The following is a 57274-nucleotide window of genomic DNA, read 5'->3' as shown; positions in this document are numbered from 1 at the left end:
TGCGGATGGTCTGCTGATCGCGCTGGATCAGCGCGCCGTGTACGCCAACCCGAACTTCGCCTGGATGGCGCGACGCTTCGCGCGCTTTGTCTACATCGACCGCATCGTGATCGCTGCGCATGCACACAGGCGCGGGCTTGCCAGGCAGCTGTATGACGAACTCATCCACGTCGCACGTGCAGCGGCGCAGCCGCGCCTGGTTTGCGAGGTCAACCTGGTCCCACCCAATCCGGCATCGCTGGCGCTGCATCTGCAGCTGGGTTTTCGGCCCATCGGCAATGCGCTGCTGGGCAACGGCAAGCACGTGCAGTATCTCGAGAAACTGCTTTGAACCAGCCGTAATTGAATTTTTGAGTATCCACAACGCACATGGCCCGCCTCCTTGCGGAAGCGGGCCCTGTGAGCGTCCGCCGGCAGCGCCGCTGCCGTAACGTATCGCAGCTAGGCGTTATACCTTGCCGCGACGGAACATCGAGATCACTGCCAGGATCAGGAACACCACGAACAGGATCCAGGCGATATTGGTCGCCGCACCGGCGATACCACTGAAGCCCAGCACGGCGGCGATGATGGCGATGACGAAAAAGATGATGGCGTAATGCAGCATGGCAAGGATTCCAGAAGTTGTCGTGCCGAATCGGCGCAGACGTATCCTGAACGCATGACGGTCTTTATCGAGTGATGGCGATGTCGTTGGAAGATGAGGATCGCAGCCGTTGCAGTCCTTCCTCGATACTGACCTGCGGAACATAGCCGAAATCACGGCGTGCCGGTTCCATGCTGTACCAGTGCGGCGTACACAGCTGTTCCACCAGAAAACGCGTCAACGGCACTTCGCCAGGCAGACGCAACAGTGGCCACATGGTCTCGCAGATTGCACCGATTCTGTACGCGGTCTTGAACGACAGCGAACGCGTCACTGCCGGTGCATCCACCGCGGCCAGCAGGCGATTGAGCAACTCGCGCATCGGCAAGGGCTCGCCGTTGGAGATGAAGTACGCCTTGCCCGCACACGCGGCACCGGGAGCGAGATGCGCGAACGCATCGAAATGCGCCTGCGCGGCATTGTCGATGTAGGTGCTGTCCACCAGGTTGCTGCCGTCGCCGACCATGCGCAGGCGGCCGGCACGCGCACGCGCGGCCAGGCGCGGCAACAGATGATTGTCGCCCGGCCCCCAGATCAGGCGCGGGCGCAAGGCCACCGTCGCCAGTTGCGCATCGTTGGCCGCCAGCACCGCGCGCTCGGCGATCGCCTTGGTTGCGGCATATGCAGCGCGCAGATCCTCGCCATACGGCACTTCGTCGGCGCCCAGGCCTTCCACCGGGTTGGTGGCGCGATGGGTCACGCTCGGTGTGGAGGTATAGATCAGGCGCGGCACACCGTTGGCCCGACACGCGTCGAGCACGTTCTGCGTGCCCACCACATTGGCCTGGTGATAGCTGTCATAGCTGCCCCATGCACCGGCCTTGGCGGCGTTGTGGAAGACCGCATCGATGCCGGCGAAGGCATGCCGCACCGCCTGCGGATCGGCCAGGTCGCCACGGATCTGGCCCACGCCCAGGGTCTGCAACACCGGGTAATCGCCGCGCTGGAAACTCACCACCTCGTGCCCGCGCGCGCGCAGGCCGCGGCACAACGCCTGGCCAAGAAAGCCACCACCACCGGTCACCAGGATGCGCACGCATCACCTCCATCGCAAGGGTGCACACCATAGCGGGCGCAGCCGGGATTGGCGATGCGGCCAAGTCCCTGCGCGATGTGCATCGACAGCTCAGCCACGTTGCTGCGCCGCCCAGATCGCCAGCGTTTCGCGGCCGATCTTGGCATTGTGGCGGATGTCCACCGGGAACCCGGAATGGCGCAGGAAACGCGTGATGCCTGCGGTGTGCGGATGCGCCGCGCCCAGCGCGCGCAAGGCGGTTTCCACTTGCGCAAACGCCGATGCCGCAACGCCTGGCTGTAGTTCCACGCACAGCACCGGCTGCTGCTGTCCGGGCGCGCCGACACCGACCAGGGCAGTGCGCCGCACCTGCGGGTGCACGTTGAAGACCGGTTCCACCTGCTCGGTGTAGAGCGGGCCGGTGGAGGTTTCCACGCGGTGGGTCTTGCGCCCGCAGAACCACAAGCGTCCTTCGGCATCGAAATACCCCACATCGCCCATGCGATGCACGATGCGTTCGCTGCCATCCGCGTTGCGCTCGCGGATCTTGGCAATCCGCGTGGCCGCGTCGCGGTTGAAGTAGGTGTCGGTGGTGGTGGGACCGGCGACGGTGATCTCGCCGACCTCGCCCACCGCCAGCACGCGCGCGCCGCTCCATTCGGGAATGGCTGCATCGTCGATGGCGATGATGCGTACCTCGTTGGGCGCGACGACCTGGCCGACACAGGTGCCGGCGCCGGCCTCGGTGGCCGCGCGGGTGGCATCCAGCGTGCGCCCTTCTATCGCCGCCACCGGCAGGCATTCGGTGGCGCCATACGGCGTCCAGAATTGCGCATCTGCCGGCAACAGCGTGCGGATCTTGGCCACCACATCCGGCGGCACCGGCGCACCGGCCGAGGTGGCCAGGCGCACGTTGGGAAGCGGCTGCCCGTAATCGGCCAGCACGCGCATCAACGCCGGCGAGCCGAACAACTGCGTCACGCCGAAGCGGTCGATCGCATCGTGCAATTTGCGCGGATCGGCGGTGGCCGGGCGGGTCGGATCCATGTCCGGAATCACCGAGGTCAGCCCCAGTGCCGGATCGAACAACGCAAATGGCGGGAACGTCGGCAGATCCACGCCGCCGGGCTGCATGCCGAAGGCATTGCGCAGCAACTCGATCTGGCCGACGAAATGCCGGTGTCGGTACACCACCCCCTTGGGTACGCCGGTCGAGCCGCTGGTGAACAGGATGGCGGCCACATCGCCCGGCCCGGTGTTGGCCAGCTGGCTGCCGGCGCCGGCGCCATCGCGTTCCACGCGCGCCAATGTCACCCCGCCCCAGCCGTAACGGCCGCCGACGCTGACGATCTGCTTTGCAGAACGCGCCCAACGCAACAGGCAACGCGCCAGCTGCGCAAGCGGAATGCCGATAAACGCCTGCGGCTGCGCTTCGTCCAGGCACTGCTTGAGCGCGCGCTTGTCGATGCCCGGATCCACCAGCACCGGCACCGCGCCGGCCTTGAACAAGGCAAACATCAGCAGGAAGAACTCCGGCGACGGCCGCACCATCACCACCGCGCGCGCACCGCGTCCGATACCGTGCAGCGCCAGCCCGGCGGCGATCGCATCGCTGCGCGCATCCAGCTCGGCATAGCTCAAGGTCACATCGTAGGCGGCAAACCCATTGGCGCCGCGGCGGCCCGGGCAACGGATGGCGATCTGGTCGGGGCGCTCGCGCGCGAGCTCCGGCAGGGTGGCGGCGATATTGCAAAGAGTGGTCATTGCCGCATTATCACCCATCCGCCGACGGTACCGGCCGCTTGCATCCGGCTCAACGTCGCAGATGCACGCGACGCTCGGCGACGGCACAACGATGGTTTTCCCTGCAAGGTAACCAGGCCTTGGCAGCGCAAGTGTGCAGTAATCACTGCCACCTCCGCGCCTGCGTCTTTTATTTTTAGGCGCATTGCAACGTGGTCGAGTGCCTGCGAAAAGCGCGCGTCAGCGATTCCCCCGGTCGCTGGTGATCGTTCTACACGCGAACACTCTGGCAATGCCGACGCGGCAGGCGGTCGTCAGCACCCGACAGGCAACCTGCTCGCCCCCAGCGCGCGCCGCTCCTCCGGCGCGCACGCGCATGAATCACTAACCTGCCGCCGCGATGCGCCACTTGTATCGCGCCGTGGTTCGGTCAGAATGCCGCGCTCTCCACGTTGTTTTGCCGCGCAAGGCCCGGCATTCCATGGCACATCCCTGCCTTACCTGCGGCGCCTGCTGCGCCTACTTCCGCGTCAGTTTCCACTGGAGCGAAGCCGACCCCGCATTGGGCGGCAGGGTGCCGATCGAGCTGACCGATGCGCTGCGCACGCACGAGCGGGTCATGCGCGGCACGTCGCAATCGCAGCCGCGCTGCATCGCGCTGGACGCAGACATCGGCCGCTACAGCCGCTGCAGCATCCATGATCGCCGACCCTCCTCCTGTGCCGCCGTACCGGCCTCGCTGGAGTTTGGCCAGCGCAGCGCGCAATGCGACAAATCCCGGTTGGCGCACGGCCTGCATGCACTGACCGAAGCCGACTGGCTGGGCGTGGACGATGCCCAGCGCAATCCGCTGCCGCCGCTGTAGCGACTATCGCTGCGGGTGCATGCACGCCTGTTTACGGCGCGCGGCACCGCACGCGACGCGGCCGATGCCCGGCATCGGCCTGGCCACTGACCTACTCCAGCCCCGGCGCGTGCCCGCACCTACCTGCCGGGCGCCCGCGGCATCCTGATGACCGGGTCAGAGCGGATTGCGCTCCAGGAACGCACGGATCGCCGGCACCAGCACTTCGTGCTTGTCTTCCAGCACGTAGTGATTGGCATCGTCGAACGCGGTGACTTCGGCGTTCGGCAATGCCTTGCGAAAGCCGGCCAGGAAGTGCTTGTCGAAGCAGATGTCGCGCAATCCCCAGGCGATAAACGCCGGCCGGTCGGCGAACGCGGGCAATGCCTGCGCCGAGCGCTCCAGCAGCGACCAGGCCTGGTCGGCCGGCGACAGCGGAATATCCTGCATGAAGCGAATGGTGGAGATGCGGTTGCGCCAATTGTTGTAGGGCGCCACATACGCACGGCGTACATCGGCCGGCATCCGCCGCGACACGCCGAACCAGGACGCACCGGAGGAAAACGCATTGAACGTGCGGATGAACCACTCGCCCGGGCCCCAATGCCGGCCCATCGCGATCTGCCACGGCATCGGCTTTTCCGGCGGCAACGGGAACGCAGCGGTATTGGTGATCACCAGCCGCTTGACCTGCGCATGATGCGACAACGCCCAGCCGAACCCGATCATGCCGCCCCAGTCGTGTACCGCCAGCGTGACCGGGCCGGTGATGCCCAGATGCCGCAACAGCGTGTCCAGGTCGTCCACGCGCGACTGCAGCGTGTAGTCGTAACGTGGCTGCGCGTCGGGCGCATCGTCCGGCTTGTCGGACAGCCCCATGCCGATATGGTCCGGCACGATGCAGCGGTAACGGTCCGACAGGCCGCTCACCAGATTCCGCCACAGGTAGCTCCACGACGGATTGCCGTGCAGCATCACGACCACCTCGCCATCGCGCGGGCCTTCGTCCAGATACGACATCGCAATGCCGGGACGCACCTCAAGGCGCTGGGGAGTGAAGGGATAGCCGGGGTAGTTCATGCCAAACGCATCCGATTCGATTCGAGAGAGCGCACATGGCGCAAGCGTTGGCCTGCCGTGCGTAGAGATTGGACATCATAGTGGTCGCCACGCCGCGACATGCTCAACCCACTGCGCGCAAGACGGCTACCTGGATCAATTACAGGCTTCATCGCGCTTCCGTCGAAGGCATTGGATAAGGCGGTAGTTGATGACCATCGCCGGACAGAAGTTTCAGGAATGCAGGGTGCAGGAACAGTTTTTCCTTGCCCAGCCGCTGCTCTTGCAGCACACCGATGGTCACCAGTTCCTTTAGATGGCGTGCAGCGGTCTGCCGAGTCACGCCCATCACGTCCACGACATTCTGGATGCGGCAATAGGGCTGATTGAAGACCACTTCGACAAGTTCGCGGCTGTAGGCCTTGGGGGCGTGTTCGCGCACATGATCACGCGCCCGCGTCTCCAATCCTCGGATCGCCTGGATCTTCGCCGTCGTCCACGCAGCTGTCTCTGCAACGGCGGCAAGCATGTACTGAATCCACTCGGCCCAGCGACCGTACCGGGTGACATCCAGCAGCAGTCGATAGTAATCGCTGCGATGGCGAATGATGTAGCGCGACAAGTACAGGACGGGGACATCAAGCAGGCCTTGCTCGATCAGCATCAGCAGATTCAATACACGTCCGGTACGCCCGTTGCTATCGGTGAACGGGTGGATCGCTTCGAATTGATAGTGCGCGACCGCCATCCGGATCAATGGATCGATATCGGTGCATTCATGAATAAAACGCTCCCAATTGGCCAGCTTGTCGCGCAGCAATGTCTCGCCGACGGGCGGGGTATAGATGATCTGCTGGATCTGATCGTTGGCCAGCGCAGTCCCGGGCACGCGACGGATCTGCATTTGCACAGCTTTAATGCGGCTGCACACCACCACGGCGGTTTCTGTACATAGCGGTCGCTGCTGCAGCGACTGGAACCCTTCGTAGAGCGCGCTACGGTAACGCAGGGCTTCCTTGGTCGCCGGATTCTGGGCGCGCTCCTGATCGTCTGCATAACGGAACAAGTCATCCGTGGTGGTGACGATGTTTTCGATCTCCGAACTCGCCTGTGCTTCCAGGATCGGGATCGTATTGATCAGCACTGCCGGATTTGGCAGCAATGCGGTGGCCTGCTTCAGCTCGGCCAACGCAGTGCGCGCCACGATGCAGGCCTTGAGCAAGGCGCGCGTTTCGATATCTCCCGCCGGAGGAAGCGGCGGGAGCGCGTTGTAGGGCTGCTCGGGATTAAACACCAGCGCGTCATCCATGCCTACACCGGTCATGTTGCAAGAGCGAACATGATGCAATGACGTGTACTAAAAATCCATTTTTTTTAACACGTCATATGTTGCAACTTACCAGACCACTTCCGCCATCGAGCAGTTCAGGCCAGAACCAATCCCCATCAACGCGATGCGGTCGCCCTTCTTCAAACGGCCGAGTTCCTTGAGCTTGCTCAGCACGATCGGTACCGAAGCCGGGCCGATGTTGCCGTGTTCGCCGAAGATGGTCATGACCTTGGCCGGATCGATGCCGAACGACTTCACGAACGACGCAGTATGCGGGCGGCTGACCTGGTGGATGACGAACTGGTCCAGTTCGTCCACCGCCCAGCCCATCGCCTGCTTGGCGGCCAGGAAGGTCTTCTGCGCCAGCTTGATGCCTTCGATCAGCAACAGGCGGGTGTCGGTGACCATGCGGTCCAGGTTGCCGCGGCACAGCTTGTTCCACTCGGTGGCCGACCGGGTCACGCCACCCTTGTAGCGCGGCGCGTCGGGCACCAGCTCGGTGCGCGCCATCACCATGGCCGCGGCACCGCAACCCAGGGTCAACGCAGCGAGTTCATTGCGGAACTCTTCTTCGGTGACGTCGGGCGAGGTCATGCGCTCGAGGGTCTTCTCGTACACCAGGTTGGCGGTTTCACCGTCGACGACCAGCGCGTAGTCGATCTCGCCGCGCTCGAGCATGCGGGCGGCGATGTCCATGCCGTTGATGAAGGCTAGGCAGGCGTTGGCCACGTCGAAGGTGACGCAGTGATCGCCGACCCCGAGGTTGCCGGACACGATGGAGGCCGTGGACGGCTCCAGGTAGTCGCGGCTCACCGAGGTGTTGACCAGCAGGCCGATCTTCTCGATGCCGATGCCGGCGTCGAGCAGTGCCTTGCGTGCAGCCTGGGTGGCGGCGTCCGAGGCCTGGACATCCTGGTCCCACAAGCGCCGTGCATGGATACCCGCAACGTCGCCCAACACGTCGGTCCGAATCCCGAGGCGGTCGTAGGTCGGTTGCAGGCGCTCGTTGATTTCCTTGGAAGTCAGCGTGTGCGGCGCATCAATATGCGCCAGTCCCGCGATGGAGACATTCTGGAAGAGCATCGAAGTAGCGCCATGGCGTCAGGCGAGGGGGCGCTAGTCTAGCCGCTGGCTCGTTTTACCGCATCTTTACAATTGCAGCGGCCGCGCCCCAGCCCAACGGTTCAGCGCGGCGGGCAGCGGAAGGCATTGAAACGCTGGCTGCCATCGGCCGGCTGACCCTGCGCCTGGACCGTGTTGGCATTGGCGCCCGGCGCCTCGTTGCGTGCCAGCGTTTCCAGCTCTTCCTGCACCCGCAACGGGTTGCGATTGTAGAAGCCGACCTTGCTCTTGACCGACACCACCACTTCGCCCTGCTGCTGACAGCCAGCTGGCACAGGGCCTGCGGGCAGCACCTGCACGTTTTTGCCGCTTTGTTCGATGGGCACCCAGGTGCAGGCCGCGGTGGTGGCGGCAACCAGAACAGACAGCATCAGCACGCGCATAAGTCGTAGACCCCTGAGGACGAAGCCGGATTGTGCCGCAGTTGCCGGCCGGCGATCGGGTTGCGCCGCATGGCCGCACGCCACTCGTTCAGCGCACTGAACGTCGACCCGATCGTCGTGTTTTCTCGATTCCAGCGGTGTCCGCCGCCCGCACACACGTCCGGGTGTCCGGACGCGGACACGGCCTCCGCGCGCAAATCCCTTGCAAAACAATGATCTGCCATTGGCACGTTGCTTGCTCCATGTCATGGGCAGGCAACGAAGCCAGTTGTCTCGACGACTGAAAATGACTGCAAGCTGAATAAATAAAATCGCGCCACGAAAGTCGTTGCGCTTACCGAAACGGTGTACTACATTACTACCACACCACTAACCACCCACACCAAGAGACCTCGCCATGAAGACCCAGACCCTGCGCATCGCCCTCTCCGCCGCCCTGCTTGCCGGCACCACCCTGGCCGGTTTCGCCAAGGCCGGCAGCCTGACCACGCTGGACACCGTGCAGGTGCGCCCATCGGCCGACCAGCTTGCCCAGCAGACGCTGGAACGCACCAGCGCCATCCGCACCCTGGCCGCCGTGCAGGTGCGTCCGTCCGCCGATCAGCTGGCCGCCTTGGCCGCCGAACAGGCCGGCCCGCGCGTCGTCACCCTCGCTGCGGTGCAGGTGCGTCCGTCGGCCGACCAGCGCGCCGCACTGGTGACCCGCAGCATCGCTGCCACCGCGCAGAGCACCTCCGGCCAGGCTGCCGCTGCCATCGGCGCGCTGATGGGCCAGGTCATCGTCAACCTGCCGGTGCCGCAGCTGCAGCCGGCGCCGGTCGAACTGGAAGCGCTGGTCAACGCCGCCATCAGCCTTTGAGCATGCGCGCAGCTACACTGCGCGCATGTCAGCCCCCGTCCTCGATGTCATCCTGTTCCAACCGGAAATTCCGCCCAATACGGGCAATGTGATTCGCCTGTGCGCCAACACCGGCGCGCGCCTGCACCTGATCGAGCCGCTCGGCTTCGACCTCAGCGACAAGCAGCTCAAACGCGCCGGCCTGGACTATCACGAATACGCCACCCTGCAGGTACATGCCGACCTGCCCACCGCCCTGGCCGCGATCGCGCCCAAGCGCGTGTTTGCACTGAGTACGCGCAGCACCGTGCGTTACGACGCACCGCAGTTTGCCGATGGGGATGCCTTCCTGTTCGGCCCGGAAACCCGCGGCCTGCCCGCCGACGTGCTGGAGTCGATCCCGCCGCAGCACCGGCTGCGCCTGCCGATGCGCCCGGACAACCGCAGCCTCAATCTGTCCAACACCGTTGCGGTGATGGTGTTCGAAGCCTGGCGCCAGTGGGACTTCAGCGGCGGCAGATAGCCGCGGCGATGCGGACGGCTGCCTGACGGGGAATCCGTCCGCCCGCTGCCGACGCGCTGCATGCCGCATACGTCGGTCCAGCGTCCGGCGCATGCTCCACGCGCATGACCGCCCCGGGCGTTGCGGTTCGCTTGCCGCTGCGGTGCCCGTGCCAACGCCTCACTGCATCACCCGGCATCGCTTGCTGCCTGCAGCATGCCACGGCAGCCTGCCCACAACGCCACCGCCAGCACGGCGATGCCGCCCAGCGCCAGAAACGCGATGCGATAGCCGAAGGCATGCGCCAGCCAGCCACCCAAGGCCGGGCTCAGCGCCGCGCCCACGCCCTGCACCGTCATCACCGCGCCCTGGCCGACATTCACGCGCCCGGTGCCCTGCAGCAATCGCGCCACCAGCGCAGGCACCACCACGGCCTGCAGGCCGGCGCCGAGTCCGTCGAGGATCTGCACCGGAAACACGCCCCAGCCCTGGATCAGCGACGCCGCCACCAGCGCACGCAGTGGCAAGGCCATGAAGGCCACCAGCAGCACCCACCAATGCCCGTGCACGCGGATCCAGCGCATCGCCAACAATGCCACCACCACCATCGTGGCCTGCGCGACCACGATGGTGGTGGCCGTCAGCGCGTTCGCATCGCCTGCATGCGCAGCCACGATGGCCATGCCGTAGAGCGGCAACATCGCCGCATTGCCCAGATGGAACAACCCCAGGGTGATGGCCAGCAAGGCCAGCGGTCGGCAGGTCAACAACACCCGCCAGCCGCTGAGGCTGTCCGCGCCATCGGCCTGGCCCAGGCCGCGCGCGGCGCGGTGGTCGATGGCCTCAGACGGAATCAGCAGCACCGCCGCGATCGCCAGCACGCCGAAGGCGGCAGTGAGCACGAACACCGCCGCAAATCCGAAACGCCACCCCAGCCAGCCGGCCAGCACTGCGGCCAGCATGTTGCCGGCGTGGTTGGCGACCTGATTGCGCGCCAGTTGATGATCGAACCCGCGCGCGTGCACCAGGCCCAGGGTGATGCCGGTGAGCGCAGGGCCAATACCGGCTGCCGCCAATGCCGAGACGATCTGCGCGGTCACCACGCCGGAGGACGTCGGGTGCAGCCAGATCAGCGCCGTGGCCAGCAGGATCGCCAGGCAGCCGACCACCACCACGGCACGCTTGCGCCGGGTGGTGTCGACCAGTGCGCCGGCCGGGGTGGTGGCAAGCATGCCGGCGATGCCGCCCACACTCATCACCGTGCCGATCGCTGCCACCGACCAGCCCCTGGATTGCAGGAACACACTCAGAAACGGCCCCAGCCCGTCCTGCACGTCGGCCACGCTGAAATGCAGCGCCTCCAGTGCGCGGCTGCCACGGGGACGCGGTGTGCTCATGCGCATCGGCGCTCTCCACGAAACGATGAAAGGCGACTGCGCGCGCTGGGCTGCATGGGCAACCCGATGCCGATCGCATCGCGCCAACGCGGCAGTCGCATTGCGTACTGCTAGTGCTTCGGCTTCGGCTTATGCGCACCCGGGCCATGCGGATGCTCGATCTGCTTCAGCGACGCGGCCTTGGTGCCCAGCGCATGCGCGTGGATCAGCACGCCGTGCGGGGTTGTCCTGGTATCGCCTTCGGCCACCAGCGTCTTGCCGACCACCAGTTGTTTGGCGAAGTCCGCACCGGCGTGCGGCGGAAACCGCACCGTGACCTCGTCGTCCAGCAACACGCCATGCACCTGCCCATGCGGGCCATGCAGCAAGCGCGCGATGGTACCGCTGTGCTGGCTGAGCTGCGGCTTGGGCGGCTTGGGCGGCTTGCCGGCGGGCGGTTTGGGCTTGGGCTTGGCGTGCGGCCCGTGCGGGCCGTCATCGACGATGCGCTTGCCGCCTTCCGGATCGATCGCCAGGGCCACCAGCATGTCCACATCGCGCGGCTTGAGGCCACGCACGGTCAAGGTGCTGCCGGGCTTGAGCGCCTTGAGCAAGGCGGCGGACAGATGCGGCGGCGTGTGCACCTCGGTGCCGTCGGTCAGCAGCAGGCCGTCGATATCGGCCTTGGGATTGAGCAGAAAGCGCGCCAGCGTGCCGCGGGTTTCGGGAAGGAAATCAGGATCGACCCAATGCATGAAAAAACTCCAGAGAAGGAAGGACCGGCCACTGCCGGCAAGCCGCGCCCGCCGCCACGCATGGCACGTGGCGGAAGGCGCATAAAGGAAAGCGCAACGGAGGTACGCGCCACCGCGTGGACGGCGACGCCGTGAATCAACGCGGCGCCGGAGCTGGCGCTGGCGGTGCGGCCGGCGGGACAGGCGGCGCCGGTGGTGCGGGCGGCACCGGGCCGTCCGGGCGCGGTGGGCTGAACAACGCGCGCTGCGAGGCGCGATCGCGGCCCAGTTGCGTGACTTCGATGGCGCGGCCGTTGGCGGTGGCCACCCCGAACCCGCTCACGCTCAACGGCGCGCCGGCCCGCAGCAGATCGCCGAACTGCAGTGCCAGGTGCGGCGGCATCCGCACCAGCGTGCCATCGCTGAGCAATGCACCATTGGTCTCGCCACCCGGGCCGTAAACCAGCCGCTCGATGCGGCCTTCCGCCTGCAACGGCGTCAACGCGGCAGGTGCCGGCGCCGGCGGCGGCATGGCGGCGGTTGGCGGCCGGTCGACCACCTCACGCCCTCCACGATTGGAACGGATGCTGCTGGCGCGCAGCACCGGCAGGCTGCCCAGGCGATAGCCCTGCACGCTCACCGTATCGCCACGGCGCACCGCTTCCTGCAACTGCCCGGACAGATGCGGCGCAAACGCCACCTGGGTGCCATCGCGCAACCACAGGCCATCGACCTCGCCGTTGGGATTGAGCATGAAACGCTCGACCGTGCCGGTGATGCGCACTGGCGTGGCGGCCAGCGGGGCAGGCGGTGCGGGCGGCAGCGGTGGTGCCGGCGGTGGCGTGCCGACCGGCGCACGCGGTGCCACCGGTGCCGCAGGCGGTGTGGGAGCCTGCGCGGCGGCGGTCGCCACGCTGCAGGCCAGCGCAAAAGCAAGTGCGGTCTGACGAATCATGCGATGTCTCCAACGCGGCAGGGATGCCGCTCGCCCTGGAGATAAAGCAGCAATCGTGCCAACGTCGAATCCGTTGTTTTACAAGGGGTTTGCAGGTGCACGCTTACGGACAGGCGTCTGCGTTTCATACACCTCTGTCCGCTTTGCAGACACTTTGTAGCCTGGGGTGTGCGTCGACTCCGCAGGGCAAGAACGTGTTGGACACGGTCAACGGCGGCGCGCGCGTGCGGATGTCAGGGCTGGATTTCACACGTGTGGTGCTGCACTTTCGGCTGCACCGTTTGACTGTTTGCTGGTGGAATGCCGTTGGCCAATGCTGCAAGTGGCAGCGGCGGCAAGCAACCAGCAACAGTGCGCGCGACAACAAGTGTGCGTGCTGCTGTGCGCTTCCTGCGTGGTGACCAACGCGTCAGCCTGCACACATGGCGTTCGGCCTGATCGCCGCGACTAATGCAAGCCGTACTCATCGAGCTTGCGGTACAGCAGCTGGCGATGGATGCCGAGCCGGCGCGCGGCTTCGGCGCGGTTGCCGCTGCTGTGCGCCAGTGCGTCCTGGATCATCTGCTTCTCCAGCCGCGCCACTGCCTCAGGCAGGGTGCCTTGCAGCGGCGCGGTCGTCAGGGGTTGCTCGGCACTGTGATCGAGCGCGTCGTCCAGATCCGCGGCAACGATGCTGTGGCCGCGCACCAGCAGCTGGCTGCGTTGCATGACATTGCGCAGCTCGCGCACGTTGCCGGGCCATGGGTAGGCCAGCAGCCGCGCTTGCGCATCCGCCGACAACGCACGCGCCGCGCCGTCGCCGGTACGCAGGAAGTACTGCGCGAGCAGCACGATGTCCTGCCCGCGCTCGCGCAGCGGCGGCAGTTCGATCGGCACCACATTCAGGCGATAACGCAGATCGCTGCGGAACTGCCCTGCGGCCACCCACGCGGCCAGATCGCGGTGCGTGGCCGCCAGCACGCGCACATCCACCTTCTGCGCGCCGCGCCCGCCCAGCGGCGTCACCTCGCCTTCCTGCAGGAAGCGCAACAACTTGGCCTGCATCGGCAGCGGCATGTCGCCGATCTCGTCCAGAAACAAGGTGCCGCCATCGGCTTCGCGAATCAGGCCGATGCGGTCGCTGGTCGCCCCGGAAAAGGCGCCCTTGCGATGGCCGAACAATTCGCTTTCCATCAACTCCAACGGAATCGCCGCGCAATTGACCGCAACGAATGCCGACGCCGCGCGTGCGCTGGCGCGATGCAGGGCGCGCGCGACCAGTTCCTTGCCGGTACCAGTTTCGCCGGTGATCAACACCGGCAGATCGGAAGCCGCCGCCAGCCCGATGCGTTTATGCACGTTGCGCATGGCCGGGCTGTGGCCGACCAGGCCATCGTCGTCGGGTGGTTCGCTGGCTTCGGCATCGGTGTGTCCATCGGCGCGACTTGCCAATGCACGCTCCACCACCTCGACGATATCGGCACGCCCCACCGGCTTGACCAGATGATCGAATGCGCCCAGCGTCATCGCCTCGATGGTGTTGCCGCTGGACGCGTACGCGGTGAGCATCACCAGCGGCACCTGGCGCGCGCGCGGATCGTCCGCACGCGCACGCAGCACCTGGATCCCGTCCATCCCGGGCATGCGGAAGTCCACGAACGCCAGCGCGATGCCGCCCTCGCGCAGGCGCATCAATCCATCGGCGCCGTTATCGACCGCGATCACCGTATGGCCGAGCGAGCGCAGCGTTGCCTGCAAGGTGGCCAGAAACGCCGCGTCGTCGTCGATGATCAGGATGCGCGCCATGGCAGCTCCAGGATGAAATGGGTCATGCCGTCGGCGTGTGCGTAACGCACCTGCCCGCCATGTGCGCGGGCGATCTCGCGCACCAGCGCAAGCCCCAGGCCATTGCCGTCGCTGCGGCCGCTGACGAACGGCTCGAACAGCTGCGCCGCGATGGTCTCGGCGATGGCCGCGCCACGATTGCTCACCTGTAGCTGCAGCAACCCATCGCTGGCGCTGGCCTCCAGTGTCACCGTGCTGCCGGCATCGGCGTGCTGCAGCGCGTTGCGCAGCAGATTGTGCACGGCGCGCCCGAGCTGCTGTGGGTCGAGCATCCAATGCAGCGGCGTGTCCGGGGCACGCAACCGGGGCGCAGGCGCGCCTGGTGGGCGCAAGGCCGGATCGAGCAAGGTCGCCAGCCAGTCCTGCACGACCACCGTTTCCAGCTGCAGGCGGATCGGCTGCACCATGCCGAGCAGGCTTTCGACCACCCCGTCCAGGCGACGGATCTGCCCCAGCATCAGCTCGCCGTGTGCGGCATCGTCCGGCGTGCCCTGGCGCATGGCGATGTCGTTCTCCACCGCCAGGCGCATCGTGGCGATGGGGTTGCGAATCTCGTGTGCCACCGTGGCCGTCAGGCGCCCGAGCGCGGCCAGCCGCTCGTGCCGTGCCAGCTCTTCGGCCAGCCGCCGTGTCTGCGCCAGGGCCTGCGCATTGCGCTGTGCGTAATCGCTCACCGCAGCGCCCAGCCGGTCCAGTTCGGGGGCACCGGTGACCGGAATCTGCGGAAGTTCGGTATCGGCGGCCAGCGCCTGCTGGATGCGCTGCAGGCGCTGGCTCCAGCGCCGCACCACCACGCCCAGCGCGATCGCCGACACCGCCACCATGGCGAAGATCAGCAACATGCCGATCACCAATGGCCGCCAGGCATCGGAGGTGCTCGCCGGCACCCGCGACATGGTCCATGCCACCGTGCCGGCGGCCAACGGGCAGGCGCTGATCAACACCACTTCACGGCTGCCGTCGCGACGAAACTCCACGGCCTTGTTGCCCACCGCACTCTGCCGTGCAGTGCTGACGATCGTGGTCCACTCGGCCGCCGGGATATCGGTCTTGTGATCGCTGCCGTCATAGGTGGGATAGGCGTAGGCAACGAATCCCTTGTCGAGATTCCACACCCCGCCCTCCACACCGGGCGCATCGGCCAGCACCAGTTGCACCACCACTGCAGCCAGCCCGGCGCCGTTGTCACCGCTGCGCGCCGCCTCGCTCGCGCCGGCGTAGCGCTGCACGATGCGCGTGCACTGCGCGGTCAACTGCTGGCGCGCCTCGTCCAGGCGCACGCCTTCGGTCTGTCGGTACAGGCCATACAGCATCGTGGCCACGCCCACGCAGGCAGCCAGGATCACCACCCAGATCAGCAGCAACTGGCGCAACAACGAACGTGGCATGCGAGGGTCCGGTAAAGACGTGCAGTTTCAGAGCGCTGCCACTGTGTCAGCGCATGTTGGTCTTGACCAGATCGATCACTTCATCGCCGCGCCCGCTCATCACTGCCTTGAGCAGATACAGGCCCATGCCTTTGGCCTGTTCCAGCTTGATGGCCGGCGGCACTGCCAGTTCCTGCGTGGCGATGCGCACATCCACCAGCGCCGGGCCGGAATGCGCGAAGGCCTGCCGCAATGCGCGCTCCAGTTGCGCGGACTCATCGACCCGGATACCCAGGATGCCCATCGCATTGCTCATCGCAGCGAAGTCCGGATTACGCAGCTCGGTGCCGGTATCCAGATAGCCGGCAGCCTTCATCTCCATCGCCACGAAGCCGAGCGAGGCATTGTTGAACACCACGATCTTCACCGGCAGGCGCAGCTGCGCCAGCGAGATGAAATCGCCCATCAGCATTGCAAAGCCGCCATCACCGGACAGCGCAATCACCTGACGGCCCGGATATGCCGACTGTGCACCCAGCGCCTGCGGCATCGCATTGGCCATCGAACCGTGGTTGAACGAACCCAGCAAGCGGCGTTGTCCGTTCATGCGCAGGTAGCGTGCGGCCCACACCGTGGGCGTGCCGACATCGCAGGTGAACACCGCATCCTGGTCGGCGATCTGGCTGATCATGCGCGCCACGAATTGCGGATGCAGCGGCTCGCCCGGATCGGCCGGCACCGCCAGATCGTCCAGCCCTTCGCGCGCCTCGCGATAGTGCGCCAGCGACTTGTCCAGGAAGTCGCGTTTTTCGCGCCGCTGCAGCTGCGGCAGCAAGGCGGCGATGGTTTCGCCTACGTCCGCTGCGATGCCCAGCTGCAATGGCGTGCGCCGTCCCAGCGCGCCCGGGTCGCGATCCACCTGCACGATGGTCGCGTCCTTCGGGTAGAACTGCCGATACGGGAAATCCGTACCCAGCATGATCAAGGTGTCGCAGTTGAGCATCGCGTGGTAGCCGGAGCTGAAACCGATCAGGCCGGTCATGCCGACATCGAACGGGTTCTCCCACTCCACATGTTCCTTGCCGCGTAAGGCATGCACGATCGGCGCGCCCAGGGTGTCGGCCAATGCCACCACCGCATCGTGCGCACCCGCGCAACCGCTGCCGCACAGCAGCGTGACCGCTTCGCTGTGCTGCAGCAGTTCGGCCAGCTGCTGCACATCTTCGGCGGCCGGCAGCACGCGCGGCTGGCGCAGTGGGGGCCAGGCCGTGGGAAGGTGCTTGTCCACTTCCAGCAGCGCGATATCGCCGGGGATCACCACCACTGCCACACCTTGCTGCAGGATGGCCGCACGCATCGCGCGGTGCAGCACTTCCGGGAGCTGCGCCGGATTGGTCACCAACTCCACGAAATGACTGCACTCGCGGAACAGTTCCTGCGGATGCGTCTCCTGAAAATAGTTCAGCCCGATCTCGGACGAGGGAATATGCGCGGCGATCGCCAGCACCGGCTGGCGGCTGCGATGGCAATCGAACAGCCCGTTGATCAGGTGCAGGTTGCCCGGCCCGCAGCTCCCCGCACAGACCGCCAGCTTGCCGGTCACCGCCGCCTCGGCGCCGGCGGCAAACGCGGCCACCTCTTCATGGCGCACATGCATCCACTCGATCGTCTGCATCTCGCGCAGGGCATCGGTCAGGCCGTTGAGGCTGTCGCCGGTCAACCCCCAGATCCGCTCCACCCCCGCGCTCTGCAGCGTCTCGGCCAGAAACCGCGCCAACGTCTTTTTCTTCGCCACGATGCAGCTCCACGCTTGTTCGACAAGCCTGGCATGCTCCCAGCCACGGCGTCAGCACAATGTGCTTGCAGGCCGCAAACGCGGCAAACATCACTGAAAAACAGCTGCTTCTAGACATGCGCGTCACATCGACGCGAGGTAACCACCAATGCATCACGCTTTGTACGTGCGCTGCGCGCATTGCGTTTTGATGACAAGGAAGCGCAGCTGAACCGGGCGCGATGATTTACGCACCAGTCAGTTCAAAATTCAGGCCGCGTTCCATCGAATAACGGAGAATTTACATCTCGGCAGCGAACGGCATCCGCCTCAGCGCCGGCCCAAACCATAAGTACAGGTATCGATCATGAAGAATTCACTGCTGGCCCTCGGCCTTCTCGCAGCCCTGCCGTTTGCGGCCTCCGCTGCTGAAAACCTCTCCTACAACTTCGTCGAAGGCGACTATGTGCGCACCCCGACCGAAGGCCGCGATGCGGATGGTTGGGGCGTGAAGGCGTCCTACGCCGTCGCTCCGAACTTCCACGTGTTCGGCGATTACAGCAAGCAGAACGCTGACGACAACGACAACGTGTTCGAAAGCTCCAACTCCGACTTCCAGCAGTGGGGCGTCGGCGTGGGTTACAACCAGGAGATCGCCACCAGCACCGACTTCATTGCCCGCGTTGCCTACCGCAAGCTGGACCTGGACACCCCGAACATCAGCTTCGACGGTTACAGCGTTGAAGCCGGCCTGCGTAATGCCTTCGGCGAGCACTTCGAAGTCTACGCCCTGGCTGGCTACGAAGACTTCTCCAAGAAGCGCGGCATCGACATCGGCGACAACTTCTACGGCCGCCTCGGCGCCCAGGTCAAGTTGAACCAGAACTGGGGCATCAACGGCGACATCCGCATGGATGGCGACGGCAACAAGGAATGGTCGGTCGGCCCGCGCTTCAGCTGGTAAGCCGCACGTTTGACTGCAACGCGACTCTCTCTCCCGCGTTGCATTGGAAGCCCGGTCCCCCGACCGGGCTTCTTTCTTTTGGGCGATCGGTTGGCGATACGATGCGCATCGCTGCACGGCGGTGGTGGGTAATGCGGGTCCTGCAGGCGCATGGAACCTCGCGCTCAGGCTGTTCGTCTTCCCGCCAGTCGTTGCGATCCGCATCAACAAAAAGCCCGGCATTGCCGGGCTTTTTGTTGATGTCCGTGCAATGCGCGCCAACGCGCCATGCCGCAATCAGGTGAACAAGGTCTGCGGATATTCGGGCTTGCGCTCGCGTGCCAGCAATTCCTTCAGGCCTGCTTCCGGGGTGATCTCGCCATGCAGCACCGCACGCACGGCGTTGGAGATCGGCAGCTCGATGCCGTGATGCTCGGCCTGGCGCATGACTTCGTCGGCGGTCTGCACCGATTCCACCACCTGGCCGATCTCGCGGATGGCATCGCTCAGGCTCTGCCCGCGTCCCAGTGCCAATCCCAGCCGTCGGTTGCGCGACAGATCGCCGGTGCAGGTCAGCACCAGGTCGCCCAGGCCAGCCAGACCCATCAAGGTTTCCGGACGCGCACCGATCGCCGCCGCCAGCCGCAGCATCTCGTTCAAGCCGCGCGTGATCAGGCCGGCACGTGCGTTGAGGCCCAGCTGCATGCCATCGGCCACACCGGTGGCCACGGCCAGCACGTTCTTCATCGCGCCACCAAGCTCGGCACCCACCATGTCATCGCCGGTGTAGGCACGGAAGGTGGGGCCATGCATGGCATCGGCCACGACCTGCGCAAACGCCGCATCGTCGCCGTGCACGGTGATGGCGGTCGGCAGGCCGAGCGTGACTTCCTTGGCGAAGGACGGCCCGGTCACCACGGCCAGCGGAACGCTGGGGCCGAGGATGTCGCGCGCCACTTCGTGCAGGAACCGCCCGGAGCCGGGCTCGAAGCCCTTGGTCGCCCACGCCACGCCGGCACCGGCCGGACGCAACGGTGCGATCAACCGGATCGTCTCGGTGAACGCATGCGAAGGCACCACGACCAGGATCCAGCCGGCATCGGCAATGGCCAGCTGCAGGTCGGTGGTCGCGCGCAGGCTGTCGGGCAAGGCAATGCCCGGCAGATAGCGTACGTTTTCATGACGGCGGTCGATGGCATCCACCATCGCCGCATCGCGTCCCCAGAGCACGGTCGGATGACCGTGTCTGGCGAGCAGCGCGGCCAGGGCCGTGCCCCAGGAGCCGGCGCCGAGAACGGCGATCTTCTGTGTCGAATCGCTCATCGGCGCACGCAAGGCTCAGGCGTTGCCAGCCGGCTCGGAATCGGCCAGCGAGGTGCCTTCGCCCTGCGAACGCTGGCGCAGGGTTTCTGCATACAGCGCTTCGAAGTTGATCGGCTGCAGGTAGAACGGCGGGAAGCCGCCGGCCTGGATCAGATCGCTGACCAGCGTGCGCACGTACGGGAACAGGATGTTCGGGCACTGGGTGCCGAGCAGCACGTCGATCGCCTGCGGCTCCAGGCCGACCAGGCCGAACACGCCGGCCTGCTGCACTTCGGCCACGTAGGCGGTCTTGCCACCGGCGGTGCAGGTCAGGGTCACGGCCAGCACGACTTCGAAGGCGTTGTCGTTGAGGCGCTGCACCTTCTGGTTGAGGTTCAGCTGCAGCTCGGGCTGGTTAGCGTCATTGAAGACAGCCGGCGCGTTCGGCGATTCGAAGGAAACGTCCTTGACGTAAATCTTCTCGATGGTGAAAGCGGGGCCAGCAGCGGCGTCGGCGGGCGCAACCGCGCCGTTGATGATTTCGTCGGACATTCCTAACTCCAGAAACGGTTCGGTGGATGCAGCGTTGAATGATGCAGACGTGAAAGTGCAAGTCTCTCACGCCAGCAATGGGGACTTGCCCGGCGCCTCACAAGATGCGGTCAGGCGCGGCCCTTGACCAGCGGCAGCTCGGCGATCTGCCAGGCGGCCACGCCGCCCTCGAGCCAGTAGACCTGCTCGAAACCGGCTTTCTTCAGCGTCTTGGCCGCGCCTGCGGAGGCATTGCCGTTGCGGCACACCACCACCACCGGCGATGCCTTGGCGTTGGCGAGCAGCTTGCCGGCCGGGTCGAACTTGGCCAGCGCCACGTTGCGGCTGCCGGCGATGTGGCCTTTTTCGAAGTCGGCGGTGGGCGACAGGTCGATCACCAGCGCGTTCTCGCTGTTGATCAGGCGGGTCAGCTCGGCCGGCTTAAGTGCGCGGTACCCACGGAACAGGCGCGCGACCTCGGTGACGATCAGGGCGATGGTCAGGCCCACCAGGGCCAGCGACAACATGGGGTTGCGGCCGACAAAGGCCTGCAGCTCTTCGAAATTCACGGGGTCAGGGTCAGTCAAGCGGGCGGGAATTGTCGCACAGCTGGCGCGCGCGCCGGCCAGCGCCCTTGGCACAGGCTATTGGCCCTGCCACAGATCGGGCAGGCCGCTGGCCAGCCACCAGCGTTTGCGCTCGGCGTCCCAGCGCCACAGCTCGATGCTGCGCACCAGCCGTTCGGCCTGGGTATTGCGGTTGATCACCCGCAGCTCGACCTCGCGGCGCAGGTCGCCGTTGACGTCTTCGCCCACCCGCAGCTCGCGGTAGCCGGAGATCTGCACCTGCTCGTAGCGCGAGCGTTCCAGGTCGCTGAGCGGATGCGCCTGGGCATAGGTCGGTTCGACAAAGCCCTGCGCGGCATCGAAATCGCTCCAGCGCACGGCGGCCGTGTAGGCGGCCTGGGTGGTTTCCAGCGCGCGTGCCTGGGCACGGCTGCCGGCAGACACCACCCCGCTGACCATCGTCAGCCCGAGCAACAGCATTGCCCCGATCACTGCACGCATGCGCATTCCCCCAAGTCCAGCGCGCATCCTACCGTTTTGGAAACGCCACGAAGCGCCCGCTCAAGGTGGCGGCCGCCGCGCCGGAACCCAGCGCGATCTGCGCACGCATGCCGATGCGCGCCTTGCCGCGCTGCCGGAAGGTCGCCAGGAACGCCTCCCAGCTGCCGAGTTCGGACGGCTCGGCATTGGCCACCAGGTCTTCGTAGACCGGGGCGACGTAGCGCAGCTGGCTGTCGGCCACGTAGACATCGGCACTGTGCCCGGCCAGTTGCAGCTGCAGCGTCAGCCAGCCCCAGCTGGCCAGCGTCATCAACGACGCCAGGCTGCCGCCGAACGCATTGGCCTTGTCGTTGACGTTGGCCTGCAGCGGCGCACGCAAGCGCAACGCGCCGTCATGCAAACCGTCCACGGCAATGCCCATCGACAGGACCGGCGGCATGGCGATGAACTGTTGCTGCAGCGACTGCAGGGCGGATGCGAGCGTGCACGAAGGAGTCATCGGCAAAGGCTGGAAGACGGCGAAGGCCGGCATCATGCCGCAATGTTCCGCGAGCGTCTTGTGCACTGGAATGACATGCGGTACCGCATGGTAGAACACGTTCAGCGCCGTCTCGTTGCACGCCTTCGTTAGCGCGCCGCTCAGGGCGCGAACACGACCTTGCGGTAGCCCTGCGCCACCCGCAGCAACGCGGTGGCCCTGGCCTTCCACTGCGCACTGCGCTGCTTCTGCGCCTGCGTCAACGGCGCATCGATGGTGCTGGTGAACACGATCTGCTCCGGAGCGGCGTGGAAGAACTTGTCCTGGATGCACGCGGCCGGCGACAGCTGATAGGTAGACAGTTGCTGTGCGACCGGCGATTCGTTCCAGCCGAACAGGAAGATGTCGGCCATGGTGTGCCAGCGCACATCGGCCGCCAGCAGCAGGCGCGCCGCCTCGCGGCTGAGGAGCAACGCCCCGGCGCAGACCGGCCAGCAGTGTTGATGGGGCGAGGGACGCACCAGGCGCAGCTGCCGCCCGCCGACTTCGGCGACCTTGGCGTCGAGCTTGATGCGGTTGTAGGACGGCTCCAGCCGCACGATGCTGTTGCCGCCCGGCAGCCACGCGCTGCTGCGCAGCAGCACCGGCAGCGCGTCGGACAGATGCATGTCGTCTTCGAAGATCGCGGTGTAGGCGTCGTCGGAGTCGGCTGCGATGCGCCACGCGGCCTGATGGCTCAGGAAGCAGCCGATATTGGAGGCGGTCCACTTGCGCGGGCCGGTGCTGAAGGCATCCCCGGAGCCTTCCAGCGGCCGCGCGCGTGCGAAGTCGGCAATCTGCGCAGGCGTCAGGGTGGCGCCATCGACCGCGGCAATCCGCTCGAACGGCAGGCCCAGCGCCTGGAACCGCGTCGCCATCGCCTGCAGGCGGTCACCGCTGCGCTGCATGTTGATGAGATAGGACTTGATCACGGCGCCACTCCAGCTCGATTGTCGTGGCGGAGCGTGGGCGGAAGCGATCAGTGGCACAGACCCGGGGACGAGGTTCTGGCCGCAGAAACGCAGGCATCGCGGCGGGCAGGCACGCAAGGCCGGACAACGCGCCAGGATCAACGCGTCGTCGGCGCCACCGCAACGCGCGACAGCTGCCCCGATGCCTCACCGCTCTCGCATAATCACTGGATGACATCTCCCGCCCACGCTGCCGACGCCTGGACCTTGATCTCGCTGCGGCCCAGCGGTGCGCACGCGCCGCTGCGGCGCGCCGCCGCGCGGCACGGCGGACGGTTGCTGGCACTGTCGCCGTGGCGGCTGCAGACCAACCACACCCCACAGGCACTGGCCGCATTGCGGCAAGCCTTGCACGCGCCGATCGCGGTGTTCACCAGCCCGGCCGCGGTGCATGCGGCGCATCGCCTGGCGCCGCTGCAACGGCCGGCGCAGGCGCACTGGGTCAGCGTGGGCGATGGCACCGCGCGCGCGCTGCAGGCCTGCGGCATCGACACGGTGATACGTCCGACGCGCATGGACAGCGAGGGCCTGCTCGCGTTGCCGTTGTTCCGGCAACCGCTACAGGCCGTCGGGCTGATCACCGCCCCCGGGGGGCGCGGCATGCTGGCGCCGGCCCTGGAGCAGCGTGGCGCCCGCATCCTGCGCGCCGATGTCTATCAACGCGTGGCGCTGCGCCTGCGCGCCTCGTCAGTGCAGGCGCTGGCCGATGCGCTGCCGGGATGTGTCTTGGCGCTGAGCAGTGCCGAGGCGCTGACGTTGGTGCTGCAGCAATTGCCGACATCGCTGATCGACGCGTTGCGGCAACGCCCGGTGGTGGCGTCCAGCGAACGCATGCGGGAATCCGCACACGCCGCCGGCTTCCATCAGGTGGTGCGCGCCGCAGGGCCCTTGCCTGAGCAATTGGCTGCGGCTGCCGCCGCGATCGTGACACCATCGCGACCTTGCTGAACTTCGAACGCCAGCACGGCTTGCGGGTGTCTGCCGCTGCACGCCATGCTGTGGCAGATGATGGCGGCACCTGCACCCGTCGTGACCGCGCGAGGATGGACGAATGACCGAACTGCCCGCTTCCACGCGACGCTTTCCCCTGGCATGGCTGCTGCTCGTCCTCGCGCTGGCCGCCGTGGGCGTGGCGCTGTTGTTCGGTTGGCGCGCGTGGCGGGACTACCAAGGCACGCAGCTGCAGGCCGCCCAGGCGCAGCAACAGCGCTGGGATGGCGCACAGCAGATGCTGGAGATGCTGCGCCGTGACCAACGCCTGGCCAACGAACGCCTGGCGGATGCGGCAGCCACCAACCGCGTGCTGCGCGACGAGATGCTTGGCCTGAGCCAGCGCAGCGCCCTGCTCGAGGAAACCGTGCAAAAGCTCGCCGATCCCAACCGCCATGGTGCACAGGCGCTGCGGCTGGATGAGGTGGAGCTGCTGCTGCGGCTTGGCCAGCAGCGGCTGAGCATCGCCGGCGATGCCGATGGCGCGCGCCGTGCCTATGCGCTGGCCAATGCCGCACTCAATGGCGTCGACGATCCCGGCTATCTCAATCTGCGCCAGGCGCTGGTGCAGGAACGCGACGCCCTGGATCGCCTGGGCGCCGGTCCGCAGGCGCAGGCTGGTCAAACGCTGGATCAGTTGGCCGGCGACCTGCAGCGCCTGCCCGAGCAGACCGCCACCGACAGCGAGGCCGCGCGACCGTGGTGGCAGAAAGCGCTCGCGCCGCTGGTGGACATCCGTCCCAGCCGTGGCGATGCGCTGCTGACCACCGGCGCCGACCGCCACGCCGCGCGCGACGCCCTGCAGATCGAAGTCAGCCTGGCCCGCGCCGCGGCCGAGCGCGGCGATGCCGCCGGTTTTGCGCAATCACTACGGCGCGTGGATACCTGGACCACCCGGCTATGGCCGGATTCGCCACAACGTCGCCAGGCGCGTACGCGTTTGCGCGCACTGCAACAAGCGCCACTGCGTCCGCACCTGCCGGAACTGGGCACCACCCTGCTGCAACTGCAGGCCATGCGTGAAGGGAGATCCACCCAATGAAAGTGTTGCGTACCGTCTTGATCCTGTTGGTTGCCGTGGCGCTGGGCGTGCTCGGTGCGCAATGGCTCTCGCATCAGACCAGTTACGATCTGGGCAATGTGGTGGTGAGCGTCGGCGGCAACGACTATCGCGCCGCCATGCCGCAGGCGTTGCTGATCCTGGTCATCGCGCTGCTGGTGCTGTGGCTGGTGTGGACGCTGGTCAGCCTGCCGTTCCGGGTCTGGGGCAAGTATCGCCGCAAGAAAGGCCGCGCCCGCCTGATCGAAGGCCTGCGCGCAGCCGATCATGGCCAGTGGCAGCGTGCCGAGCGCCTGCTCGTCAACGCCAGCGAGGATGCCGACGTCAGCGGCATCGCCCTGGCCAGTGCAGTGCGCGTTGCCGATGCCCGCGGCGATGAGGCGTCGGCAAACGCACTGGCCCAGCAATTGGCCGAGCGCGACCCCACCGCGCATGCGCTGCTGCAGGGCGAGCGGCATCTGGCGCGGCAACGCCCGGTCGAGGCGATCAACGCGCTCGATCATGCCAGCGCGCAGCCACTGCCGGCGCGCGGCCTGCTGCTGCGCACGCACGCCCTGGCGCAAATCGGCCGTGCCGACGAGGCCTACGGTCAGCTCGGCGCATTGCGTCAGCAGGCGGTGCTGGCACCGGAGGCCTACAGCGCACTGGAAGCCACGCTGGCCGAGCAGACGCTGTTGCAGGCCGGCGATGCCAATGCCCTGGCCGAACGCTGGGAAGCGCTGCCCAAACCGCTGCGCACCTATCCCGCGGTGGTGGGCGCCTACGCACAGCGCGCGGCGGTGCTGCACTGGGACGATGCGGCGGTGCATAGCCTGGAACAGGCGCTGGACGCGCAGTGGGACGAATCGCTGGTGCGTCTGTACGGCGTGCTGCCATTGGAAAAATACGATTCACGCCGCGCCAGTGCCCAGCGTTGGCTGACCCAGTACCCGGACAGCCCTGGCCTGTTGCTGACCCTGGCGCGTCTGGCGCGGCACCAGCAGCAGTGGTCGCAGGCCGAAGAGTTCCTGCATCGCGCGGTCGCCAATGGCGCGGGCAGCGAGGCCTGGGAAGAACTCGGCCACGGCTTTGCCGCCGCGGGCGACCTGCTGTCCGCACAGCATTGCTACGCCAATGCCCTGCGCGCCGCACGCGGCGAGCCGGTGCACGAGGGCCTGCCGCAGCAGTCGCTGCGCGGGCCGATCGTATCGGCATACCCAACGCCGCCGGCCGACCCGCTCGCACCGGACGATCGCCTGCCTTGATCGCTGGGGTCTGATCGCTGCGGCAACGCTGCGCGGACAAACGCGAGAACCGCCACGCAGGTTTACCGGCTGGCCGGGAGATCTGCAGGAGCGCGACGCACAACCGCTCTGAAGGCGTGTGCAGGCGCACCGCCACAAATTACCAATCGCGTGCGCGCCGGGGTGGCGCCGGCAACTCGTGCAAGAACGCATCGCAGGCGCCCAGGAAACGCGACTGCGCGTCGTCGACCGAGTGCGGCGACAAGACACGCGACCCCAGTCTGCCGATCAACAGCATGACCGCCATCACGCCAGCGCCGGCCAGCCAGCCGATCGCGCCATCCAGCACCAGACCACCTGCCAGCAATGGCAAGACCGACGCTCTGGTGATGACGGCATAGCGCACCCGGCGCCGCTCATGCTGCAGGCACAAGGTCACCACATGCGCGCTGCGCTTGCGCAGCACCAGGGCCAGGATCAGATACGGCAGTACGCCCATCAGCAGCGCCAGATAGATCGCCGGATGATGCCAGTGGAAGATGTAGCGGCGCGGCGAAGTGTCGGCCGGCGCATTGCACTTGACGCAACGTGGCGGCAGGTCGGCGCCCGGCGTGCACACCAGCACATCGCCCTCGCGCCACACGGCACCGTGCGCCGGAGGCAGGTAGAGCGTGGGTGGTTCGCGTGCATCAACGTTCGACATCCATGCGTCCTTGCAGGTTGGAGGTTGGGGAGTGGGGATTCGTAAAATCAGGAGTCCGCTTCATGCTTGCGAATCCCCACTCCCGAATGCCCAATCCCACGCTGCGCAGCAGCGTCAGCGCTCGACGATGGCCACCACGCCCATGCCGCCGGCGGTGCAGATCGAGATCAACGCCCGCCCGCCGCCGCGTTCTTCCAGTTGCTTGGCGGCCGTTGCCACCACGCGTGCACCGGTGGCGGCGAAGGGGTGGCCGGTGGCCAGCGACGAGCCCAGCGGGTTGATCTTGTCCGGGTCGATACGCCCAAGCGGCGCTTCCAGCCCCAGGCGATTGCGGCAGTAATCCTCGCTTTCCCAGGCGCGCAGCGTGCACAGCACCTGCGCGGCGAAGGCCTCGTGGATTTCGTAGATGTCGAAGTCCTGCAGGGTCAGGCCCTGGCGCGCCAGCATCTGCGGCACAGCAATGGTGGGCGCCATCAACAGGCCTTCGCCATGCACGAAATCCACCGCCGACACCTGCGCATCGCGCAGATAGGCCATCGGGGTGTGGCCGTGCGCCAGCGCCCAGGCTTCGCTGGACAACAGCACCGCGGCCGCACCGTCGGTGAGCGGGGTGGAGTTGGCCGCGGTCAGCGTGCCGCGGCCGGAGGTCTTGTCGAAGGCCGGGCGCAGCGTGGCCAGCTTTTCCAGCGAGGTGTCGGCGCGCAGGATGTTGTCGCGCGAGACGCCGCGGAACGGCGCGATCAGCGTGTCGAAGAAACCGCGCTCATAGGCGGCGGCCAGCTTGTGGTGCGAGGACACCGCCCATTCGTCCTGCGAATCGCGCGAGATGTTCCATTCCTTGGCCATGTCCTCGCAATGGTCGCCCATGCTCTTGCCGGTGCGCGGCTCGGCCACGCCGGGGAATTCGGGCTTGAGCTCGCCGAACTTGAAGCCACGCAGCAGCGCCTTGAGCTTGTCGCCGGTGGCCTTGGCGCGGTTGGCGGCCATCAGCCGCGCGCGCAGCTTCTTGCCGTAGACGATCGGCACTTCCGAGGTGGTGTCCGAGCCGCCGCCGATGCCCGAATCGATCTGGCCCAGCGCGATCTTGTTGGCGATGGTGATCACCGAATCCAGGCTGGTGCCGCAGGCGCGCTGCAGGGTGATGCCCGGCGTCAGCGGCGACAGCCCGGACGACAGCGCCGCCTCGCGGGCCAGGTTCCAGTCCGAGGAGTGCTTGATCACCGCCCCCATCGCCACTTCGCCCAATTGCTGCCCATGCAGCCCGAAGCGCTCGACCAGCGCGCCCAGCGTGCGCACCGACATGCCCAGGTTGCCCACGTCCGCATAAGCGGTGTTCTGACGACAGAACGGGATACGAACGCCGCCCAGGATGGCGACGGGACGGGCTGCGGGCATCGGTTGACCTGGCATGGAGGACTCGGGGACATGGCCTGCACAGGGCCGGCAGGCATAATGGCCGCAGTGTAGCTTCGACCCCGTGATGGGCCAACCGCGAATCATGAGCAAGACCGAACACGGCGTGACCGCCATGGGTGTGATGGCGCTGGAATTGACGGGCGGCACCGCCCCCGAGCGCGGCGCCCTGGCGCCGGACCAGGCCGGCATGCTGGCCGAACGCATCGGCCGCGACCTGGCGCAATGGATCCCCGAAATCCGCGAGCTCGAGCTCAGCGTGGCAATGGCGCATTTCGACCCGGCCGAAGTACTGCGGCCCGGCTGGCCGCTGCATCGCCGGCTGGACGAGCTGCATGCACGTGCGCCCGGGCGCGACCAGAGCCCGCGCGTGCTGGCGTTTGGTGCCGACGCGCAGGGCGAGATCCCCTTGCCCTTCCAGGCCGACCCGCAGCTGATCGGCGGCGGCCTGCGCGTGCTGCCGTTCCTGCTGTCCGGCGATCCGCAGACCGTGGCGACGGTGGCCGATGCGATGGAAGAGGTGCTGCTGGCCCAGGGCATGGCGCAGGCCGATACCGCGCTGCTGGCGCAGGAAAGCTTCGGTGCACGCATCGAGCATGCGCGTTACCTCACCGCGCACGACCTGGCGGCGATGATGTCGATGCAGTACGACAACCAGGGCCTGGCGCCGCTATGGCCGCTGATCGAAGCCGCCCTGCTGGCCCCGCACACCGAAGAGTGGCTGGAACAGCCGCCCGAGCCGGTGCTGCGCTATGTCGACGGCGAAGTGCGCATCGCGCTGTTCGACCCGGCCGGCTGGTGCGATTACTACCAGCACGACCGCGAGCATTGCGAGCGCCTGCGCGGGGTGTATGAGCAGTACCTGTCGCGCCAGCGGCAGATGGCCGCAGTGCTGGAAGCCCACGGGCTGCCGGTGCTGTACGTGCATGTGGAACCGGGGCAGGATCCGCGCCAGGCGCTGGCCGCGTGAGCCGGACGCCGGCTTCCACGGCGCCTGCGTTGCAGGGCGTCCTGGAAACCGGCGTGTATGTGGCGGATCTGCAGCGCGCCTGTGCGTTCTACGCCCGCGTGCTGGGAGTGGACGCGATGTATTGCGACGCACGCATGGCCGCATACGCAATCGCGCCCGGGCAGGTGCTGTTGCTGTTCCTGCAAGGCAGTACAACTGCGACAGTGACGCTGCCGGGCGGCACGATTCCGCCGCATGATGGCAGCGGGCGCACGCATTACGCACTGGCCATCGCTACCGATGCACTCGCCGCATGGGAAGCACACCTGCAGGCCTGCAACGTGCCCATCGAAGGCCGCACGCAGTGGCCGGGCGGCGGGCAGAGCCTCTATTTCCGCGACCCGGATGAGCATCTGCTGGAACTGGCAACGCCGGGGCTGTGGCCGAATTACTGAGCCGGTGATGCCGCCGATCTGGTGCCGGCGTCAACGTCAGCTGCCTGCACAGCGCGCCCGGATCGGTCCGTAGCGACATCTCGATGCGTACCGACAGGCCCCATGCAACGCGCGATGCGCGGCATGCCGGAGGCGCCATGCGCCCGCACACACATGAGCGAATCGCTCCCAGTGCGGCCCAAAAACAGCAACGCCGCGGTGATCGATCACCGCGGCGTTTTGCCGGGCTGCTGGCGTGTCCTGCTTACTTGGTTGCCGCTGGCGCGTTGTCGGTGGTGATCACGCCGCAGGCCAGGCGACCGCCGGCGTTGCCGGTGGGCTGGGTCTTGTAGTCGTCGGCATCGGCATGCACGATCACCGCGTGGCCGGCGATGTCGAACTGGTCGGCCTTGCCGAGATTGACGTTGCTCGACACCGGGCCATCGATGCTGGCATTGCCCTGCGCATCGGCCTTGATGTTGGGCATGTCGCCGCCGTGGTGCGGGTCGGCACTGACGGCGCCGTGATCGGATTGGGCCGGATTGAAGTGGCCACCGGCACTGCTGCCGTCCGGTGCGCTGCAATCGCCCTTCTCGTGGATATGGAAGCCATGCTCGCTGTCGGGCTTGAGGCCACTGAGCTGGCCGGTGACACGCAGCGCGCCGTCGACGATCTTGAAGCTCACCGTCCCTTTGACCTCGCTGCCCTTGGTCGGCTTGAGTTCGGCGGTTGCGGTGGTGGTGGCCGCCGCTTCGGTGACCATGGCCGCGGCGTGCTCGCCGCCATGCGCCGCTTCGGCCGGTGCGCCGGCCTGCGGCGCGGGTGCAGGATCGGCCGGGGCGGGCTCATCGCGCTTGCACGCGGTCAGCACCAGCGCGGTGGCCAGGAACAAGGTGGTTGGAAGAATGCGCATGAGTAACTCCTGTAGAGAGGCCGCAGCTGCAGCCAGGGGTGCCCCGACTCAGGGCTGCGAAGGGGGTGTGCGCCACTGGGTGACGCGGATGACGCCGCAGGCCAGACGTGCGCCGGCATTGCCGCTGGGTTGGCTGCGATAGTCGTCGGCATCGGCATGCACGACCAGCGACTTGCCGACCACGTCGGTGGGCGCGGCATCGCCCAGGGTGATGCCGGCAACGATCATGTCCAGATGCGCGACACCTTCGGCATCGGCACGCAGGTTGTCCATGTCGCCGGCGTGGTGGGGAGTACTGCCGGCACGTCCGTGCGGCGCACCGGCGGGATTGAAGTGCGCGCCGGCGCTGCTGGCGTCGGCGGCGCTGCAATCGCCGCGTTCGTGCACGTGGAAACCGGCCACGCCGCCGGGGCGCAGGCCACCGACCGTGCCGGTGATGCGGATGCCCTGCAACGCCGGCACCAGCACCACCCGACCGCTGACCAGGCTGCCCGACGCCGATGCCAGCGCCGCTTCGGCCTGCTGGACCGGACGGACCGGCACCACGCGCGCCGCCGGGGGTGGAGGCGGTGGCGGCGGTGGCGTGCTGCTGCAGGCGGCAAGCGCCAGCGCGGTGAGGGCAACGATCGTGGGCGACCGGTAACGCATCGAGCTGTTCTCCTGATCAGGCTGGAAACCTATGCGGGCGCATGTTCACGTGTCATGAAAAGCGCCTGGGGCAGCCCAGGAGTTTACGGGGTTGGTGTCGCGAGCCGGGACATGTGCAAAAAGCACCCTCACCCCAACCCCTCTCCCGCAGGCGGGAGAGGGGCTCGACTGCGAGGACTCATGCCTGCCTTGCCTGCCTGCCTGCCTGCCTGCCTGCCTCGCCTTTTCCTGCCTGCCTTGCCTTTTGTCACCTGCCTTGCCTTTTCCCGTGTGTTTGACCTTGCGCGCGTGCCTTCCCTTTCCCGCGTGTTTGACCTTGCTCGCGTGCCTTCCCTTCTCCCGCGTGCGGGGGAAGGTGCCCGAAGGGCGGATGGGGGCGTCGTGCGCCGCCAGATAATCGAGGCGGTGGCACGTGCGAGCGAAAAACGGCGAGTTCATCCCCGCTTGCCGCCGTGATGCGCGTCAATCCTGCCTGGTTCGCTGCTTGGCTCGACCACCTGCGCGCGCAGTACGGCTTTTCGCAGGCGCCCCCTCTCCCGCCTGCGGGAGAGGGGCTCGACTCCGGGTGTGGGCCAATCAGCGGCGCTTGCGCCCCGGCCCGAGCTTGCGGGTGACGGTGTTGCGGCCCAGACCCAGGCGTGCGGCCGCTTCGGCGCGGCGGCCCTGGGTCAGTTGCAGGGCGGCTTCGAGCAGGGTCTTGTCCAGGCGTTCGCGCGCTTCGGCATGCAGGCCCTGGGCGCCTTCGCTCAGGCGTTGCGCGGCCCAGCTGGAGAGCATCTCGTCCCATTGCCCGTCGCCGCGGCCGGCACGCTGGCGGCGGCCGCCGCGTGCCAGCGCCGATTCCACATCGACCACGTCGATGATGTCGGCAGTGGACAACGCGGCCAGGCGCCAGCACACGTTCTCCAGTTCGCGCACGTTGCCGGGCCAGTCGTAGTGGCGCAGTTGTTCCAGTGCGGCCGAAGACAGTCGCTTGGGCAGCATGTCGAGCTTGCGCCCGGCCATGGCCAGGAAGTTCTCGGCCAGTTGCGCGATGTCGCCGCGGCGCTCGCGCAGCGGCGGCAATTGCAGGCGCACCACATCCAGGCGATGCAACAGGTCGGCCCGGAAGCGGCCTTGTTCGACCAGCGCCTCCAGGTCCTGGTGGGTGGCGGCAATCACGCGCACATCGACGCGAATCAACTCGCGCCCGCCGACACGGAAGAATTCGTTCTCGGCCAGTACGCGCAGCAAGCGGGTCTGCAGCGGCAGCGGCATGTCGCCGATTTCGTCCAGGAACAGCGTGCCGCCGTCGGCCTGTTCGAAGCGGCCGATATGGCGTTTGGTGGCGCCGGTGAAGGCGCCGGTTTCGTGGCCGAACAACTCGCTTTCCAGCAGCTCCGCCGGAATGGCGGCGGTGTTGAGCGCGACGAAGGGTTTGCGCGCGCGCGGCGACTCGTTGTGCAGCGCGCGCGCGACCAGTTCCTTGCCGGTGCCGGTTTCGCCGTTGATCAGCACCGACAGCGGTGCCTGCGCCAGCCGGCCGATCGCGCGGAACAGCGCCTGCATCGCCGGGGTGTCGCCGATCAGCGCCGCCGAGCCTTCCGCCAATGGGGTCCCGATGATCTCCTCGACACCGGCGTCGGCATCCGGCAGCGCGCGTGCGGCCAGTGCCACCGCATCGTCCAGATCGAAGGGCTTGGACAGGAACTCGTGCGCGCCGCCGCGGAAGGCGCCGGCGGTGCTGGCGACATCGGTGTAGGCCGACATCACGATGACCGGCAGCTGCGGGTGCCTGGACTTGAGCTTGTCGAGCAGGCTCAGGCCATCCTCGCCGGGCATGCGCACGTCGGTGAACAACAGATCCGGGGTCGGCCGCATGGCCAGCGCCTGCAATGCGGCGGCGGCACTCTCGAAGCCGTCGACGGCGTAGCCGGCATCGCGCAAGGCGGTGGACAGCACGAAGCGGACCGAACGGTCGTCGTCGACCACCCAGATGTGGTGGGAAGCGGCGGCGGCCTCAGCCATGCAGATGTTCCTTGTCGTGGTCGCCGGCCAGCTCGGGCAACAGCAGGGTGAAAACGGTATGCCCCGGCCGCGAGCGGTAGGTCAGCGTGCCGTGGTGTTCGCGCGAGACCTGCTGGGCCAGCGCCAGGCCCAGGCCGCTGCCTTCGGCGCGCCCGCTGACCAGCGGCAGGAACAGGTGCTCGGCCAGTTCTTCCGGCACGCCGCCGCCATCGTCGATGATTTCCAGCCGTAGCGACATCGCATGCACGCGGTCGCGGATGCGCTGGCCGTGCTCGACGCGGGTGCGCAGGGTCACGCGGGTGGCGCCGGCCTGGAACGCGTTGCGTACCAGATTCCACACCGCCTGGGTCAGGCGGTCGCCGTCGCCGAGGATGTCGGGAATGCTGGGGTCGTAATCACGCTGCACCTGCACCGACCAGCCGCCCTCGGCTTCGGCCAGGCGCAGCACGCGTTCGAGCACGACATGGATATTGAGGCGGTCGTGCGGGCGCGCCGGTGTGGGCGAGAGCAGGCGTTCGAGCAGGGTGTTGAGGCGTTCGATCTCGGTGCCGATCAACTCGATCAGCTCGCGCTCGTCCTCGTCGCGGCCGGCCGAGCGCCGCGCCAGCAACTGCGCCGCGCCCTTGAGCCCGGCCAGCGGATTGCGCAGTTCGTGCGCCAGGCCCTTGAGCGCGGCGCTCAGGGCATTGGGCAGCGCATGGGTGGGATCCAGCGCGGGAAACTCGTCGACCGGGTGGGTTTCCAGCAGCCAGCCGCCATCGTCCAGCCGCGACAGCCAGCCTTCGGCAAAACGCGGTGCGTCATTGGGCAGGCCCAATGCCAGCCGGTGCAGGCGCAACACGTCGCGCTCGTCGTTGAGCAGGAAGCGGGCGAGCGCATCGCCCTGCACCTCCAGAGCGGCCAGCGGTTGATCGACCAGGCGCCGCGCACTGACCCCGAGCCAGCGCGCGAAAGCCGGATTGACGCCCAGCACGCGGCCTTCGCGGTCGGCCCAGGCCACCGGTGTGCCCAGGCTGTCCAGCGACGGCAGGAGCGATGGCATCAGCATTGCACCAATTTAGTGCAAGCACGCCCGGCCTGCGCGTGTGTCGCGCAACACGCAGCATGCGTTGAAGGAATTCGGGCCGGACGGCGGCAGGTTGCACCGATCCAGCGGGCATCCGCGCCGACCGTCACAGGCGTGGGGCTGGTCATGCAGGCACCTCGGCAGTTGGTCCGCCGCCAGCGCGGCAACGGGGAAAAACGGACCCGGCACGGCTCTCCCGGCCGGGTCGTTGCGCCACCCGCGGCAGCGTGGCCGCGGGTGTGCATGCTCAGGACTCGTATGCCGCTTCGCCGTGCGAGGTGATATCCAGGCCCTCGCGCTCGGCTTCTTCGGTGACGCGCAGGCCGAACACCAGCTTGGCGACCAGGAAGCCCACCACCGAGACCACGCCGATCCAGACCAGGGTGATACCCACGCCCAGCGCCTGGATGCCGACCTGATGCAGCATGTCGTAATCGCCGCCCTTCTGGCCGCCCAGCGAAGCGGCCGAGAACACGCCGGTCAGGATCGCGCCGATGATGCCGCCCAGGCCGTGCACGCCGAACACGTCCAGGCTGTCGTCGGCGCCCAGCAGGCGCTTGAGGCCGGTGACGCCCCACACGCACAGCACGCCGGCAGCCAGGCCGATGACGATCGCGCCGAACGGACCCACCGTGCCGCAGGCCGGGGTGATGCCGACCAGACCGGCGACCATGCCCGAGGCCACGCCCAGGGCGGACGACTTGCCCTTGATGATCTTCTCGGTCAGCGACCAGCCCAGGATGGCAGCGGCGGTGGCCAGCAAGGTGTTGAGGAAGGCCAGCGCCGCACCGGCATTGGCTTCCAGGTTGGAGCCGGCGTTGAAGCCGAACCAGCCCACCCACAGCAGCGAGGCACCGACGAAGGTCAGGGTCACGTTGTGCGGCTTGATCGCCTCACGCCCCAGGCCGGCACGCTTGCCGACGAAGTAGGCGCCGACCAGGCCGGCGATACCGGCGTTGATATGCACCACGGTGCCGCCGGCAAAATCCAGCGCGCCCAGGCCGAACAGGTAGCCGCCGGTGGCCCAGACCATGTGCGCCAGCGGCAGGTAGCCGAAGGTGAACCAGATCACCGAGAACAGCAGCACCGCGGCGAACTTGGCTCGCTCGGCAAAGGCGCCAACGATCAGCGCGCCGGTGATGCCGGCGAAGGTCGCCTGGAACGCCACGAACACGTATTCCGGCAGGCTGACACCCTTGGTGAAGGTGGCCGCCAGCGTTTCGATGGTCACGCCCTTGAGCAGCGCCTTGTCCAGGTTGCCGATCCACGGGCCTTCGCCGGAGAACGCCAGGCTGTAGCCGTACACCACCCACAGGATGGTCAGCAGCGAGAACACCACCGCGACCTGGATCAGCACCGACAACACGTTCTTGGCGCGCACCATGCCGCCGTAGAACAACGCCAGGCCCGGCACCACCATCAGCAGCACCAGCAGCGTGGAGGTCAGCATCCAGGCGACATCGCCCTTCTCCACCACCGGTGCGGCCTCGGCGGCGGCCACCGGTGCGGCGGGCGGCTGCGCCGACGGCAGCGGTTCGGTGGTGACCGGCTCGGTCGGCAGCGGGGTGACCTGCGGCGTGGACTGCGCGTGCGCACTGCCCATGCCGCCCACCACCAGCGCGCTGAACAGCATCAGCATGCAGACACTGTAGAACCGGGCCTTCCACCCGGCAAAGAGAGCTGTCTTCATAAGAACTCCGGGGGTGGGGGATTCAGAGCGCATCGGCGCCGATCTCGCCGGTGCGGATGCGCACGACTTGCTCGATCGCGGTCACGAAGATCTTGCCGTCGCCGATCTTGCCGGTGCCGGCGGCGTTCTGGATCGCCTCGACCACTGCGTCCAGCCGGTCGTCGGTCACCACCGTCTCGATCTTGATCTTGGGCAGGAAGTCGACGACGTACTCGGCGCCGCGGTATAGCTCGGTGTGGCCCTTCTGGCGTCCAAACCCCTTGACCTCGGTCACGGTGATGCCCGACACGCCTGCTGCGGACAGGGCCTCGCGGACCTCGTCGAGCTTGAACGGCCGGATGATGGCGGTGATCAATTTCATGCGCATACCCCGAATGGTGGAAAAGACCGGCCGGCATTGCGCCGCCCGGCGGTGTCATTCACCTGGATGCCAACCCCGGCATCCGCGCGTTCGCGATTACGCAGACCTCGGCCGATGCCGATGCATCCGCCTCGTGGGAGAGGTCAGGCCCGCGCGTCGCGAACTGTGTGCTCTCTCAATCCCCTACGATCCACGGCCGATGCCGTGGACCGATCGAACGTGTGCGGCGATGGCGGAGGTGGGAGGGGGGCCTCCGCCATCACCGCGGTGGAACTCAGTTGCCGTAGTACAGCTGGTACTCCAACGGGTGGGTCGCAGCACGGAACTTGGTGACTTCCTGCATCTTCAGCGCGATGTAGCCGTCGATGAAGTCGTCGCTCATCACGCCGCCGGCCTTGAGGAACTCGCGGTCCTTGTCCAGCGCTTCCAGTGCCTGGTCCAGGCTGGAGCAAACCTGCGGGATCAGCTTCTCTTCTTCCGGCGGCAGGTCGTACAGGTCCTTGTCGCTCGGGGCGCCCGGGTCGATCTGGTTCTTGATGCCGTCCAGGCCGGCCATCATCAGCGCGGTGAAGGTCAGGTAGCCGGACTGCAACGGATCGGGGAAGCGCATTTCGATACGGCGCGCCTTCGGGTTGGTGACCCACGGAATGCGGCACGAGGCCGAGCGGTTGCGGGCCGAATAGGCCAGCATCACCGGTGCCTCATAACCCGGGACCAGACGCTTGTAGCTGTTGGTGCCGGAGTTGGAGAAGGCGTTGATCGCACGCGCGTGCTTGAAGATGCCGCCGATGTACCACAGCGCCATCTGCGACAGGCCGCCGTAGCCGTCGCCGGAGAACAGGTTGACGCCGCCCTTGGTCAGCGACTGGTGCACGTGCATGCCCGAGCCGTTGTCGCCCACGATGGGCTTGGGCATGAAGGTCGCGGTCTTGCCGTTGCGGTAGGCGACGTTCTTGATGATGTACTTCATCGTCAGCAGTTCGTCGGCCTTCTGCACCAGCGAGCTGAACTTGGTGCCGATCTCGCACTGGCCGGCGGTGGCCACTTCGTGGTGGTGCACTTCGGTCTCGATGCCGACCTGTTCCAGCGTCTTGATCATTTCCGCGCGCAGGTCGTGCAGCGTGTCGGTCGGCGGCACCGGGAAGTAGCCACCCTTCACGCCCGGACGGTAGCCGCTGTTGCCGCCGTCGTACTTGGCGCCGGTGTTCCAGGCAGCCTCTTCCGAGCCGACCTGGAAGAAGGTGTGGCCCATGTCGTTGGCAAAGCGCACCGAATCGAAGATGAAGAATTCCGGCTCCGGGCCGAAGAACGCCTGGTCGGCGGTGCCCGAGGACTTCAGGTAGGCCTCGGCGCGCTTGGCGATGCCGCGCGGATCGCGCTCATAGCTCTGCATGGTGGCCGGATCGAGGATGTCGCAGGTCAGCACGATGGTCGGATCGGCGAAGAACGGATCCAGATACGCAGTGCCGGCGTCCGGGAGCAGGACCATGTCCGACTCGTTGATGCCCTTCCAACCCGCGATCGAGCTGCCGTCGAACATCTTGCCTTCTTCGAACAGCGCCGGCTCGATGATGTTGGCCGGAAAGGTGATGTGCTGCTGTACACCACGCATATCGACGAAGCGCAGGTCGACAAACTCGACCTTGTTGTCCTTGATCAGCTTTTCAACATTTTCCACGGACATCGGAAGAAACCTCTGCAGAGTTAAGTGGCTCGTGGGCGGAGCTACAGCAGGGACCATGCCAAGCGCTGGCCCTTCACAAGTCGTTGATTTTGCTTGCTTCGCTTGAGGCCGCTGACGCAGCGATAGCACTCTTAAGGTGCTAACCAATCGCATGTTGCACCGATATGGTGCGTGCCGCAATGCACTATCCTGACACCTCCCCCATCCCCTCTCCAGTCCGATGTCCGATCTGATTTCCGCCCTGCTGTTGGGCATTCTCGAAGGCCTCACCGAATTCCTGCCGATCTCCAGCACCGGCCACCTGCTGATCGCCGAACAATGGCTCGGACGCCGTTCTGACTTCTTCAACATCGTCATCCAGGCCGGCGCGATCCTGGCGATCTGCCTGGCACTGCGGCAGAAGCTGTGGACCCTGGCCACCGGCCTGGGCGAGCGCGCCAATCGCGACTACGTGCTCAAGGTCGGCGTGGCCTTCATGGTGACTGCGGTGGTGGGCCTGATCGTGCGCAAGGCCGGCTGGCAGCTGCCGGAAACCGTGCATCCGGTGGCCTGGGCGCTGCTGATCGGCGGGCTGTGGATGCTGGTGGCCGAGCACTTCGCCAGCAAGCTGCCCGAGCGCGATGTGGTCACCTGGAAGGTGGCCATCGCGGTGGGGCTGGCGCAGGTGGTGGCCGGCGTGTTCCCCGGCACCTCGCGCTCGGCCTCGGCGATCTTCCTGGCGATGCTGCTGGGCCTGAGCAAGCGCTCGGCGGCGGCAGATTTCGTGTTCATGGTGGGCATCCCGACCATGTTCGCGGCCAGCGGGTATGCCCTGCTGGAGATGTACAAGGAAGGCGGCTTCGGCAGCGAGAACTGGGCCGATGTGGCCGTGGCCTTCGTGGCGGCGACCATCACCGGCTTTGTGGTGGTGAAGTGGTTGCTGGGCTACATCAAGAAGCACCGCTTCACGGTGTTTGCGGTCTACCGCATCGTGCTGGGCGCGGCCCTGCTGCTGTGGCTGCCGGCGCTGGCCTGAAACGGCCACGCGGTCGCCTGTCGTGCCGGGTGAGCCGGCGCGGCATGCGAGGCACATGGCCGGGCAGTGACTTGCGTCATTGCCCTGGCCGCGCGGTGGCGGTATCACTGACGCATCGATCACCGGGAGCCGCCGCATGCGTGCCGTGTTGTTTGCCCCTGCACTGCTGGCAGCGGGCGTGACGGCCTGCGGGTCGGGCGCCGCGCCGGAGCTGCCCGGGTCCGGTGCCGACACTGCTGCCGCCGAGTCGGCCGCGTTGGCCGCAGCGGCTGCCGCCAATGCCCCGCTGCAGGCCGCCCTGCAGGCGCAACACTGGCAGCTGCAGCAGGCCAGCGACGCGCACGGCACCGCCTTGCGCAGCCTGTTCGTCGCCGGCACCGCGCCCTTGCAGCTGGATTTTCGCGATCAACGCATCCAGGTCAGCCAGACCTGCAATGCATTGGGCGCCGATTACAGCGTGGCGCAGGCGCACCTGCAGATCGGCCGGGTGGTGTCGAGCAAACGCCTGTGTGCGCAACCGCGGCGGATGGCCCAGGAACGCGCCGCCAGCGAGCTGCTGTCCGGTCGCTTCGCGGTGGCGCTGAACACCGCGCAGACCACGCCGCAACTGACCCTGACCCGCAGCGACGGCACCCGGCTGGTTTTCGACGGTGTCGCCACGGCAGACACCCGCCATGGCGGCCCCGGCCAGACGCTGCTGATCGAAGTGGCCGCCGACACCGTGCCCTGTCGGTCCGACCCGGCACGCCACTGCCTGCAACTGCGCGAACAAGGCGCCGATGGACAGCCCGCGACCCACGCCTGGCAGCCCTTCGATGGCAGCATCGAAGGCTTCGAGCACGAGGCGGGCATCCGCACCCTGCTGCGCGTCACCCGCTACCCGGCCGCCGCGGGCACGGACGCTGCGCCGGTGTACGTGCTGGAGCAGATGATCGAGGCGAGTGGGTAGTTCGTGAATTGGGAATTGGGAATTGGGAATTGGTGAAGCGGGAGGCGGGAGGCGGGAGGCGGGAGGCGGGAGGCGGCGAAGTGTTGCGTGACCGTTATGCAATTGGCGCTTCGGAAGCGACAGCCTGCTCTGCTTGAGGCGCCCGGGTGACGCACGTGCTGATCGCCCTGACATCACGGTTGCGGCGCTTGCAGCTTCCCTGTCACCACCACCGCGCGGCCTGGTGGCCGTGCAGTGGTGGTGATCTGCACTTAGCGCAGCGCCGGATTCAGCGTGTAGGTGCCGTGCAGGGCTGCCTCGGCCAGCACGTGGCCCTGGATTGCCGACAGCACATCGGCGGCGGTGAAGGTCTCAGGCAGGCTGAGCTGCGCTACGTCCAGCGCGAACACGCGGAAGAAATAGCGGTGCACCCGCAGGTCGTTGAACGGCGGGTACGGGCCGTCGTAGCCCAGGTAATTGCCGGCCATGTCGGCATTGCCGGCAAACCACTGGGTATACGAATTCAGGCCCTGGCGCGCCCCGGCCGGGCCGGCCGGCTGCTGCTTGCCCTTGGGCACGAAGCCGTCGCTGCAGCTGCCCGCGGCGATCGCATGCACGTCGGCGGGGATATCGGCCATCGCCCAATGCACAAAATCGGTGCGTGGCTGATCGACCGGGATCTGTACGTCGTCGCGGCCCACGGTTTCCGGCACGGTCGGCACATCCGGGTCCAGGCACAGCAGCGCAAACGAGCGCGTGCCGGCCGGCACCTCGCTCCAGGCCAGGTGCGGGTTGCGGTTGGGCGCAAAGCCCTCGGGCGTTCCGGCGGCAAATTCCACCGCGATCGGCTTGCCGTTTTCGATGCTGTTGCTGGTCAGGCGCATGCAGGAGTCTCCGCGGGAATGAGGCCGACCAGGGTGCCTGGGTCCGCGTCGCAGAGGAAGCCATCGCCATGGAACCCTCTGGTGCGCGCGGCCGGGTTTATCGCTGCCGCTGCATCACACCGCCGAACACTGCCGCCGGCGCCGGCTGCGGCGTACGCGTGCTGCTTGGCGCACCCTCCCCGCGCCCCGACAGGAAGCGCGATATCCAGTCGGTGCCCAGCCCCGTAGGAGCGGCCCTGGCCGCGACCGGGCTTTACGGGGAATGCCTCCGCGCCGTGAGGCGTTCCCGATAAAGCCCCGTCGCGGCCGGGGCCGCTCCTACGGGTGTGCGAGCTGCCGCGGGCGGCGCTCAGTCCTGCGGGTAGCCGAGGCGCACCGCGATCGGCGTCAGCAGATCGAATTGCGCGCCAAGTACGTTGCGGTAGCTGCGCCAGCGCCCCGCGGCCAGCCGCGCCGGGCCGCGCGGTTCGACCAGCGGAAAGCGCAGGCCGAACGCCTGTTCCAGCGCGGTGGAGATGCCTTGCGGGTCGCTCTCGATGCCGTCCAGGCGGATGATCCGGTGCGGATACAGGTCGCGCTCGTGCAGCACGGCGAGCTGTTCCAGCGCCGCCAGCAACCAGTCGGCGGCCTGTTGCGGCGATTGCACGGCCAGCGGTGCCGGCGCGCCGGCCGACAGCCAGTCCAGCAGCATGTCGCGCGGGTCGCGCAGCGCGATCGCCAGCCGGCCTTCGGGCAGGTGCGGGCGCAGCGCGGTCAGCAGGGTGTTGTCCCACCACAGCAGCCAGTCGATGACGTTGCCGTCGTCGATGCCGCGCCGCGGCAGCTGCGCCTTCCAGCCTTCCACCAATGCCATCGGCGCCAGCTCGCCGGACGCCAGCTGCTCAACCGTGCGGTAGCTCTGCAGCGCATCGGACGGCGGCGTGGTGCCATACCGGTCGTCGCGCACCAGCGGGGTGGCCGCGCCCATCACCGCGATCAGGCGTTCGACATGCGAGCCGGGCGTGCCAAAGACGAACAGCGGCCGTGCCGTCACGGTCTCGGGGATGGTCCCGATGTCCGGCCACTGCATCGGCTGCCTGGCGGCCTGCGGCGGCAACGGCAGGCGGTGCTGGGCCTGCTCGCGCTGGAACTGCATCCAGGTGGCCACGGCGGCGTCGGGCTGGCCGGCGCGGTCCTGCACATTGCCCAGCCACGGCCGCAGCACGGTCTGCTGGGGCGCGGGCAACGAGTCGATCAGCGACTGCACGCAGGCGATCGCCGCCGGCGGGTCCCGCTCCAGCAGGGCTTCGACGATGCGTTGCTCGCCGCTGATGCGGCCCGGCTCCACCGCCACGATCTGGCGGGCCACCATTTCGGCCTGTTCGGCATGGCCCTGCATGTCGTGCACGCGCATCAGCGCTTCCAGCGCCGGCAGATGCTCGGGCATGGCCAGCAGCCAGCGCTCGATCACCGCCTGCGCCTGCGCCCCGCCGACCGGCTCCACCGCCAGCCGTGCCAGCCACAGGTCGTGCGCCGTGGCCGAGGTGGCCAGCGCCGCGTCCAGGGTGTCGCGTGCATCGTCCACCGCGCCCAACCGCTCCCAGGCGGTCAACAAGGCGTGCAAGGTGCGCCGGTCGGCCGGCCAATGGGCCAGCGCCAGGCGCAGGTGCGCGGCGGCCTGGTCGGGGCGGCCAGCCTGCAGTTCCATCTCGCCGGCGAGCCGGCGCATGGCCGGGATGTCGCCGCCGGGCTGGGCGAACACGCCCTGCATCGCGGCCAGTGCATCGTCCAGGCGGCCCTGGCGCTGGGCCAGCTGGGCGATGAAGGCGCGCAGCGCGGTGCCCGGCGGGTTGAGCTCGACCACGCGCTCGAAGGCGCGCTCGGCAAATGCGAAGTGTTCCTTCTGCAGATACGCAAAGCCCAGCGCGAACATCACCCGCGGGTCATCCGGCAGTTGCTCGGCGGCGCGGGTCAGCAGCGACAGTGCGCGATCGCCCTGGCCGCGGCGCAGCTCCACCACGCCATCGACGGCCAGCAACTGCGGGTGCTCGGGCGCCAGCCGGGCGGCGGTGCGGCTCAGCCGCTGCGCCTCGTCCAGATCGCCGCGCGCCACCGCCAGATGCGCCTGCATCACGTAGGCATTGAACTGGTTGGGGTCGAGCGCGGTGGTACGCGACAACGCGTCGTCCGCCGCAGACAGCGCGCGCGTGGCCAGCAGCAGCCCGGCGCGCAGCAGATGCAGGTCGGCATCTTCCGGCGTCAGCGTCAGCGCGGTTTCGATGCTGGCCAGCGCCAGCGCCGGTTGCCCCTGCTGCTGCAGGGCCAGGCCGAGCCAGCGATGCGCGGCGGCGCTCTCGGGCGCGCCGAGGACCCACTCGCGGGCCAGCGCCACCGCATCGTCGGCCGCATTGCGGCGCAGGGCTTGAAGAATGGCGTCTTGCATGGCGGTGGGCGTGTCCAGGACAAACGCCTATTGTAACGATGCGCAGGGTGGCGCCGACTTACACCTGCGCGGCCAGCCGCTCGGCCACCCAGCGCTCGGCGAATCCGTCGCCGCGGGCGTTTTCCAGAAAGCCGCAGTGGCCGCCCCAGCGTGCGATTTCCAGCCGTGCGTGCGCCGGCAACTGCCAGGCGGCGAAATCCTCGAACGGAATGACCGGATCGTCCTCGGCCATCAGGATGTCCACCGGCACCTGCAGGCCGGCCAGGCGCTCGCCGGCGATCGAATAACTGTCGAAATACGCTTCCAGCGAGCCATGCCCGGTGTGCTGTTCGGCCAGCCAGGCCATCAGCCCGCGCATGTCCAGCGCCAGGGTGGCGTCGTCGTAGCCGTGCTGATCGGGGAACAGCTTGCGCTTGCGCAGCAGCGACTCGCGCCACTTGCGGCGGAAATACCAGTCGTAGAACTGCGGGCCTTTTTCCAGCTGCAGCATCGTCGCTGCCGGGTCCAGCAGCGGGCATACCGCCGCCACGCGCGCCAGCGGCAGGCCGGCCGCCGGTGCACGCAGCGCCAGCCGCAACGCGAAATTGCCGCCCAGCGAATAGCCCGCCGCCAGCAGCTGCGGCGCGGGAAACCGCCGCCACAGATCGCCCGCGGCATTGACCACTTCCTCGATGCGGTCGGAGTGAAACAGGTCCACGTTGAGGTGGTGCGTGCCGCCATGGTCGCGGAAATTCAGCCGGAACACCTGATAGCCCAGGCCAAGCAGGCGCGCGGCTGTCAGGCGCATGTAGTTGGAATCGGCGCTGCCTTCCCAGCCATGCAGCAGCAGCACCGTGCCGCGCACCGGGGCATCGCCGGGCGGGATGCTCATCCAGCCCTGCAGGCGCACGCCATCGCCGCCGTCGAGAATGTGTTCGCTGGTGACCGCACCGCTGGCGGCCAAGAGCTGGCGGCTGCGGAGCCGGCGCAAGGCACTGCTGCCCAGCACCGACTGCACGTGCGGATTGCGCAGCCAGCGCGGCGGCAGATAGTCGGAGGCGTTCATGCGCTCATCGGGCCGGACAAGGGGGTGCCGGCCGCAGGGAGGATGCGCGCTTGCATCGTCGGCTCAGGACTCCATCGCCGCGATGATGCGTTGCCGCGAGGTATCGGCCAGGCGGCGACGTCCGTCGATATCCAGCGCACCGATCGGCTCGAGAAAATGCACCTCGGCCAGCCGCGACGGCTCGCCGAGCAGGCGCACGATATTGGCGAAGAAACTCTCGCGCTCGCCGAACGCCACCACTGCCTGCGCATTGCCGCGTTCGCCGTAACGCAGGGCCACCGGCTGCACCGGCACGCCGGCCTCGACCGCAGCCTGGAAGATGCGCGCATGGAACGGGCCGACCTCGGTACCGCCACGGGTGCGGCCTTCGGGGAACACGCCCACCGGCTTGCCGCTGCGCAGGCGCTGCAGCATTTCCTGCAGCACGCCGCCCAGCGATTCGGTATTGCCGCGCTGGTGGAAGATGGTCTGGCCCTTGGTCGCCAGCCAGCCTACCAACGGCCAACCGGCGATCTCGCGCTTGGCCACGAAGCCCATCACGCGCTGGCTGTGCAGCATCGAGATGTCGACCCAGCTGACGTGATTGGCCACGAACAGGGTCGCGCCCGGCAGCGGGGTGCCGAAGCGACGCAGGCGGAAGCCGAACACGCGCATCAGGTTGCCCTGCCACCAACGGATCATCAGCTCGTCCAGGGTGTCGTCGGGGCCGGTGCGGATGCGCGCCAGCGGCGGCGCCACCACGCACAGCATGGTGATCGGCAGGCAGATGCTCAGATGCAGCAGCAACAGCGGCACCCGATACAGGTACCGGAACCAACGCAGCACGCCGCCAGCGTCGCGCGTGGCGTCCAGGGATGACTCGCTCATTGACGGAACGGGACCGGTACCAGGGGAAGGAAGCGCAACTATTGTGACAGCAGCGTGGCCTGCGCGCAGTGCCCGCGGCGGGTGGCGCTGTTCCACCCATGCACTTGCACGGCGTGCTCAGCCATTGCTGCGTGGCACCACGGCCAGGGTCAGCCGTGACACGCACACGCGCTTGCCGGCCGGATTGTCGATGGTGATGTCCCAGACCTGGGTGCTGCGCCCCACATGCACCGCGCGCGCGGTGCCGGTGACCAGGCCATCGGTGGCGGCGCGCAGATGGTTGGCGTTGATCTCCAGCCCGACGCACATCCGGGTGGTCATGTCCACGCACAGGTTGCCGGCGCTGCTGCCCAGGGTTTCGGCCAGCACCACCGACGCACCGCCATGCAGCAGGCCGTACGGCTGCCTGGTGCGCGCATCCACCGGCATGGTGGCGCGCAGCCAGTCGTCGCCGGCATCGGTGAACACGATGCCCAGATGTTCGATCAAGGTATCGCGGCTGGAGGCGTTGAGGGCGGCCAGGTCGACGGGTTCGCGGAAGGTCATAGGCTGGGGATTGGGGATTGGGGATTGGGGATTGGGGGGAATCGGGAATCGGGAATCGGGAATCGGGAATCGGGAATCGGGAATCGGGACAGCATCTGCGGCGCTGGGATCTGATGCAACTGCCTTTAGCTGGTGCTGCACGCCAGGCCGCGATGGTGACTTCGGCGGATGGCGGTGTGTGGCGCGCCGCCCATCTACTGCAGCGCACCGCGCCATTGCAGCGGTGCGTCACTTCACAATGCACCGCTTGCCACGCGCCGTCTCGATGCCGGCGCCGGGACCGGCGCCGCTGCGATCAGAGGATCGGCACCAGTCCCGCACCGAAGGCGGTCAGCATCCGCACCAGCAGCCACTTCGGGCCGACGTTGACCTCGGGGAAATCGCCTACCGCCACATAGCACTTCCGGAATTGCGGGTCCTGGCGCTTGAGCGGGAACGGGCAACCCGGCCCCGGCTGGAACTCGTAGTTGGTGGCGTAGCGCCAGGGCCAGAAATCCAGCACCGGCAAGGCTTCGGACACCTTGCCCACGCTGTAGTTCAATCCGCTCAGCACCGGCGGCTTTTCGCGCGGGGCCACGGTCCAGGCGTTTTCCGGTGCCATGTCGCGCGCGATGCTGGCCGCCAGCGCCTGCGCAAAGCGCGCATCGTCGATCACCACCGCCGCTTCGGTGTTGTAGTTCTCGCTGCGCGGATCGAAGTTGTGCGTGCCGATCACGCCGATGCGGCGGTCCACCACCAACGACTTGGCATGCAGGCCCATGCGCGCACCGGCACGGGTCACCGGCAGCGGCTTGTTGACCGCGCGCGTGCCCAGGAACGACGGCCGCGTCTCGGTGCGCAGCACGCGCCGATCGACCTCGCTGCCGCCGGGCACGCGGCCTGCGCCGCCCCCGCTGCCCCCGCTGCCGCGGATTGCGCTGCCGGCCGTGCCGCCACCACCACCGCCACTGCCCCGCATCGCATTGCCGGCCGCACTGCCGCCGATCACCCGATTGACGCGACTATCGTCGTCGGCCGGCTCGGCCGCCTCCGGGTTGAACGGATCGGGCACCAGGTTGGCGTAGTCCACCGGTGCATTCAGCGGGAACGGCTTGAACTCGTAGACGTTGAAGCCCAGCTCGCGCATGTTGCGGCGTTTGAACTTGTACGACAGCGCATACACGATCGGGTTGTCGGTGGCGGCCAGGCTGTTGGTGGACACCACGATACGCGGCGGCTGCGGGCGCTGGCGCAGTGCGCGGAAGATTGCCTGGGCCTGGTCGGACAGCACCAGGTAGGGCGTCTGCAGCAGCACTTCCTGCTGCGCATTGGCGATCAGGCCGTCCAGCTCGGGCGCGGTGGATACCGCCTTGGCGGTGTGTTCCTTGCGGTGCTTCTGCGGCAGGTCGGCCACATACAGCACGCGCTGCACCGGCATGGCCGGGGTCACGAACGCCTCGCGCACGAACTGCGGATCGCGCGCCTCCTGGTCGACCCGTTCCACCCGCTCGGGGCGGCGGAACGTGGCTGGCGGCATCTTCGGTGCGCCCTGTTCCAGCAGCAGGCGACCGACATCGTTCAGACGCTCGGCCGGCACGCTGCGGCGCGCGTGCCAGAACGCGTCGAAGTTGGCCGCCATCGCACGCACTTCCGGCCCGGCCAGGATCACGTCGCGGTCGCGGAAGTTGTACTCGCTGTCCCAGTCGTAATAGTCGTCCTGGTAATTGCGCCCGCCGACCACGCCGAGCACGTCGTCCACCACCAGCAGCTTGTTGTGCATGCGCTGGTTGAAGCGACGGAAGCAGCACACCACGCTGCCGGCATAGTCGAAGTAATTGAGCTTGACCTTGCCGAAGGTCGGGTTGTAGATGCGTAGCTGCAGGTTTTCATGGGTGCTAGCCAGCGCACCGAGAATCTGCAGATCGGCAATCGCCGAGAGCTGATCGATCAGGATGCGCACCTTGACCCCGCGCTGCGCCGCATCGGTCAGCGCATCCAGCACCATCCGCGCGCTGTCGTCCTTGTCGAAGATGTAGGTCTGCAGGTCGATGCTGCGGGTGGCACTGCGGATCAGGTTGAGCCGCGCCACCAGCGATTCTTCGCCATGGTCGACGATGGTGGCGTAATGCCGCGGCGCGGCCGGCGTGGAGGCGGTGATCGCCTCGCCACCCAGCGCGCGCAGCGGCGAGGGCTGGGCGCAACGATTGGCCTGCGTGCAGCTGACAACGGTGCTGCGGGCGGCGGCGGCCACCCCGGCGGCACGGTTGCGTTCGATTTGTGACAGGCCGGCACATCCGGTGCCGAGCAACAGCGTTGCCAGCACAATCACCCTCAACAGGAACCTCACGGGCGCCGCGCCTCCTGCAGCCGCCCACGCAGAATGAACGTCACCCTGTCGCCCAGGGCCATCTGCCACGCATTCATTCCGTAACGTCCACGCAGGACCGTACCTCGACTGATCACATCGCAATCATAGCCCGGCCGCGCGCATTCAGCCGGCACCACATGCAGGGTCTCGACGTGGGTGATTCCGCGAATGGTCAGGTTGCCGGTGATGTCACCGCCCTTCTTCACCACCTCCTCGGCGTAGGGACGCGACTCGAATTCCACCACCGGATACTGCGCGACGTCGAAAAAATCCTCGCCGCGCATCCACGCCGTGTAGCGATCCTTGCCGGGAATTTCCACCTGCGTGGCATCCAGACGGAAACGCACCTGCTGGCGTCCGTCCGGCAATTCCGCCAGTTCACCCCGAAAGCGCGGGAAGAACCCCTCGATCTTCATGCCGAAGCGCGTCCTGATCTCGAACCCGAAGCGCGATTGCACCGGATCGATGGAATGCAGCTTCTGCTGCGCCACGCAGGGAAGAGCGACCCAGAGCGCGAGCCAGGCAAACCAGCGCAGCGACGATGGCACGGATCAAGGCCACCAGAAGGCGGTCAGGCGGGCGATGCCTGGTTCGATGGCCGCGTCCAGTGGCAGTGCCAGCAGGGCGATCGCGGCGGTCGGCATGCCGCGGTAGTCGCCGGTCTGGCCGCTGTGCATCAGCGCCGCCAGCCGTTCCAGGCCGGGGTTGTGGCCGACCAGCAGCAGCCGCTCGGCATCGCGGTGTTCGTCCACCAGGCTGGCCAGGGTGCCGGGCGTGGCGTCGTAGATCCGTTCGTCCAGGCGTTGTTCTATATAACCGGTGAGCTCCAGCACCGCTTCCAGCGTCTCGCGCGCACGCCGCGCCGGCGAGCACAGCACGCGGTCGGGCACCAGGCGCTGCTCGCGCAGCCAGCGGCCGGCCGATTCGGCCTCGGCGATGCCGTGCGGGGACAGCGGGCGGTCCAGATCGGCCTGGCCGGTATCGGCCGGCTCGGCGTGGGCGTGTCGCAGCAGTATCAGTTCGCGCATGAAAACACTCCGGTCTAGGATTTCTTGAGCCACTTGAACAGCGGCTCCCAATCCTGTTGATGGTCGCGCACCTGCGCCGAGCGGTAATCGAACAGGCTGCGTCCCAGCCCGGCCATGACCACATAGGCCTGGGTGTCGCGCAGCTGGGCCACCAGGGGATAGGGCCAGGCGCCGATCATCTCGGCAGCTTGCTGCGAGGTCTGGGTCCAGGGGCGGGCGCGGTTGAGCACCAGGCCCACCGGCAGCTTGCGCTGATGCACGCGCGGCACCTTGGCCAGCGTGTTGAGGAAGCCGACCACCGCTTCGATATCCAGCGCCGAGGACAGCACCGGCACCACGATGGCGTCGACGTGGTCGAGGAAGCCGCTGAGGTCATCGGCCATTGCACCGGCCGGGGCATCGATGATCAGCTGGTCGGTGCCGTCGGGCACCGCGGCCTGCCAGTTGCGACGGCGGGTGGCATCGATCGGCAGCACCGCACTTTCCAGGCTGGCGCGACGCTGCGCCCAACGCGTGGACGAGCCTTGCGGATCGGCGTCGGCCAGCACGGTGCGCTGACCCTGCAGGGCCGCATGTGCGGCCAGATTGGTGGCGATCGTGGTCTTGCCGACGCCGCCTTTGGAGGCGGCCACCAGGACTGTCTTCATGCACGCCTCGCTTCCGGGAGCAAGCCGGCAGCGTACACCGCGACGAAGTGAGGAAGTAGTCGAAAGGCGTTAAACGTCCCTCGGCAGGCGCCATCGCGCTGCAACATCGGCCCCGGTACATGGCCGCTGCCGCATGCAACGACCACGCGGATCAGCGGATCAGCGGGGCTGGCTGCTCGCGGCGCCCGGCTGCCAGTCCGCCGGCGGTTGCGCGGCAAGGCCTTGACGCTGCAGGCGCGCGCGCAACGCCGGCACTTCGCCCTGCGTCAGGATCGCATCCAGTGCGGCGACCTGCGCATCGACCGAGGGCGCGCTGCGCTGCAGTTGCTGCTGCAGCCACTGCAGCTCCCGCATCCGCGCCTGCCAGCGGGTGGCATCGGCGCCGCTGCTCAGTGCGGCCATGCCCTTGGTGCCGATCACGGCCGTGGTCAGGGTGGACTCGTCGTTGGCCACGTTGTTCAGCACGACCATGCACTCGTCGCGTAACGCGGGCGTGGTGGCACCGGGGTTGCAGCGCTGCATCAGATCGCCGAGCGCGGGGAGTGCATGTGCAGACCAGGTACTGATCACGAACATCGCCGCCATGCCGGCGCCCGTGGACGGAAACCCTTGGGCGTCGAGTCGCTCGCGCAAGCTGACCGAGGCCAGCGATGGCCATTGCACGCCGTCGTAGACGGCATGCAGGGCCTGGCCCAGCTCCAGCACACCGCTGTCGAAATGATCGGACTGCACGGCCGCCTGCCAGGCGCGTTCGGCGGCCGCCTGGTCGCCGCGGCGCTGTGCAGCCGCATAGGCGCGCAGATGCACGGCGGCATTGCCGGCATCGGTCTGCTCCAGGAACGCCCGCGCGGCGCCTGGGTCGCAGCGCAATCCGGGGGCACAACCGACCGCTTCCATCCGCGCCACCAACCGGTCGCGCGGCCGCGCGTCCAGGGCACGCTGCAGCCAGGCGCGCTGGATGGGTGTATAGCCTCCGTCTGCGGCCGACACTGCCTCGTCCTCGGCATCGATCCACAGCAGACCGGCCAGATACAGCTGCCTGGGCTCGCCGCTGGCCGCCATGCTGCGCAGGCGTGCCTGCATGGTCTGGCCGACCTGGCTTACCCAGTGAGTCATCAGCGGATCATCCGCCGGAACCGGTGGGGTGGCGGGCGATGCCGCCAGAGCGGACTGCGCCGCGAAGACGCCGCCAAGCCATAGCAGCGCCGTGGTGATCAAGCGATATCCGTGCATGTGTTGCTCCTGTCCGTGTGGCGCGCGCAATGGTGCGCGCCAGCATTTCACACGGGGTACGCCGCATCAAGCGGCCAGGCGCGCCAACAGCCAGGCCCATGCCGGCAGGGTCAGCAGCGACAGCAGGATGCTGTAGCCGACCATCGCCGCGGCCAGGCGCGGCGCCAGCCGGTGCGAGATGGCCAGCGCGGCGGCGGTGATCATGGTGGGCATGGCCGATTCGAGCACGTTGGTCTGCAGCATCGCGCCATGCAGGCCGAGCGCCCAGGACAGCGGCAATGCCAGCACCGGCATCACGGCCAGCTTGAAGACCAGGCCGACGGCCAGCGGCTTGAGCTCGTCCGCAGGCAGGCGCAACTGCAGCGAGAAGCCCACCGCCAACATCACCAGCGGCAGCATCGCGTCGGCCAGGCTCTTCAAGCCCGAGCCGATCCAGGCCGGCGGCTGTTCCGGCATCACCGTCAGCGCGAACAGCAACGCCCACAGCGGCGGAAACCGCAGCACGCGCACCAGGATCAGCCGTGCAGTCGGCGGCGTGTCGCCGCTGTAGCGGGCCAGCACGTACAGCCCGAACGTGGACAGCAGCACGAAGGTGCCGAACTGGTCGTAGACCACCGCATACGGCAGGGCGTGATCGCCGATCAAGGCGCGCACCATCGGAAAGCCGATGAAGCTGGAATTGGTGAACACCACGCACATCAGCAGCGCGGCGTATTCCTCGCGCTTGAACCGCAACAGCCGGCTGCAGCCCCACAGCAGCGGCACGATGAGTGCGGTCAGCAGCCACGGCGTGGCGATCACGCCACCGAGCGAGGCATCCAGATGCAGGCGCGGCACATAGGTCAGCACCGAAGCCGGCAGGCAGATGTACAACACGATGCGATTGAGCACATCGGCGCTGTTGTCCGGCAGCACCCGCAGGCGCGCGAACAGCAGGCCGAGCCCCAGCATCGCCAGAATCAACGCAAATGCATCCACCGCCATGGCGTGGTCAGGTCCGTGGGAGAGCGACGCTCAGGATCGCATAGTGGACGTGTCGTGCCTTGATCAGCGACGGGCTAAATCGGCGAGCATGCCTATGCGTGGCGCAGATCGTTCGCTCAACGCCTGGCGACAGGCATGTCGAGGCTTGCCGCTTCTAGGATCCGGCCCATCACTATCTACTCTTAACCATGTGCACCGACCATCTCGACTGGTCCTTGCCCGCCCACCGTCGCGGGACCTTACGCGGCATGGATGCCGCGTAAGAGCCTACAAGGACGTACTTGCGGCGTGTCCCGCGATGGTGGGCGGGCAAGGGCCCTGCAGCAAAGCCGCAGATCAACCGCTCTACGATTGAGCCATCGCACGGACGACTGCCTCAAAAGACCGACCCTCTCGACTGGTCCTTGCCCGCTCACCGTCGCGGGACCTTACGCGGCATGGATGCCGCGTAAGAGCTTACAAGGACGTACTTGCGGCGTGTCCTGCGATGGTGGGCGGGCAAGGGCCCCTGCAGCCAGGCCGCAGATCATCCGCTGTACGACTGACCTGCCCGCACAGGCCAACCGCAAGTCGCGTTGGCCTGCTATTGACGGCCGCAAAGCCACGTAAGCGCTGATGCACCGCGGCGCGCTGCAAGGGCTTTCCGCAGCACCCCGCCGAGTTACGGAAATGCCGGCGGGTTCGCCTGCCATGCGGCAAAGACCTCGGCCAGCGTGGCGCGTTCGGCCTCGCGCCAGTCCGGCAGCAGGGTGGCGTAGCCGGCGGTGCTGCTCCAGCGATCCGGCCAGGTGCGCACAGCGGCGGCATACCACTCGACCGCTTCCTGCTTGCGCCCGGTGCGCCATAGCGCCAGCGCCGCGGTGGTCGGCAACCAGGCCGGCGCGGCCGGGCGGCCGTTGGCCAGGGTGGCCCACTGCTGCAAGGCCTTGTCGGCCTGGTCGGCACGCAACAGATCCCAGCCGTAGTTCCAGGTGATGGCGCGGTACTGCTGGCTGCCACTGGAGACCAGCCCCAGGGCGCCCTGATAGAGCTCGTCGCCCAACTGCGTGCGTCCCCCCGCATAGGCCAGCGACGCCAGCTGCGCGCGCGGTTCGGCAGCGCGGGCGTCACGCTGCACCATCGCCGCCAAACGGTCGATCACTGCATCGCCCTGCCCCTGCACGGCCACCACCGCCTTGGTGGTGCCGCGATCTTCGTCGAAATAGAACTCCTTGGGCTTGGGCAGGTTCTGCGCCTGCGCCATCGACCACACGCCCCCGAGCAAGGCCAACATCGCGGCCCATGCGTATTTCCTTTTCACTGGCTTTATCCCCTGACAGCAAACGACCCTTCCCGTTCCCATCGTAACCGCAGCGCGGCGGCTGCGCATCCGCATGCAACGGGCGCGTGAAAGGCGACTGCTACACTTTGGGCCGCCGTTTTGGAATCCGTCGGGCGGGTCATCCGGTTTCAGATGACACGCGCCGGGTCCCAGCCACCCTTTCCGGGCACGCCATGACCAGTACCGCTGCACTCTCTTCTCCCGACGCTGCCAACACGCCGGAGCTCGGCCAGGTCGATGCGGATTACACGCTGGAGCACAAGTACACGCGCGCCGACGGGCGCATCTACTTGTCCGGCGTGCAGGCACTGGTACGGCTGCCGTTGATGCAACGCCTGCGCGATGATGCCGCCGGCCTTGCCACTGCCGGCTTTGTCAGCGGCTATCGCGGCAGCCCGCTGGGCGGCTTCGATCTGGAGCTGTGGCGTGCGCGCAAGCACCTGGACGCAGCCAGGGTGACCTTCACCCCCGGCCTCAACGAGGACCTGGCCGCCACCATGGTCTGGGGCACCCAGCAGACCAACCTGTTCCCCGGCGCCAAGGTGCAGGGCGTCTACGGCATGTGGTACGGCAAGGGCCCGGGCGTGGATCGCAGCGGCGATGTGTTCAAGCACGGCAACGCCGCCGGTACCTCGCCGCATGGCGGCGTGCTGGCACTGGCCGCCGACGACCATGCCTGCCGCAGCTCGACCCTGCCGCACGGCTCGGAAGAGGAATTCGTCAGCGCGATGATGCCGATCCTCAACCCGGCCGGGGTGCAGGACATCCTGGACATGGGCCTGCTCGGCTGGGCGATGAGCCGCTATACCGGGCGCTGGGTCGGCTTCAAGACCATCGCCGAGACGGTGGAATCTTCCGCCTCGGTGGACGTGGATCCGTTCGCACGCAGCATCGTGCTGCCGGAGGACTTCGCGCTGCCGCCGGGTGGCTTGAGCATTCGTTGGCCGGACCCGCCGGTGGACCAGGAAATGCGCCTGCATCGCTATGCGATTGCCGCCGCACAGGCCTTCGCACGCGCCAACCGGATCGACACGGTGGTGCTGGATTCGCCGCATGCGCGGCTGGGCATCGTCACCACCGGCAAGAGCTATCTGGACGTGTTGCAGGCGCTGGAATACCTGGGCCTGGATGCGCAGGCCTGCGCGCAGATCGGCATCCGCGTGTACAAGGTCGGCATGACCTGGCCGCTGGAGCCGGCGGGCATCAGCGCGTTTGCGCGCGGGCTCGACGACATCGTGGTGGTGGAGGAGAAGAAGGCCTTCATCGAGCGCCAGATGAAGGAGCTGTTCTACAACTGGCCGGCCAGCGCCGGTGCGCGGCCGAGCATCGTTGGCAAGTACGACGAGCAGGGCGAATGGATCCTGCCCTCCACTGGCGAGCTGACCCCGGCCACGATCGCGGCAGTGATCGGCAAGCGCATCCAGCGCTTTGCGCTGCCGTCCAGCGCGATGACCGAGTCGATCGACCACCGGCTGCGCTGGATGGAGACCAAGGAAGCCGAAATGGCCTTGCCGCGCGCGCTGTTCCCGCGCGTGCCGCATTACTGCTCCGGTTGCCCGCACAACACCTCCACGGCGGTGCCGGAAGGCGCGCGTGCGCTGGGCGGGATCGGTTGCCATTACATGGTGACCTGGATGAACCGCTCCACCGACACCTTCACCCATATGGGCGGCGAAGGCGTCACCTGGTCGGGGCAGGCACCGTTCACCGAGACGCCGCACGTGTTCCAGAACCTGGGCGACGGCACCTATTTCCACAGCGGCTCGCTGGCGATCCGGCAGTCGGTGGCCACCGGCGTCAACATCACCTACAAGATCCTCTACAACGATGCGGTGGCGATGACCGGCGGCCAGCCGGTGGACGGCACGCTCACCGTGCCGGACATCGCGCACCAGCTGCGCGCCGAAGGCATCCACGCGATCGTCGTGGTCAGCGACGACATCGGCAAATGGACGCGCCGGCGCGAGCGCTTCCCCAGCGACGTGGCGTTTCACGACCGCAGCGAGCTGGATGCGGTGCAGCAGCATCTGCGCACGATCAAGGGCGTGTCGATCCTGATCTACGACCAGACCTGCGCCACCGAAAAACGCCGCCGCCGCAAGCGCGGCAAGCTGATCGACCCGCCCAAGCGCGTGATGATCAATTCGCTGGTGTGCGAGGGCTGCGGCGATTGCGGCGAAAAGAGTTTCTGCGTGTCGGTCTTGCCCAAGGACACCGAATTCGGCCGCAAGCGGCAGATCGACCAATCCAACTGCAACAAGGATTATTCCTGCGTGTCGGGCTTTTGCCCGAGCTTTGTCACCGTGCATGGCGGTGCACCGCGCAAGGGCAAGCAGCGCGATGCCAGCGCATTGCTGGACAACCTGCCCGCGCCGCCGCAACGCACCACGCTGGAACAGCCCTGGAACATCCTGATCACCGGCGTCGGCGGCACCGGCGTGGTGACCATCGGTGCGCTGCTCGGCATGGCCGGGCATCTGGAAGGCAAGGGTGCCACGGTGCTGGACCAGACCGGGCTGGCGCAGAAGGGCGGCGCGGTGACCACGCATATCCGCATCGCGCGCCGGCCGGCCGATATCCACGCGGTGCGCATCGCCGCCGGCGAAGCGGACCTGGTGCTGGGCTGCGACATGGTGGTGGTCAACGATTACTGGGCCCTGTCCAAGGTGCGCGACGGCCGCACCCAGGTGGTGCTCAACACCTACGAAGCGATGCCGGGCAACTTCACCACCCAGCCGGATCTGCAGTTCCCCGCCGCCGAGATCATCGCCGGCGTGCGCACCGCCCTGGGCGGCCAGGAACCGCTGTTGCTGGATGCCACGCAACTGGCGACCGCGCTGCTGGGCGATGCGATCGCCAGCAACCTGTTCGTGCTCGGCTATGCCTGGCAGCACGGGCTGGTGCCGCTGTCGCATGCGGCATTGATGCGCGCGATCGAGCTCAATGGCGCAGCGGTGGCGATGAACCAGCAGGCGTTTGCGTGGGGGCGGCTGGCGGCGGTGGATCTGCCGGCGGTACAACGCGCTGCCGGTATGACCACCGCTGACACGTCTGTGCACCTGCACGGCGACACGCCGGCCGCGCGTGCGCCCGGCAGCTGGGAAGACCACGATCTCGGCGGACAGAGCGCGCCGCGTGCATTGGCGCGGACCGATGGCAGCACGCTGCATGGCGATGTCGATGCGCCGGTGCATCCGCTTGACGATGAGCAGCTGGCGCAGTCCTTGGACGAGGCGATTACGCGCCGCATCGCGTTTCTGACCGACTATCAAGACGCTGCCTACGCGCAGCGCTATCTCGGGCTGGTGGAGCGCGTGCGTGCGCAAGAGGCCCAACGCGCGCCCGGCAGCACTGCCTTGACCGAAGCTGTAGCGCGCTATGCCTTCAAGCTGATGGCCTACAAGGACGAATACGAAGTGGCGCGCCTGTACACGCGTGGCGACTTCCAGCGCCGGCTGCAGCAGCAGTTCGAAGGCGACTACACGCTGCGCTTCCACCTGGCACCGCCGCTGTTGGCCAGGAAGGATGCGCACGGCCATGCGATCAAGCGCGAATACGGGCCGTGGATGTTCACTGCGTTCAAGCTGTTGGCGCGGCTGAGATTCCTGCGCGGCGGCAAGCTCGATGTGTTCGGCTACAGCGCCGAACGGCGTGGCGAGCGTCAGCTGATTGCCGATTACGTGGCGACAGTGGACACGCTGCTGGAACGGCTGGATGCCGACAACGTCGGCCTGGCGGCGCAGATCGCCAGCATTCCCGAGCATATCCGTGGCTATGGGCATATCAAGCACGCGCACCTGGAAGACGCCAAGGCACGCCAAGCCGTGCTGCTGGCGCAGTGGCGCAATCCCAAGGCCTTGCATGTGGTGCAGGCAGCCTAGACGACAGGGCGGCCAGGTCCGTTGCAGCGCTGGAACCTTGCGCGCGGATCGGCTGACGCTTGCCGGCAGTGCAGTAGCGACAGGCTCCTGTGGTGGGGCTGGGAGATCGCGCCGGCGCCGCTGCGGCACAGCATCGCGTTTA

At 67.4% G+C, this 57274-nt stretch carries 52 protein-coding genes and 1 pseudogene (1 of these 53 cut by a window edge); 13 read left to right on the top strand and 40 right to left on the bottom strand.

Going from position 1 to position 57274, the window contains the following annotated elements; translation table 11 throughout:
• Positions 1-331 carry the 3' portion of a GNAT family N-acetyltransferase gene (locus CPBF1521_RS01205; protein WP_115675642.1) on the top strand. It extends 152 nt beyond the left edge of the window, so only the last 331 of its 483 coding nucleotides appear in the window; the start codon falls outside the window, past its left edge; its stop codon occupies positions 329-331.
• 117 nt (positions 332-448) lie between these two features.
• Here CPBF1521_RS01205 and CPBF1521_RS01200 read toward each other — a convergent pair whose 3' ends face one another.
• The 3 genes from CPBF1521_RS01200 to oleC form a co-directional block, all read right to left on the bottom strand.
• Entirely contained in the window at positions 449-607 is a 159-nt protein-coding gene (locus tag CPBF1521_RS01200) for a DUF1328 domain-containing protein (protein ID WP_003468167.1), read from the bottom strand.
• A gap of 64 nt (positions 608-671) precedes the next feature.
• Positions 672-1682, bottom strand: a complete 1011-nt coding sequence (gene oleD, locus CPBF1521_RS01195; protein ID WP_104649615.1) for a 2-alkyl-3-oxoalkanoate reductase — start codon at positions 1680-1682, stop codon at positions 672-674.
• Between the two features lie 90 nt (positions 1683-1772).
• Complete coding sequence (oleC, locus tag CPBF1521_RS01190; protein ID WP_115675641.1) at positions 1773-3425, bottom strand: olefin beta-lactone synthetase; 1653 nt, start codon at positions 3423-3425, stop codon at positions 1773-1775.
• A 460-nt stretch (positions 3426-3885) separates the two neighbouring features.
• Here oleC and CPBF1521_RS01185 point away from each other — a divergent pair, with 460 nt between their 5' ends.
• On the top strand, positions 3886-4269 hold the full coding sequence (locus CPBF1521_RS01185) for a YkgJ family cysteine cluster protein (protein WP_104585398.1): 384 nt from the start codon (positions 3886-3888) through the stop codon (positions 4267-4269).
• A gap of 156 nt (positions 4270-4425) precedes the next feature.
• Here the strand turns inward: CPBF1521_RS01185 and CPBF1521_RS01180 are convergent, their stop codons facing one another.
• The 4 genes from CPBF1521_RS01180 to CPBF1521_RS01165 all read right to left on the bottom strand — a co-directional run bounded on the left by CPBF1521_RS01180 (position 4426) and on the right by CPBF1521_RS01165 (position 8142).
• Positions 4426-5328, bottom strand: coding sequence for an alpha/beta fold hydrolase (locus CPBF1521_RS01180; protein WP_115675640.1), 903 nt, complete (start codon positions 5326-5328; stop codon positions 4426-4428).
• Between the two features lie 148 nt (positions 5329-5476).
• Complete coding sequence (gene fic / locus CPBF1521_RS01175) at positions 5477-6616, bottom strand: protein adenylyltransferase Fic (RefSeq protein ID WP_181901060.1); 1140 nt, start codon at positions 6614-6616, stop codon at positions 5477-5479.
• Between the two features lie 87 nt (positions 6617-6703).
• The gene (locus CPBF1521_RS01170; RefSeq protein WP_016903994.1) at positions 6704-7720 is read right to left on the bottom strand and encodes a 3-oxoacyl-ACP synthase III; all 1017 of its coding nucleotides are present in this window, start codon (positions 7718-7720) and stop codon (positions 6704-6706) included.
• 101 nt (positions 7721-7821) lie between these two features.
• A complete protein-coding gene (locus CPBF1521_RS01165) occupies positions 7822-8142 on the bottom strand; it encodes a DUF4156 domain-containing protein (RefSeq protein WP_104649618.1) in 321 nt (106 codons plus the stop codon).
• A 397-nt stretch (positions 8143-8539) separates the two neighbouring features.
• On the opposite strand from CPBF1521_RS01165, the gene CPBF1521_RS01160 reads away from it, so the two are divergent.
• On the top strand, positions 8540-9001 hold the full coding sequence (locus CPBF1521_RS01160; RefSeq protein ID WP_115675638.1) for an XAC0231 family protein: 462 nt from the start codon (positions 8540-8542) through the stop codon (positions 8999-9001).
• A 25-nt stretch (positions 9002-9026) separates the two neighbouring features.
• Positions 9027-9503, top strand: coding sequence for a tRNA (cytidine(34)-2'-O)-methyltransferase (locus CPBF1521_RS01155; RefSeq protein WP_104585404.1), 477 nt, complete (start codon positions 9027-9029; stop codon positions 9501-9503).
• Positions 9504-9670: 167 nt separating this feature from the next.
• Here the strand turns inward: CPBF1521_RS01155 and CPBF1521_RS01150 are convergent, their stop codons facing one another.
• The 6 genes from CPBF1521_RS01150 to poxB all read right to left on the bottom strand — a co-directional run bounded on the left by CPBF1521_RS01150 (position 9671) and on the right by poxB (position 17515).
• Positions 9671-10885, bottom strand: a complete 1215-nt coding sequence (locus CPBF1521_RS01150) for an MFS transporter (RefSeq protein WP_115675637.1) — start codon at positions 10883-10885, stop codon at positions 9671-9673.
• A gap of 104 nt (positions 10886-10989) precedes the next feature.
• Positions 10990-11613, bottom strand: a complete 624-nt coding sequence (locus CPBF1521_RS01145) for a hypothetical protein (protein ID WP_115675636.1) — start codon at positions 11611-11613, stop codon at positions 10990-10992.
• Positions 11614-11749: 136 nt separating this feature from the next.
• Positions 11750-12547 carry a hypothetical protein gene (locus CPBF1521_RS01140; protein ID WP_115675635.1) on the bottom strand — a complete coding sequence of 266 codons (798 nt, stop codon included), beginning with the start codon at positions 12545-12547 and terminating at the stop codon, positions 11750-11752.
• 447 nt (positions 12548-12994) lie between these two features.
• Positions 12995-14332 carry a sigma-54-dependent transcriptional regulator gene (locus CPBF1521_RS01135; protein ID WP_115675634.1) on the bottom strand — a complete coding sequence of 446 codons (1338 nt, stop codon included), beginning with the start codon at positions 14330-14332 and terminating at the stop codon, positions 12995-12997.
• Entirely contained in the window at positions 14317-15759 is a 1443-nt protein-coding gene (locus CPBF1521_RS01130) for a sensor histidine kinase (RefSeq protein WP_115675633.1), read from the bottom strand. Before CPBF1521_RS01130 ends, CPBF1521_RS01135 begins: the two co-directional genes overlap by 16 nt.
• A gap of 46 nt (positions 15760-15805) precedes the next feature.
• Positions 15806-17515, bottom strand: a complete 1710-nt coding sequence (gene poxB, locus CPBF1521_RS01125; RefSeq protein ID WP_181901123.1) for a ubiquinone-dependent pyruvate dehydrogenase — start codon at positions 17513-17515, stop codon at positions 15806-15808.
• A gap of 364 nt (positions 17516-17879) precedes the next feature.
• On the opposite strand from poxB, the gene CPBF1521_RS01120 reads away from it, so the two are divergent.
• Positions 17880-18476 carry an OmpO family porin gene (locus CPBF1521_RS01120; protein ID WP_104585418.1) on the top strand — a complete coding sequence of 199 codons (597 nt, stop codon included), beginning with the start codon at positions 17880-17882 and terminating at the stop codon, positions 18474-18476.
• A 276-nt stretch (positions 18477-18752) separates the two neighbouring features.
• Here the strand turns inward: CPBF1521_RS01120 and CPBF1521_RS01115 are convergent, their stop codons facing one another.
• The 6 genes from CPBF1521_RS01115 to CPBF1521_RS01090 form a co-directional block, all read right to left on the bottom strand.
• On the bottom strand, positions 18753-19778 hold the full coding sequence (locus CPBF1521_RS01115; RefSeq protein ID WP_104585456.1) for an NAD(P)H-dependent glycerol-3-phosphate dehydrogenase: 1026 nt from the start codon (positions 19776-19778) through the stop codon (positions 18753-18755).
• 15 nt (positions 19779-19793) lie between these two features.
• Positions 19794-20309, bottom strand: a complete 516-nt coding sequence (secB, locus tag CPBF1521_RS01110; RefSeq protein WP_006451124.1) for a protein-export chaperone SecB — start codon at positions 20307-20309, stop codon at positions 19794-19796.
• Positions 20310-20419: 110 nt separating this feature from the next.
• Positions 20420-20857, bottom strand: coding sequence for a rhodanese-like domain-containing protein (locus CPBF1521_RS01105; protein WP_104585420.1), 438 nt, complete (start codon positions 20855-20857; stop codon positions 20420-20422).
• Positions 20858-20932: 75 nt separating this feature from the next.
• Complete coding sequence (locus tag CPBF1521_RS01100) at positions 20933-21355, bottom strand: hypothetical protein (RefSeq protein WP_104649651.1); 423 nt, start codon at positions 21353-21355, stop codon at positions 20933-20935.
• Between the two features lie 28 nt (positions 21356-21383).
• On the bottom strand, positions 21384-21854 hold the full coding sequence (locus tag CPBF1521_RS01095; protein WP_026064546.1) for a YiiD C-terminal domain-containing protein: 471 nt from the start codon (positions 21852-21854) through the stop codon (positions 21384-21386).
• Positions 21855-21994: 140 nt separating this feature from the next.
• A complete protein-coding gene (locus CPBF1521_RS01090) occupies positions 21995-22804 on the bottom strand; it encodes a glycosyltransferase family 25 protein (RefSeq protein ID WP_115675630.1) in 810 nt (269 codons plus the stop codon).
• 192 nt (positions 22805-22996) lie between these two features.
• On the opposite strand from CPBF1521_RS01090, the pseudogene CPBF1521_RS01085 reads away from it, so the two are divergent.
• The 3 genes and pseudogenes from CPBF1521_RS01085 to CPBF1521_RS01075 form a co-directional block, all read left to right on the top strand.
• Positions 22997-23791: pseudogene (locus tag CPBF1521_RS01085) on the top strand (uroporphyrinogen-III synthase); the annotation flags it as partial.
• Between the two features lie 103 nt (positions 23792-23894).
• A complete protein-coding gene (locus tag CPBF1521_RS01080; RefSeq protein WP_115675628.1) occupies positions 23895-24875 on the top strand; it encodes a uroporphyrinogen-III C-methyltransferase in 981 nt (326 codons plus the stop codon).
• Positions 24872-26137: a heme biosynthesis protein HemY gene (locus CPBF1521_RS01075; protein WP_104585430.1), complete on the top strand. Its 1266-nt coding sequence runs from the start codon at positions 24872-24874 to the stop codon at positions 26135-26137. Before CPBF1521_RS01080 ends, CPBF1521_RS01075 begins: the two co-directional genes overlap by 4 nt.
• A gap of 139 nt (positions 26138-26276) precedes the next feature.
• Here CPBF1521_RS01075 and CPBF1521_RS01070 read toward each other — a convergent pair whose 3' ends face one another.
• The gene (locus tag CPBF1521_RS01070) at positions 26277-26819 is read right to left on the bottom strand and encodes a hypothetical protein (RefSeq protein WP_115675627.1); all 543 of its coding nucleotides are present in this window, start codon (positions 26817-26819) and stop codon (positions 26277-26279) included.
• Between the two features lie 114 nt (positions 26820-26933).
• A complete protein-coding gene (locus CPBF1521_RS01065) occupies positions 26934-28229 on the bottom strand; it encodes an acetyl-CoA C-acetyltransferase (RefSeq protein WP_104649631.1) in 1296 nt (431 codons plus the stop codon).
• Between the two features lie 88 nt (positions 28230-28317).
• Here CPBF1521_RS01065 and CPBF1521_RS01060 point away from each other — a divergent pair, with 88 nt between their 5' ends.
• A complete protein-coding gene (locus CPBF1521_RS01060; RefSeq protein WP_180496849.1) occupies positions 28318-29202 on the top strand; it encodes a hypothetical protein in 885 nt (294 codons plus the stop codon).
• Positions 29199-29636 carry a VOC family protein gene (locus CPBF1521_RS01055; RefSeq protein ID WP_104585438.1) on the top strand — a complete coding sequence of 146 codons (438 nt, stop codon included), beginning with the start codon at positions 29199-29201 and terminating at the stop codon, positions 29634-29636. The genes CPBF1521_RS01060 and CPBF1521_RS01055 overlap by 4 nt, the downstream gene beginning before the upstream one ends.
• 244 nt (positions 29637-29880) lie before the next feature.
• Here the strand turns inward: CPBF1521_RS01055 and CPBF1521_RS01050 are convergent, their stop codons facing one another.
• The 7 genes from CPBF1521_RS01050 to glnA form a co-directional block, all read right to left on the bottom strand.
• Positions 29881-30528: a superoxide dismutase family protein gene (locus CPBF1521_RS01050; RefSeq protein ID WP_115675625.1), complete on the bottom strand. Its 648-nt coding sequence runs from the start codon at positions 30526-30528 to the stop codon at positions 29881-29883.
• A 48-nt stretch (positions 30529-30576) separates the two neighbouring features.
• Positions 30577-31176 (bottom strand): superoxide dismutase family protein, encoded by a 600-nt coding sequence (locus CPBF1521_RS01045; RefSeq protein WP_164739296.1) that lies wholly within the window; start codon positions 31174-31176, stop codon positions 30577-30579.
• A gap of 576 nt (positions 31177-31752) precedes the next feature.
• Complete coding sequence (ntrC, locus tag CPBF1521_RS01040) at positions 31753-33183, bottom strand: nitrogen regulation protein NR(I) (protein ID WP_104649633.1); 1431 nt, start codon at positions 33181-33183, stop codon at positions 31753-31755.
• Entirely contained in the window at positions 33176-34231 is a 1056-nt protein-coding gene (locus CPBF1521_RS01035; RefSeq protein WP_164739297.1) for a two-component system sensor histidine kinase NtrB, read from the bottom strand. The genes ntrC and CPBF1521_RS01035 overlap by 8 nt, the downstream gene beginning before the upstream one ends.
• 265 nt (positions 34232-34496) lie before the next feature.
• On the bottom strand, positions 34497-35939 hold the full coding sequence (locus CPBF1521_RS01030) for an ammonium transporter (protein WP_164739298.1): 1443 nt from the start codon (positions 35937-35939) through the stop codon (positions 34497-34499).
• A gap of 22 nt (positions 35940-35961) precedes the next feature.
• Positions 35962-36300 (bottom strand): P-II family nitrogen regulator, encoded by a 339-nt coding sequence (locus tag CPBF1521_RS01025; protein WP_002808480.1) that lies wholly within the window; start codon positions 36298-36300, stop codon positions 35962-35964.
• A gap of 274 nt (positions 36301-36574) precedes the next feature.
• Positions 36575-37984 carry a type I glutamate--ammonia ligase gene (gene glnA / locus CPBF1521_RS01020; protein WP_006449210.1) on the bottom strand — a complete coding sequence of 470 codons (1410 nt, stop codon included), beginning with the start codon at positions 37982-37984 and terminating at the stop codon, positions 36575-36577.
• A gap of 220 nt (positions 37985-38204) precedes the next feature.
• On the opposite strand from glnA, the gene CPBF1521_RS01015 reads away from it, so the two are divergent.
• Positions 38205-38999 carry an undecaprenyl-diphosphate phosphatase gene (locus CPBF1521_RS01015; RefSeq protein ID WP_115675624.1) on the top strand — a complete coding sequence of 265 codons (795 nt, stop codon included), beginning with the start codon at positions 38205-38207 and terminating at the stop codon, positions 38997-38999.
• Between the two features lie 136 nt (positions 39000-39135).
• Positions 39136-39948 carry an META domain-containing protein gene (locus tag CPBF1521_RS01010; RefSeq protein ID WP_115675623.1) on the top strand — a complete coding sequence of 271 codons (813 nt, stop codon included), beginning with the start codon at positions 39136-39138 and terminating at the stop codon, positions 39946-39948.
• A gap of 251 nt (positions 39949-40199) precedes the next feature.
• Here CPBF1521_RS01010 and CPBF1521_RS01005 read toward each other — a convergent pair whose 3' ends face one another.
• The 12 genes from CPBF1521_RS01005 to CPBF1521_RS00945 all read right to left on the bottom strand — a co-directional run bounded on the left by CPBF1521_RS01005 (position 40200) and on the right by CPBF1521_RS00945 (position 53230).
• Entirely contained in the window at positions 40200-40811 is a 612-nt protein-coding gene (locus CPBF1521_RS01005; protein ID WP_115675622.1) for a YbhB/YbcL family Raf kinase inhibitor-like protein, read from the bottom strand.
• Between the two features lie 349 nt (positions 40812-41160).
• Entirely contained in the window at positions 41161-43233 is a 2073-nt protein-coding gene (locus CPBF1521_RS01000; protein ID WP_115675621.1) for a tetratricopeptide repeat protein, read from the bottom strand.
• Positions 43234-43291: 58 nt separating this feature from the next.
• Positions 43292-44278: a YheT family hydrolase gene (locus CPBF1521_RS00995; protein WP_104585454.1), complete on the bottom strand. Its 987-nt coding sequence runs from the start codon at positions 44276-44278 to the stop codon at positions 43292-43294.
• 63 nt (positions 44279-44341) lie between these two features.
• Positions 44342-45241, bottom strand: coding sequence for a lysophospholipid acyltransferase family protein (locus CPBF1521_RS00990; protein WP_180707992.1), 900 nt, complete (start codon positions 45239-45241; stop codon positions 44342-44344).
• 21 nt (positions 45242-45262) lie between these two features.
• Complete coding sequence (locus CPBF1521_RS00985) at positions 45263-45691, bottom strand: hotdog fold thioesterase (RefSeq protein WP_115675620.1); 429 nt, start codon at positions 45689-45691, stop codon at positions 45263-45265.
• Positions 45692-45986: 295 nt separating this feature from the next.
• Positions 45987-48017, bottom strand: a complete 2031-nt coding sequence (locus CPBF1521_RS00975; protein WP_115675618.1) for a phospholipase D family protein — start codon at positions 48015-48017, stop codon at positions 45987-45989.
• Positions 48014-48586 carry a YceI family protein gene (locus CPBF1521_RS00970; protein ID WP_104585767.1) on the bottom strand — a complete coding sequence of 191 codons (573 nt, stop codon included), beginning with the start codon at positions 48584-48586 and terminating at the stop codon, positions 48014-48016. Before CPBF1521_RS00970 ends, CPBF1521_RS00975 begins: the two co-directional genes overlap by 4 nt.
• Positions 48587-48589: 3 nt before the next feature.
• A complete protein-coding gene (locus CPBF1521_RS00965; RefSeq protein WP_016904234.1) occupies positions 48590-49066 on the bottom strand; it encodes a SixA phosphatase family protein in 477 nt (158 codons plus the stop codon).
• Positions 49067-49080: 14 nt separating this feature from the next.
• Entirely contained in the window at positions 49081-49713 is a 633-nt protein-coding gene (locus CPBF1521_RS00960) for a ParA family protein (RefSeq protein WP_104585765.1), read from the bottom strand.
• A 159-nt stretch (positions 49714-49872) separates the two neighbouring features.
• Complete coding sequence (locus CPBF1521_RS00955) at positions 49873-50946, bottom strand: hypothetical protein (protein ID WP_115675617.1); 1074 nt, start codon at positions 50944-50946, stop codon at positions 49873-49875.
• A 66-nt stretch (positions 50947-51012) separates the two neighbouring features.
• On the bottom strand, positions 51013-51930 hold the full coding sequence (locus tag CPBF1521_RS00950; RefSeq protein WP_115046219.1) for an AEC family transporter: 918 nt from the start codon (positions 51928-51930) through the stop codon (positions 51013-51015).
• A 661-nt stretch (positions 51931-52591) separates the two neighbouring features.
• Positions 52592-53230 carry a tetratricopeptide repeat protein gene (locus tag CPBF1521_RS00945; protein WP_104650430.1) on the bottom strand — a complete coding sequence of 213 codons (639 nt, stop codon included), beginning with the start codon at positions 53228-53230 and terminating at the stop codon, positions 52592-52594.
• Positions 53231-53424: 194 nt separating this feature from the next.
• Between CPBF1521_RS00945 and CPBF1521_RS00940 the strand changes: the two genes are divergently transcribed.
• Entirely contained in the window at positions 53425-57132 is a 3708-nt protein-coding gene (locus tag CPBF1521_RS00940) for an indolepyruvate ferredoxin oxidoreductase family protein (RefSeq protein ID WP_115675616.1), read from the top strand.
• Positions 57133-57274: the final 142 nt, after the last annotated feature.

It is taken from the genome of Xanthomonas euroxanthea, assembly GCF_900476395.1.
GTDB classification, from domain to species: Bacteria; Pseudomonadota; Gammaproteobacteria; order Xanthomonadales; family Xanthomonadaceae; genus Xanthomonas; species Xanthomonas euroxanthea.
This window is presented reverse-complemented; position numbering and strand designations above follow the sequence as displayed.

Coding starts and splice junctions, on each gene's coding strand:
- oleC (WP_115675641.1), bottom strand. CDS start 3,425: ATGACCACTCTTTGCAATATCGCCGCCACCCTGCCGGAGCTCGCGCGC.
- CPBF1521_RS00955 (WP_115675617.1), bottom strand. CDS start 50,946: ATGCACGGATATCGCTTGATCACCACGGCGCTGCTATGGCTTGGCGGC.
- CPBF1521_RS00940 (WP_115675616.1), top strand. CDS start 53,425: ATGACCAGTACCGCTGCACTCTCTTCTCCCGACGCTGCCAACACGCCG.
- CPBF1521_RS00985 (WP_115675620.1), bottom strand. CDS start 45,691: ATGACCTTCCGCGAACCCGTCGACCTGGCCGCCCTCAACGCCTCCAGC.
- CPBF1521_RS01185 (WP_104585398.1), top strand. CDS start 3,886: ATGGCACATCCCTGCCTTACCTGCGGCGCCTGCTGCGCCTACTTCCGC.
- CPBF1521_RS01025 (WP_002808480.1), bottom strand. CDS start 36,300: ATGAAATTGATCACCGCCATCATCCGGCCGTTCAAGCTCGACGAGGTC.
- CPBF1521_RS01030 (WP_164739298.1), bottom strand. CDS start 35,939: ATGAAGACAGCTCTCTTTGCCGGGTGGAAGGCCCGGTTCTACAGTGTC.
- CPBF1521_RS01010 (WP_115675623.1), top strand. CDS start 39,136: ATGCGTGCCGTGTTGTTTGCCCCTGCACTGCTGGCAGCGGGCGTGACG.
- CPBF1521_RS01115 (WP_104585456.1), bottom strand. CDS start 19,778: ATGAGCGATTCGACACAGAAGATCGCCGTTCTCGGCGCCGGCTCCTGG.
- CPBF1521_RS01095 (WP_026064546.1), bottom strand. CDS start 21,854: ATGACTCCTTCGTGCACGCTCGCATCCGCCCTGCAGTCGCTGCAGCAA.
- CPBF1521_RS00950 (WP_115046219.1), bottom strand. CDS start 51,930: ATGGCGGTGGATGCATTTGCGTTGATTCTGGCGATGCTGGGGCTCGGC.
- CPBF1521_RS01060 (WP_180496849.1), top strand. CDS start 28,318: ATGAGCAAGACCGAACACGGCGTGACCGCCATGGGTGTGATGGCGCTG.
- CPBF1521_RS00965 (WP_016904234.1), bottom strand. CDS start 49,066: ATGCGCGAACTGATACTGCTGCGACACGCCCACGCCGAGCCGGCCGAT.
- CPBF1521_RS00995 (WP_104585454.1), bottom strand. CDS start 44,278: ATGAACGCCTCCGACTATCTGCCGCCGCGCTGGCTGCGCAATCCGCAC.
- secB (WP_006451124.1), bottom strand. CDS start 20,309: ATGTCCGACGAAATCATCAACGGCGCGGTTGCGCCCGCCGACGCCGCT.
- CPBF1521_RS01145 (WP_115675636.1), bottom strand. CDS start 11,613: ATGCATTGGGTCGATCCTGATTTCCTTCCCGAAACCCGCGGCACGCTG.
- CPBF1521_RS01045 (WP_164739296.1), bottom strand. CDS start 31,176: ATGCGTTACCGGTCGCCCACGATCGTTGCCCTCACCGCGCTGGCGCTT.
- CPBF1521_RS01075 (WP_104585430.1), top strand. CDS start 24,872: ATGAAAGTGTTGCGTACCGTCTTGATCCTGTTGGTTGCCGTGGCGCTG.
- ntrC (WP_104649633.1), bottom strand. CDS start 33,183: ATGGCTGAGGCCGCCGCCGCTTCCCACCACATCTGGGTGGTCGACGAC.
- CPBF1521_RS01000 (WP_115675621.1), bottom strand. CDS start 43,233: ATGCAAGACGCCATTCTTCAAGCCCTGCGCCGCAATGCGGCCGACGAT.
- CPBF1521_RS01155 (WP_104585404.1), top strand. CDS start 9,027: ATGTCAGCCCCCGTCCTCGATGTCATCCTGTTCCAACCGGAAATTCCG.
- CPBF1521_RS01050 (WP_115675625.1), bottom strand. CDS start 30,528: ATGCGCATTCTTCCAACCACCTTGTTCCTGGCCACCGCGCTGGTGCTG.
- CPBF1521_RS01015 (WP_115675624.1), top strand. CDS start 38,205: ATGTCCGATCTGATTTCCGCCCTGCTGTTGGGCATTCTCGAAGGCCTC.
- CPBF1521_RS01065 (WP_104649631.1), bottom strand. CDS start 28,229: ATGCCAGGTCAACCGATGCCCGCAGCCCGTCCCGTCGCCATCCTGGGC.
- glnA (WP_006449210.1), bottom strand. CDS start 37,984: ATGTCCGTGGAAAATGTTGAAAAGCTGATCAAGGACAACAAGGTCGAG.
- CPBF1521_RS01100 (WP_104649651.1), bottom strand. CDS start 21,355: ATGCGTGCAGTGATCGGGGCAATGCTGTTGCTCGGGCTGACGATGGTC.
- CPBF1521_RS01170 (WP_016903994.1), bottom strand. CDS start 7,720: ATGCTCTTCCAGAATGTCTCCATCGCGGGACTGGCGCATATTGATGCG.
- CPBF1521_RS01005 (WP_115675622.1), bottom strand. CDS start 40,811: ATGCGCCTGACCAGCAACAGCATCGAAAACGGCAAGCCGATCGCGGTG.
- CPBF1521_RS01070 (WP_115675627.1), bottom strand. CDS start 26,819: ATGTCGAACGTTGATGCACGCGAACCACCCACGCTCTACCTGCCTCCG.
- CPBF1521_RS01150 (WP_115675637.1), bottom strand. CDS start 10,885: ATGCGCATGAGCACACCGCGTCCCCGTGGCAGCCGCGCACTGGAGGCG.
- CPBF1521_RS01130 (WP_115675633.1), bottom strand. CDS start 15,759: ATGCCACGTTCGTTGTTGCGCCAGTTGCTGCTGATCTGGGTGGTGATC.
- CPBF1521_RS01035 (WP_164739297.1), bottom strand. CDS start 34,231: ATGCTGATGCCATCGCTCCTGCCGTCGCTGGACAGCCTGGGCACACCG.
- CPBF1521_RS01135 (WP_115675634.1), bottom strand. CDS start 14,332: ATGGCGCGCATCCTGATCATCGACGACGACGCGGCGTTTCTGGCCACC.
- CPBF1521_RS01200 (WP_003468167.1), bottom strand. CDS start 607: ATGCTGCATTACGCCATCATCTTTTTCGTCATCGCCATCATCGCCGCC.
- CPBF1521_RS01160 (WP_115675638.1), top strand. CDS start 8,540: ATGAAGACCCAGACCCTGCGCATCGCCCTCTCCGCCGCCCTGCTTGCC.
- CPBF1521_RS01140 (WP_115675635.1), bottom strand. CDS start 12,547: ATGATTCGTCAGACCGCACTTGCTTTTGCGCTGGCCTGCAGCGTGGCG.
- CPBF1521_RS01080 (WP_115675628.1), top strand. CDS start 23,895: ATGACCGAACTGCCCGCTTCCACGCGACGCTTTCCCCTGGCATGGCTG.
- CPBF1521_RS00960 (WP_104585765.1), bottom strand. CDS start 49,713: ATGAAGACAGTCCTGGTGGCCGCCTCCAAAGGCGGCGTCGGCAAGACC.
- fic (WP_181901060.1), bottom strand. CDS start 6,616: ATGGATGACGCGCTGGTGTTTAATCCCGAGCAGCCCTACAACGCGCTC.
- CPBF1521_RS01180 (WP_115675640.1), bottom strand. CDS start 5,328: ATGAACTACCCCGGCTATCCCTTCACTCCCCAGCGCCTTGAGGTGCGT.
- CPBF1521_RS01120 (WP_104585418.1), top strand. CDS start 17,880: ATGAAGAATTCACTGCTGGCCCTCGGCCTTCTCGCAGCCCTGCCGTTT.
- CPBF1521_RS01165 (WP_104649618.1), bottom strand. CDS start 8,142: ATGCGCGTGCTGATGCTGTCTGTTCTGGTTGCCGCCACCACCGCGGCC.